44 protein-coding genes (2 of these 44 cut by a window edge) are annotated in these 57,671 nt (G+C 40.9%); 23 read left to right on the top strand and 21 right to left on the bottom strand.

Annotated features, from left to right (window positions below; all coding sequences use genetic code 11):
* The 3 genes from gcvP to ABJD71_RS13795 form a co-directional block, all read left to right on the top strand.
* Nucleotides 1-1,372: the final stretch of an aminomethyl-transferring glycine dehydrogenase gene (gcvP, locus tag ABJD71_RS13805; RefSeq protein WP_348170395.1), read on the top strand. 1,535 nt of this gene lie to the left of the window's left edge; the window shows 1,372 of its 2,907 coding nt (coding positions 1,536-2,907); the start codon falls outside the window, past its left edge; its stop codon occupies nt 1,370-1,372.
* Between the two features lie 511 nt (nt 1,373-1,883).
* The gene (locus ABJD71_RS13800) at nt 1,884-2,750 is read left to right on the top strand and encodes a hypothetical protein (protein WP_348170393.1); all 867 of its coding nucleotides are present in this window, start codon (nt 1,884-1,886) and stop codon (nt 2,748-2,750) included.
* 1,843 nt (nt 2,751-4,593) lie between these two features.
* Nucleotides 4,594-6,546, top strand: coding sequence for an FG-GAP-like repeat-containing protein (locus tag ABJD71_RS13795; protein ID WP_348170390.1), 1,953 nt, complete (start codon nt 4,594-4,596; stop codon nt 6,544-6,546).
* 238 nt (nt 6,547-6,784) lie between these two features.
* On the opposite strand, the gene nhaC is transcribed toward ABJD71_RS13795, so the two are convergent.
* Nucleotides 6,785-8,176 carry a Na+/H+ antiporter NhaC gene (gene nhaC, locus ABJD71_RS13790; protein ID WP_348170387.1) on the bottom strand — a complete coding sequence of 464 codons (1,392 nt, stop codon included), beginning with the start codon at nt 8,174-8,176 and terminating at the stop codon, nt 6,785-6,787.
* 461 nt (nt 8,177-8,637) lie between these two features.
* On the opposite strand from nhaC, the gene ABJD71_RS13785 reads away from it, so the two are divergent.
* Complete coding sequence (locus ABJD71_RS13785) at nt 8,638-9,459, top strand: hypothetical protein (RefSeq protein ID WP_348170384.1); 822 nt, start codon at nt 8,638-8,640, stop codon at nt 9,457-9,459.
* A gap of 97 nt (nt 9,460-9,556) precedes the next feature.
* On the opposite strand, the gene ABJD71_RS13780 is transcribed toward ABJD71_RS13785, so the two are convergent.
* On the bottom strand, nt 9,557-12,694 hold the full coding sequence (locus ABJD71_RS13780; protein WP_348170381.1) for a YCF48-related protein: 3,138 nt from the start codon (nt 12,692-12,694) through the stop codon (nt 9,557-9,559).
* Between the two features lie 252 nt (nt 12,695-12,946).
* On the opposite strand from ABJD71_RS13780, the gene ABJD71_RS13775 reads away from it, so the two are divergent.
* Together ABJD71_RS13775 and ABJD71_RS13770 are read left to right on the top strand one after the other, a co-directional pair.
* Nucleotides 12,947-16,204, top strand: a complete 3,258-nt coding sequence (locus tag ABJD71_RS13775) for a glycosyl hydrolase (protein ID WP_348170378.1) — start codon at nt 12,947-12,949, stop codon at nt 16,202-16,204.
* A gap of 88 nt (nt 16,205-16,292) precedes the next feature.
* Nucleotides 16,293-18,374, top strand: coding sequence for a TonB-dependent receptor (locus ABJD71_RS13770; protein ID WP_348170375.1), 2,082 nt, complete (start codon nt 16,293-16,295; stop codon nt 18,372-18,374).
* Here the strand turns inward: ABJD71_RS13770 and ABJD71_RS13765 are convergent.
* From ABJD71_RS13765 to ABJD71_RS13755, 3 genes are all read right to left on the bottom strand, one after another.
* A complete protein-coding gene (locus ABJD71_RS13765) occupies nt 18,357-18,890 on the bottom strand; it encodes a PepSY-associated TM helix domain-containing protein (protein WP_348170372.1) in 534 nt (177 codons plus the stop codon). The two genes, ABJD71_RS13770 and ABJD71_RS13765, sit on opposite strands and share 18 nt — an antisense overlap.
* A 292-nt stretch (nt 18,891-19,182) precedes the next feature.
* Nucleotides 19,183-20,448 carry a DASH family cryptochrome gene (locus ABJD71_RS13760; protein ID WP_348170369.1) on the bottom strand — a complete coding sequence of 422 codons (1,266 nt, stop codon included), beginning with the start codon at nt 20,446-20,448 and terminating at the stop codon, nt 19,183-19,185.
* A 257-nt stretch (nt 20,449-20,705) separates the two neighbouring features.
* A complete protein-coding gene (locus ABJD71_RS13755; protein ID WP_348170366.1) occupies nt 20,706-20,954 on the bottom strand; it encodes a DUF2960 family protein in 249 nt (82 codons plus the stop codon).
* A 329-nt stretch (nt 20,955-21,283) separates the two neighbouring features.
* Here ABJD71_RS13755 and ABJD71_RS13750 point away from each other — a divergent pair, with 329 nt between their 5' ends.
* The gene (locus ABJD71_RS13750; protein WP_348170362.1) at nt 21,284-22,159 is read left to right on the top strand and encodes an alpha/beta hydrolase-fold protein; all 876 of its coding nucleotides are present in this window, start codon (nt 21,284-21,286) and stop codon (nt 22,157-22,159) included.
* A gap of 279 nt (nt 22,160-22,438) precedes the next feature.
* Here the strand turns inward: ABJD71_RS13750 and ABJD71_RS13745 are convergent, their stop codons facing one another.
* Nucleotides 22,439-22,909 carry a YHS domain-containing (seleno)protein gene (locus tag ABJD71_RS13745; protein WP_348170359.1) on the bottom strand — a complete coding sequence of 157 codons (471 nt, stop codon included), beginning with the start codon at nt 22,907-22,909 and terminating at the stop codon, nt 22,439-22,441.
* Between the two features lie 419 nt (nt 22,910-23,328).
* Between ABJD71_RS13745 and ABJD71_RS13740 the strand changes: the two genes are divergently transcribed.
* Both ABJD71_RS13740 and ABJD71_RS13735 read left to right on the top strand, forming a co-directional pair.
* A complete protein-coding gene (locus ABJD71_RS13740) occupies nt 23,329-24,075 on the top strand; it encodes a hypothetical protein (protein ID WP_348170356.1) in 747 nt (248 codons plus the stop codon).
* A 211-nt stretch (nt 24,076-24,286) separates the two neighbouring features.
* Nucleotides 24,287-25,030, top strand: coding sequence for a class II aldolase/adducin family protein (locus ABJD71_RS13735; RefSeq protein WP_348170353.1), 744 nt, complete (start codon nt 24,287-24,289; stop codon nt 25,028-25,030).
* Between the two features lie 112 nt (nt 25,031-25,142).
* On the opposite strand, the gene ABJD71_RS13730 is transcribed toward ABJD71_RS13735, so the two are convergent.
* From ABJD71_RS13730 to ABJD71_RS13710, 5 genes are all read right to left on the bottom strand, one after another.
* Entirely contained in the window at nt 25,143-26,633 is a 1,491-nt protein-coding gene (locus ABJD71_RS13730) for a diguanylate cyclase (RefSeq protein WP_348170350.1), read from the bottom strand.
* Between the two features lie 165 nt (nt 26,634-26,798).
* Nucleotides 26,799-27,569, bottom strand: coding sequence for a polysaccharide deacetylase family protein (locus ABJD71_RS13725; protein ID WP_348170347.1), 771 nt, complete (start codon nt 27,567-27,569; stop codon nt 26,799-26,801).
* 229 nt (nt 27,570-27,798) lie between these two features.
* On the bottom strand, nt 27,799-28,383 hold the full coding sequence (locus ABJD71_RS13720; RefSeq protein WP_348170344.1) for a HupE/UreJ family protein: 585 nt from the start codon (nt 28,381-28,383) through the stop codon (nt 27,799-27,801).
* Between the two features lies 1 nt (nt 28,384).
* Nucleotides 28,385-28,864, bottom strand: a complete 480-nt coding sequence (locus ABJD71_RS13715) for a DUF6702 family protein (protein WP_348170341.1) — start codon at nt 28,862-28,864, stop codon at nt 28,385-28,387.
* 59 nt (nt 28,865-28,923) lie between these two features.
* On the bottom strand, nt 28,924-30,201 hold the full coding sequence (locus ABJD71_RS13710) for a dipeptidase (RefSeq protein ID WP_348170338.1): 1,278 nt from the start codon (nt 30,199-30,201) through the stop codon (nt 28,924-28,926).
* Nucleotides 30,202-30,759: 558 nt separating this feature from the next.
* Between ABJD71_RS13710 and ABJD71_RS13705 the strand changes: the two genes are divergently transcribed.
* From ABJD71_RS13705 to ABJD71_RS13690, 4 genes are all read left to right on the top strand, one after another.
* On the top strand, nt 30,760-31,557 hold the full coding sequence (locus ABJD71_RS13705; protein ID WP_348170335.1) for a transporter substrate-binding domain-containing protein: 798 nt from the start codon (nt 30,760-30,762) through the stop codon (nt 31,555-31,557).
* A 323-nt stretch (nt 31,558-31,880) separates the two neighbouring features.
* Nucleotides 31,881-33,491, top strand: a complete 1,611-nt coding sequence (locus tag ABJD71_RS13700) for a catalase (protein ID WP_348170332.1) — start codon at nt 31,881-31,883, stop codon at nt 33,489-33,491.
* A gap of 114 nt (nt 33,492-33,605) precedes the next feature.
* Nucleotides 33,606-34,178: an ankyrin repeat domain-containing protein gene (locus tag ABJD71_RS13695; RefSeq protein WP_348170329.1), complete on the top strand. Its 573-nt coding sequence runs from the start codon at nt 33,606-33,608 to the stop codon at nt 34,176-34,178.
* A 381-nt stretch (nt 34,179-34,559) separates the two neighbouring features.
* Complete coding sequence (locus ABJD71_RS13690; protein ID WP_133468841.1) at nt 34,560-34,766, top strand: cold-shock protein; 207 nt, start codon at nt 34,560-34,562, stop codon at nt 34,764-34,766.
* 294 nt (nt 34,767-35,060) lie between these two features.
* On the opposite strand, the gene ABJD71_RS13685 is transcribed toward ABJD71_RS13690, so the two are convergent.
* Together ABJD71_RS13685 and arfA are read right to left on the bottom strand one after the other, a co-directional pair.
* On the bottom strand, nt 35,061-35,312 hold the full coding sequence (locus tag ABJD71_RS13685; protein ID WP_348170326.1) for a hypothetical protein: 252 nt from the start codon (nt 35,310-35,312) through the stop codon (nt 35,061-35,063).
* 80 nt (nt 35,313-35,392) lie between these two features.
* Nucleotides 35,393-35,593, bottom strand: coding sequence for an alternative ribosome rescue factor ArfA (arfA, locus tag ABJD71_RS13680; RefSeq protein WP_348170323.1), 201 nt, complete (start codon nt 35,591-35,593; stop codon nt 35,393-35,395).
* A 228-nt stretch (nt 35,594-35,821) separates the two neighbouring features.
* Here arfA and ABJD71_RS13675 point away from each other — a divergent pair, with 228 nt between their 5' ends.
* The 3 genes from ABJD71_RS13675 to ABJD71_RS13665 all read left to right on the top strand — a co-directional run bounded on the left by ABJD71_RS13675 (nt 35,822) and on the right by ABJD71_RS13665 (nt 37,947).
* Nucleotides 35,822-36,229 carry a hypothetical protein gene (locus tag ABJD71_RS13675; RefSeq protein ID WP_348170320.1) on the top strand — a complete coding sequence of 136 codons (408 nt, stop codon included), beginning with the start codon at nt 35,822-35,824 and terminating at the stop codon, nt 36,227-36,229.
* A gap of 32 nt (nt 36,230-36,261) precedes the next feature.
* Complete coding sequence (locus ABJD71_RS13670; RefSeq protein ID WP_348170317.1) at nt 36,262-37,050, top strand: phytanoyl-CoA dioxygenase family protein; 789 nt, start codon at nt 36,262-36,264, stop codon at nt 37,048-37,050.
* A gap of 93 nt (nt 37,051-37,143) precedes the next feature.
* Nucleotides 37,144-37,947 (top strand): DUF1223 domain-containing protein, encoded by an 804-nt coding sequence (locus tag ABJD71_RS13665; RefSeq protein WP_348170314.1) that lies wholly within the window; start codon nt 37,144-37,146, stop codon nt 37,945-37,947.
* 1 nt (nt 37,948) lies between these two features.
* Here ABJD71_RS13665 and ABJD71_RS13660 read toward each other — a convergent pair whose 3' ends face one another.
* The 4 genes from ABJD71_RS13660 to ABJD71_RS13645 form a co-directional block, all read right to left on the bottom strand.
* Nucleotides 37,949-38,566: a DUF6624 domain-containing protein gene (locus ABJD71_RS13660; protein WP_348170311.1), complete on the bottom strand. Its 618-nt coding sequence runs from the start codon at nt 38,564-38,566 to the stop codon at nt 37,949-37,951.
* Between the two features lie 439 nt (nt 38,567-39,005).
* The gene (locus ABJD71_RS13655) at nt 39,006-41,114 is read right to left on the bottom strand and encodes a S9 family peptidase (protein WP_348170308.1); all 2,109 of its coding nucleotides are present in this window, start codon (nt 41,112-41,114) and stop codon (nt 39,006-39,008) included.
* A 63-nt stretch (nt 41,115-41,177) separates the two neighbouring features.
* On the bottom strand, nt 41,178-41,834 hold the full coding sequence (locus ABJD71_RS13650) for a dUTP diphosphatase (RefSeq protein ID WP_348170305.1): 657 nt from the start codon (nt 41,832-41,834) through the stop codon (nt 41,178-41,180).
* A 14-nt stretch (nt 41,835-41,848) separates the two neighbouring features.
* A complete protein-coding gene (locus ABJD71_RS13645) occupies nt 41,849-43,078 on the bottom strand; it encodes a multifunctional CCA addition/repair protein (RefSeq protein ID WP_348170302.1) in 1,230 nt (409 codons plus the stop codon).
* A gap of 168 nt (nt 43,079-43,246) precedes the next feature.
* On the opposite strand from ABJD71_RS13645, the gene ABJD71_RS13640 reads away from it, so the two are divergent.
* The 6 genes from ABJD71_RS13640 (at nt 43,247) to ABJD71_RS13615 (ending at nt 50,882) form a co-directional block, all read left to right on the top strand.
* A complete protein-coding gene (locus ABJD71_RS13640; RefSeq protein WP_348170299.1) occupies nt 43,247-44,146 on the top strand; it encodes an AAA family ATPase in 900 nt (299 codons plus the stop codon).
* A 4-nt stretch (nt 44,147-44,150) separates the two neighbouring features.
* On the top strand, nt 44,151-45,173 hold the full coding sequence (locus ABJD71_RS13635) for a general secretion pathway protein GspB (protein ID WP_348170296.1): 1,023 nt from the start codon (nt 44,151-44,153) through the stop codon (nt 45,171-45,173).
* A 76-nt stretch (nt 45,174-45,249) separates the two neighbouring features.
* Complete coding sequence (locus tag ABJD71_RS13630) at nt 45,250-46,041, top strand: transporter substrate-binding domain-containing protein (protein ID WP_348170293.1); 792 nt, start codon at nt 45,250-45,252, stop codon at nt 46,039-46,041.
* Nucleotides 46,042-46,153: 112 nt separating this feature from the next.
* Entirely contained in the window at nt 46,154-47,530 is a 1,377-nt protein-coding gene (locus tag ABJD71_RS13625) for an MFS transporter (RefSeq protein WP_348170290.1), read from the top strand.
* Nucleotides 47,517-49,901, top strand: coding sequence for an NdvB protein (locus ABJD71_RS13620; protein WP_348170287.1), 2,385 nt, complete (start codon nt 47,517-47,519; stop codon nt 49,899-49,901). Before ABJD71_RS13625 ends, ABJD71_RS13620 begins: the two co-directional genes overlap by 14 nt.
* A gap of 246 nt (nt 49,902-50,147) precedes the next feature.
* On the top strand, nt 50,148-50,882 hold the full coding sequence (locus ABJD71_RS13615) for a transporter substrate-binding domain-containing protein (protein WP_348170285.1): 735 nt from the start codon (nt 50,148-50,150) through the stop codon (nt 50,880-50,882).
* A gap of 37 nt (nt 50,883-50,919) precedes the next feature.
* Here ABJD71_RS13615 and leuD read toward each other — a convergent pair whose 3' ends face one another.
* The 4 genes from leuD to leuA all read right to left on the bottom strand — a co-directional run bounded on the left by leuD (nt 50,920) and on the right by leuA (nt 55,720).
* The gene (leuD, locus tag ABJD71_RS13610; RefSeq protein WP_348170282.1) at nt 50,920-51,543 is read right to left on the bottom strand and encodes a 3-isopropylmalate dehydratase small subunit; all 624 of its coding nucleotides are present in this window, start codon (nt 51,541-51,543) and stop codon (nt 50,920-50,922) included.
* Between the two features lie 17 nt (nt 51,544-51,560).
* Entirely contained in the window at nt 51,561-52,973 is a 1,413-nt protein-coding gene (leuC, locus tag ABJD71_RS13605) for a 3-isopropylmalate dehydratase large subunit (protein ID WP_348112781.1), read from the bottom strand.
* Between the two features lie 77 nt (nt 52,974-53,050).
* Nucleotides 53,051-54,139: a 3-isopropylmalate dehydrogenase gene (gene leuB / locus ABJD71_RS13600; RefSeq protein WP_348170279.1), complete on the bottom strand. Its 1,089-nt coding sequence runs from the start codon at nt 54,137-54,139 to the stop codon at nt 53,051-53,053.
* 6 nt (nt 54,140-54,145) lie between these two features.
* A complete protein-coding gene (gene leuA / locus ABJD71_RS13595; RefSeq protein WP_348170276.1) occupies nt 54,146-55,720 on the bottom strand; it encodes a 2-isopropylmalate synthase in 1,575 nt (524 codons plus the stop codon).
* Nucleotides 55,721-56,188: 468 nt separating this feature from the next.
* Here leuA and ABJD71_RS13590 point away from each other — a divergent pair, with 468 nt between their 5' ends.
* Nucleotides 56,189-57,671 carry the 5' portion of a GNAT family N-acetyltransferase gene (locus ABJD71_RS13590; RefSeq protein ID WP_348170273.1) on the top strand. 407 nt of this gene lie beyond the right edge of the window, so the window shows 1,483 of its 1,890 coding nt (coding positions 1-1,483); it begins with the start codon at nt 56,189-56,191; the stop codon falls past the right edge of the window.

Raw genomic sequence — 57,671 nt, 5'->3', positions numbered from 1 at the left:
TGGCTCTTGCACCATGAAGCTAAACGCCACCGCCGAAATGATACCTGTTACTTGGCCTGAGTTTGGTCAGTTACACCCGTTTGCACCTATTGAGCAAGCGCAAGGTTACAAACAAATGATGGACGAGCTAAGCGAATGGTTAATTGATATTACAGGCTACGATGCGCTATCAATGCAACCCAACTCAGGGGCACAAGGTGAATACGCGGGCCTTATCACCATCCAGAAGTATCACGAAAGCCGCGGCGAAGGGCACCGTAATATTTGTTTAATTCCAAGCTCTGCCCATGGTACCAACCCTGCTTCGGCACAAATGGTTAGCATGAAAGTGGTCGTAGTAAACTGCGATAAAGACGGCAATGTGGATTTGGCCGACCTTAGAGCAAAAGCTGAAGAAGTCGCCGATAACCTATCTTGTGCCATGATCACTTACCCGTCTACCCACGGTGTATACGAAGAAACCATCAAAGAAATGTGCGACATAGTGCACGAGTTTGGTGGCCAAGTGTACATGGACGGTGCCAACATGAACGCCCAAGTAGGGGTAACATCGCCAGGCTTTATTGGCTCAGATGTATCGCACCTTAACCTACACAAAACCTTTTGTATTCCACACGGTGGTGGCGGCCCAGGTATGGGGCCAATAGGTGTAAAAGCGCATTTAGCGCCATTTTTACCTAACCACAAAATCATCGGTGTAGAAAACGTAGGTGACGGCCAAGTGCGCGAGCACGGTGCGGTATCGGCTGCGCCATGGGGTAGTGCATCTATTTTACCTATTAGCTATATGTACATTAAAATGATGGGCAGCGCAGGCCTTAAAAAAGCCACCGAAGTCGCTATGTTAAATGCCAATTATGTTGCTGAAAAACTGTCAGCTCATTATCCAGTGTTATACCGAGGCCGCAATAACCGCGTGGCTCACGAATGTATTATCGATTTACGCCCACTTAAAGAAGCCAGTGGTGTAACCGAAATGGACGTAGCCAAACGCTTAAACGACTACGGCTTTCATGCACCGACTATGAGTTTCCCAGTAGCAGGTACGTTGATGATTGAGCCTACCGAGTCAGAAGCAAAAGCTGAGCTAGATAGGTTTATCGAAGCTATGGTGAATATCCGCTACGAAATCGCTAAAGTAGAAAGCGGCGAGTGGAACGCAACCGACAACCCATTACATAATGCCCCGCATACCTTAGATGACATCTGCGATAGCGAGTGGACCCGCAGTTACGACAGGCAACTTGCCGCATACCCGGTTGAATCAGTGAAGCGTAATAAATTCTGGCCAAGTGTGAATCGTATAGATGATGTATACGGAGACAGGAATTTATTTTGTGAATGCCCGAGTATTGAGAGTTATCAAGATTAGGGATTTTTAAAAAATTAAAAAAGGCGAGCATTTAGCTCGCCTTTTTTATGCCTGCGCCATAGGGCATAAGCTTCGCTTACAAGGCATGCACTTTGTGCACAGGGTATGTGCTGCGCGCACTGAGATTATTCACTTCGTTCACCGCAATCCATTGCGGTTTTCAAGCAGCATCCTTGCTGTTCGAGATACTTCTTTTCAACAGCCAAAAGAAGTATCCAAGAAAGGCCGCGCTCCAACCAAGTTCCTTTTCCATGAAGTTATTGGCTTTGATGTCGAAGCGGCAATAAGCCGCTCCCTGCTATAAAGGATTGCCTTGTCCGAACGTCCTTGTTCGGACATTCGACAAGCCAATAAATTGATGGGGAATTTGGAGTCGCGGTAAAATCAAAAGCATGGCTGCGTCTACTTAAGGAGTTGCTTTACAAATAATTATTATGGATGTCCTGATAATGTAGTTATCATGAGTGTCGACGTAAGAATTCTTAGGGATAGGAAATTGAGGATGTAACTGATGAAAAGTGACCTAAACATTTATGAAATAGATGGACATAAAGATATATTGCATTTTGAATCCAGTCGACTGGAGGAGTATATTGCATTCTTTAATAATCACCCTAATGAATATGCTGTTAGCTTAAAAGTATCTTTAGGGTACGAGTTAGATAATATTGATTTTATTTCAGAGCTAAAAGGAGTGACGCATCTATCGTTGAGGTTATACGATGTGAATTACAGCTCAGTCTATCGCCTAACAGGATTAGAATCACTGTCTTTTGGGGAGTTATCACACCCATTAGATGTAAGTAAACTTTCTAATGTAACGTCATTGTCTGGTGAATGGTCGAATAAGCTAAAAAATTTACATGGTGCAGTTAATCTGAAAAACTTATCACTCTGGAAATACAAACCAAAGTCAAAAGACTTGTCAGAGCTAATGTTAATGGAGCAATTGGAGTCTTTGCAATTGGTTCAAGGTAATGTTTCTGCCTTAACTCATATTGAAAAACTCCTCTCTTTAAAAAAATTGGATTTGCATTATTTAAGAAATTTACATGATGTATCAAGTATTTCAAATACCAAACTCCAGCAGTTAACTATAGATCACTGCTCAAAGGTATCTGACTTTGGGTCTATTGGTGATATTGCCACTTTGAATAAGTTGAAACTAGGTAAAGTCGCATCTATTCCTAACTTGAATTTTATTCACAATATGAAGCAATTAAGCTGGTTTAGTTTTTGTGGGGCAGATTTAGTTGATGGGCAGTTAGCCATGGCTCTTGAACACCCAAAACTTGAGCAATTAATTTTTCACGACAAAAAGCATTACTCCCACAAATATGACGATTTTAAGAGCTTGTTGAACTCAAAACCACATTAAAATTTGTGTTTCCTTAGAGTGTGTTCCGGTTTTATTCGCTTAATATGTTTTTCTATTGGTTATGCTGGATGATTTATCCGCAACAGTCACTCATCTGGCTCTAGTCCTTGGCCTGTGAAGGCCAATTTTCCACGTACAAGGTACACCACAAAAACGTCTGTTCCCCATGTAATCCACCGTTAACACTACTAACAGGACAGTCATGAGAATTACAGAGTCGCGGGTAAGTCAAAAGCATGGCTGCGCCATAGGGCATAAGCTTCGCTTACTAGGCATGCACTTTGTGCACAGGGTATGTACTGCGCACACTGAGATTATTCTCTTCGTTCACCTGCATCCATGCAGTTTATGACTCACATCCGTGAGAGCCAGTGACTCTTTCTTATGAACTACATCCATGTATTTCACCCTTCGGGCCAGCTAAAGCTGTTCTATTTTTATCCAGTAAAAATTTGGTCAACAGCCAAGAAAGAGTAACCAGAAAGAGGCTGCGCTCTAGCCAAATTCCTTTTCCATAAATTTATTGGCTTTGATGTCGAAGCGGCAATAAGCCGCTCCCTGCTATAAGAGATTGCCTTGTCCGAACGTCCTTGTTCGGACATTCGACAAGCCAATAAATTGATGGGGAATTTGGAGTCGCGGTAAAATCAAGAGCATGACTGCGTCTACTTAAGGAGTTGCTTCATCACAAACAAGACACCCATTGTAACAAATCAAAAAATAGTCATTTAAGTCAAAGCACTAGAGAGGTCGGATGGGCATTTTTGCGATTGAAAACCAGTGTTACTTGCGTGAAGCTATAGATTAATTATCGGGGATGTTCATGTAAGCCAGAAGACCTATATAGAAGCTCGTGAACCACAGAGTTCATAGAGCATTTCGCTCACAGAGACATGCCAACTCATTACTAATAGGAGAGTCATGATAATTACAGAGTCGCGGGTAAATCAAAAGCATAACTGCGTCGACTCAGGGTGTTGATATGCAAATAATTATTATGGATGTCCTGATAATGTCCACCTTGTCCGAACGTCCTTGTTTGGACATTCGACAAGCCAATAAATTGATGGGGAATTTGGCGTCGCGGTATAATTTAAAGCATGGCTGCGCCATAGGGCATAAGCTTCGCTTACATGGCATGCACTTTGTGCACAGGGTATGTGCTGCGCACACTGGGACTATTCACTTCGTTCACCTGCATCCATGCAGTTTATGACTCACATCCGTGAGAGCCAGTGACTCTTTCTTCAACAGCCAAGAAAGAGTAACCAGAAAGAGGCCGGCCTCCAACCAAGTTCCTTTTCCATAAAATTATTGGCTTTGATGTCTAAGCGGCAATAAGCCGCTCCCTGCTATAAAAGATTGCCTTGTTCGAACATTCGAAAAGCCAATAAATTGATGGGGAATTTGGAGTCGCGGGTAAGTCAAAAGCATAACTGCGTCGACTCAGGGAGTTGATATGCAAATAATTATTATGGATGTCCTGATAGATGTTTGGTAAGGAAGCACAAATTTAAATGTTTACTAAAAAGCGCTCCGACTTTTATCGCACTGTTGACAACGGCTGATTTATGGGCGGCCCCATTGATTTTGATTCCCTAAAAACGTTAGTGTAGAAAATTACATCTAAATCACTTCAAGATTTATTAATTTAATGTTCATCTGACGCTCTATTGACACCGGCTGGCTAATGGGTGACCCCGAAAGTTTATTAAAAATACCATTTAACTATTTTTGTATTTTTGTATTTTTGTATTTTTGGGTTTAGTCTTGATTGAATATTAATAATAAACAACTGGCATAACGTTAGCGTGGTTTGCTAGTCATTTTAAAAGGACTTTCTATGAAAAATTGTAATATTTTATCACTTTTGTTTTTATCAGTTTTAATGACGGCATGTGGAGGGGGAGGAGGTTCTGATACCACCACCACTCCTGTAAATTTAGCTCCCACAGCAAATGCTGGTGATGATCAGTCGGTTAACGAAGAAGAAGTTGTAACTCTATCAGGCAGTGGCACTGATCCAGATGGTTCAATTTCATCTTATCAATGGTCGCAAACATCTGGTACAACAGTGTCGTTAGCTGAATCTACAAGTGTATCAACTACATTTACTTCCCCTACTTTGATTGATGCTACTACATTAACCTTTGAATTTTCTATAACGGATGATGATGGGGCTACGGACAAGGACATTGTTGAAGTTGTTATCAATCCTGTTAACTCAGCTCCTATAGCAAATGCTGGTATTGATCAGTCTGTAGATGAGAATATGGTTGTGACCTTATCTGGTTCAGGGAATGACTCTGACGGTACAGTTACCTCATATAAATGGCTACAGACCAGTGGTGATAATGTCTCGTTAAGTGATTCATCAAGTGCTTCCACAATTTTTACAGCTCCCTCTCTTAATGCTAATGCAACTTATGCTTTTCAACTAAGCGTTTCTGATAATGAAGGAGGCAGTACGACAGATATAGTCAGCATAGAAATTAAAAATGTAGATGGTTCATTTGCCTCGACAGAACCATTATTAACTTTGCCCCAAATAGAGGGCTACGGTATTGTAAGTGATATAGTTAATCTAGATCTTAATGATGATGGTCTTGAAGACTTAGTGATTTTCAGTACATCAGATGTAGAGCCTATTTATACTGGAGTTTATATTCAAGCACTCATCAACAAAGGTGATGGCTCGTTTATTGACCAAAGCAATACTTATTTTCCCAATATCAGTAACTCTTCATGGAAATGGGTAGAGAAAGTGTATACGGTGGATTTAAATAATGACGGCTTAGAAGATCTTGTTGGTCATGTTGATCTAGGATTTGAAGTTCTTCCTCCATTAGTTAGAAAACAAGATGGTAGTTTTGAAATCTTTTCAGGCACGCTGCAAAGAGACGACCTTGGTGGATTTATACCAATTGATATCGATGCTGATGGTGATATAGATTTGCTTCGCAGAACAATTAACCATGACCCAATTAACGGGCAAAAGCATGACATCATGCTATTAACAAACATAACAGATGTAGACAATGTACTTGAATTCGAACCTATCAGTGAGCCGATTAATGATAATAAATTAGTTGGAATTGATAATAGTACCTTTGCTTATGCTCCTGTTGTTTTTGATATTAATAATGACGGCTTAGATGACCTACTTATGAGTGGCCCTAAATGGAAAGGTGGCTTTGTCGAAGAAAGAGCGCCAATATATGCCTTTTTGAATTCTGGTGAAAATTCCTTAATTGAGTCTACTGCAACTGTGTTTCCCTCAGGTATACCTACCTTTACACATTTACGAGAACTCGCTTTAGCTGATATCGATAACAGTGGAAATCTGAGTGTTATTGTCGCTAACCACGGTTATGACTCTCATCCTTGGCCAGGAGAAAATAATGCCGTATTAAAAAACTTAGGAGACGGTACTTTTATAGAAGATATTGGTGATGCTAATAGCCATGATTATTATGGGTTTACGCATTCAACTACAGTGGGTGATATCGATAATGATGGTGATGTTGATATAGTGTATGCCGAATATGGCTGGAGTGGATTTGATGGCACCAATTCCATTCGTATATTAGAGAATGATGGCGCTGGAAATTTTACAAAAAGATTTTTTAGCGCAACTAAAGATCTAATTACACAACATCTTTGGACATCAAGCCTGCTTATCGATTTAAATAAAGATGGTTACCCAGAATTGGTGCTTGGTTCCGCCGACTCAGAAACCAACAATCTAATTTTTTGGAATGATGGCTCGGGAAATTTTCAAGTAGATGAACTGTAAATCATTCATAAAATGTTAAATAGATACAACAAACCTTTGAATTGTGGAGGTAACCTATCAAAAATAAAAGGGTCCAGAGACGATGATTTTGTGACCCTATCGATTTTTATGTGTTTTTTCTTGCCTTGTTGCCGCAGTTTATTTTTCAACATTTAGTGACAGGGTGTGACATTTCCAGAAACCAGCAGCTAAGGGGGACATACCATTTTGATTATGTCCGAATTGCGTTTGTGGCTGATTACCCTTCATTTTTGTTAAAATTGAACCAGCCTAATTTTCCGTAAATGAGTGTGATGGCAATCACCAATAGGTGATACCACAAGAATGGCAAATACGATACCGTAGCGACACCTAGAGTCGACGCCATGAAAATCCCCCCGTCAGACCAAGGGACCATGGGCGTGGGAATGGTTGCCCCCGCTTCGGTGTTGCGAGATAAAACACGTTTATCAATATTAAGGTGTCGGTAATTCTCCCTAGTTAGTGTGCTGGCTGTAATGATTGCCACGTAGGCTGCACCGCCAATCACATTGCCCATAATGCCTGCAATCATGGTTGCTGATGTTAAGCGGCCTATGGATGTTGCCCATTTTTTGATGCGCTTTGATACTGTATCCAGCACCCCCACGGTTTGCATTAAGCCGCCTAAACCCAAGGCAAGAATGATGATCACTACCACGCTTGCCATTGACTGTATTCCACCGCGGTTAAGCAATATATTTAAAAAGGGAAGGTCTGATTCAATGGTATTGCCGTTAACTAGGCTTCCAAATGCGGTATCGAAGCTGTTTGCTTCAAATAGCATTGCCCATATCACACCCAGTAATGCACCGAAGAAAATAACGGGTATAGAGGGTAGTTTTAATACCAGTAGGGCAATGACGATAGCCGCTGGTAATAGCATGTACCAGCCAATAGAAAAGTTTTGCTCCAAAGCCATAAGCACAACGTCAGTTTGATTATTGGATGGGTCAAAATCATAAAATAGCCCTACCGCTAAAAAGAGGCTTGCAGCTACTATAATTGCTGGAAAGCTTACCGTTAGCATTGATTTAATATGTTCAACTATATTGACCTCACACAAAGAGGCTGCCATCACTGTGGTGTCTGATAAAGGCGAGAGTTTGTCTCCGACATAGGCACCACTTATAACCGCGCCAGCCACCAAAGGTAATGGCAGGCCGAACGAGGCGCCAATACCCATCATGGCTACGCCAGCGGTACCCGCAGTACCAAAAGATGTGCCGGTTGCCAGTGAGGTGATACTACAAACAAAGAAAGCGCCTACAAGAAAATACTCGGGGCTCATTACCGATAATCCGTAATAGATGATATTGGGTACCACTCCACCAGAGATCCAACTACCAATGAGCGCGCCAACGGCAATGAGTACCAAAATAGCGTCTCCCCCTTGTGTAATGCCATCAATCAGGCCTTTTTGAAGAGCATGATAGGAGTGGCCAAGTAGAATGCCCAGCCCGATAATACTAAACCAGCTAAACACTAATGGCACTTGAACAGGCACATTGTTAACAACAGAAAACGACACTATGCATCCAATGATGGTTATAGCAAGAAGCAAAATTTGGCGTAGCGTAGGGAGCGCGGGTGTGGCGTGTTGTGTCGACATAGTATTGGTTACTTCTCATCGTTAACTATCACAATAACTGTGAGCTCAACCAAGGTGGCGTGAGCGGTGTAAACTCGCTTTTACGGCGAAGGGTCAATATAAGTATTGACGCAAAATAGTGCAGCGCTTGGCTTCGTTGCTTCATTAATCTAGTAATAGATTGCAATAACATAGAGTGACAAAGCAATTTCGCTAAACAGATGAAGAACTAGCACAAAATACGCCACATCCCAGGTATTTATCGATACCTATTTTTCATTGCCGTAATAAGAGCAGTAATAGAAGGCCAGAGTGAAATTAAATGATTCATGCTCTATGCCATCCCTTTTATAAAGAACAACAAGGTGCTCATTCGTAAAGTTTGTAGGGGCGGTGGCAAGCTAGCGTGACGAACGCCCCTTTATAAGATGAGTGTCAATTGAGTATAATACTGCCACTCTTAATTACTGTGGCGGGTTAATGTGCTTACTTTAAAACCTCTTGGTGTAGTTTACTTTTTGATTGCTTTGTTACATGTCTTTTATTCGCAGAATATTAAAGCACAAGATTCAGGAATGGATTTAACCCAAGCTCAACTCCTTCATATTGCAGACAAAATTTATCAAAATGAAACGGGCGCTAAGCCCGAAAACCTAATAGCTTGGAATAATGGCGAATCTTTTGTCAGCGCAGGTATAGGTCACTTTATTTGGTTTGCTGATGGGCATCAAAGTAGATTTACTGAGACGTTTCCTGATTTTATTGAGTATTTAATCGAACAAAAGGTAGAGGTGCCTTATTGGATGTTATTTAACCGAAATTGCCCGTGGAGCAGTAAAAAAAGTTTCGCAGAAGCTAAAGCCAAAGAAACTCAACAATGGCGTGATTTACAGGCCTTATTACTTTCGACGTTTGAATTTCAGATAAGCTTTATTCATTTACGCATGCAAGCGGCGCTTCCAAAAATATTAGCTACTATCGACAGCGAACAACAAAAAGCCTTAGTGGCAAAAGAGTTTGCTGATTTAAGCCAAACGGAACTTGGTTTGTACACATTGATAGATTACATCAACTTTAAAGGGGAGGGGGTATCACAGAGTGAGCGCTACCAAAACCAAGGTTGGGGTTTACTGCAAGTGTTGTTGGGTATCGATACTGCCGATGAGACAAATATTCATATGGCCTTTAGCGAATCATGTAAAAGAGTCTTGTCAAATCGTATAGAAAACTCACCCCAGCGAGACATTGAAAAAAACTGGTTACTTGGGTGGCACAAGCGATGTGCAACGTACTCAAAATTTTAACACGTGATATAAGTTAAAGTGGGCGAATTCCTTCGCTTACATCAATAAAAAGCCCCGCTAAAGGCGAGGCTATTCATGTCCGAAAACGTTAACGCATTTACAACTGCTCTAAGTCAAACGCCCCCTGTCTAGATAGCTTTTCGTTTAGGGGTTTTACTTCTTCACTAAACAATATTTCTAGCTGTACTTTGTACTGCTGCCATTTAGTTTCTAAATCTTCTAAACGTTTGAGTGCGCCGGCTTGCGCAGGTGCGCCTGTTCTATCAAAGTTGTCCATTAAGAAGCGTACTTGCCTATCAAGCATATTAGGCCAGTTAATATCGTCCTCAAAAGTTTGATGTTTTGGTTGAATAACCAGTGCTTCCCAATCATCAATAGCGCTAACAATTCGTTCAATAGATGCAGAAACATCACTTGCCAGCATTAAGTTGGTTGCTGTTGCATTATTTAATTGGCTACGAACGTCACGTGCTTTCTGCAAGTTGAAAAACAAATCATTTAGCAGTGTTTCAGTTGCTTGAATGCTTTTTTCAACCACTTGAAGTTGAGCTTTGTCGGCTTCTTCTCTTGGGTCGGGTAGTACTTTAAACGCCCGTGTTTGCGATAAATTACCTATGGTTATTTTGGCTTTGTAGTCACCCGGCATCACCCTAGCGCCTTCCCAGCCACCAAACAGTTTTACGTTCTCAATACAGTCGAGCGGCTGTCGGCGGAGATCCCATACAAAGGTGTTGTAACCTTTGTGGGTAGAAGGGTGCTTAAACGAAATAGGGCTGCGCTTGTCTTGGTTGCTTTTTGCGCACATCTCAAACGCGCTAGGAGTTGAGTACAACGAACGAACCAAGTCATTATCGGCGTTAAAAATATCAATGCGCAGGGGCTGATCTTCTAGCGCATCTTTTAGGTAATAACGGAAGCTTGCACCCCGTGGTGGGTTTTTCGCTTGGGGCTGATCTGTCATACCACCGCCAGATAATAAACGCACACCATCAACGGGTTCAAACTGGAAAAGCGCTTCGTTATCTAGTGACTTATGTACTTCTCTTAGCGGGCTGATGTCATCTAAAATCCAAAAGCCTCTGCCTTGGGTGGCTACCACTAAGTCATTGTCTTTTACTTGCATGTCGGTAATAGCAACTGGCGGTAGGTTTAACTCTAATTTCTGCCAGTTCTCGCCGTTGTCAAAACTAGTGAACATACCGCTTTCAGTACCTGCAAACAGTAAACCTTCTCGCTCTGTGTCTTCGCGAACCACACGTACAAATGCATCATCGGGTAAGCCTTTGTCTATACGCTTCCAGCTTTTGCCGTAGTTAACGGTTTTATAAATGTAGGGTGTATAGTCGTTAAGTTTATACCCTGTTACCGCTACGTAGGCTTTGCCTTGGGCATGAGGGCTAAGCTCAATGGCATTGACCTGTGCTTCTTTCTTGTGGGGGGTAATGTCTCTCCAGTTTTTGCCTTCATCACGAGTAATATGAAGTTTACCGTCGTCTGCACCTACCCAAAGCTCGCCTTTGTTTACCGCAGATTCGGCAATATAGAAAACCGTGTTGTAGTATTCAGCGCCCGCTTGTTCATTGGTAATTGGCCCGCCGTTAAGCCCTTGCTTTGCAGGGTCGTTACGGGTTAAGTCTGGGCTAATTTCCTGCCAGTTCACGCCGCGGTCGGTGGTTTTCAAAATCATCTGAGTACCGTAGTACACGGTATCTGGATTGTGCTTTGACACTAACACTGGTGCATTCCAGTTGGTGCGATATTTTTGATCTCGTGCGTTTCTGCCAAACACATATTCAGGGTAGGGCATAATGGGGCGGGTTAGCCCTGTATCTCGATTAAACTCTGTGAGTGTACCGTTGATAGTAGTTGCATAAATCAGTTTGGGATCATCTGCATTAAACGCAATGTGAGCACTTTCGCCACCGCCTACCGAGAACTGATCTTCAATGCCAATTCCGCGATCCCACGTTTTAGAAGGCGTTGCCATTGTTGAGTTGTCCTGCTGGCCGCCATAGACATAGTAAGGGTCTAAGTTGTCGGTAATGACTCGATAAAACTGTGCCGTTGGTTGGTTGTAAATACTCGACCAAGACTTGCCTCCGTCAAAAGTAACGGTTGCGCCACCATCATTGGCGTTAATCATGTTTAAGCTGTTGTCTGCGTTAATCCACATGTCGTGAGTATCACCGTGAGGTAACGATTTGATCTCGAATGTTTTGCCACCATCAATAGATTTATGAAGCTGCACATTCATTACGTAAAGGGTATTTTGGTCGTTAGGATCAACCTTAATGTGGTTGTAATACCACGCACGTGCTTTAAGAATGTTGTCGCCGTTCATTAACGACCAAGACTTTCCTGCATCATCACTACGATACAAGCCACCTTCATCAGCTTCAATAATGGCGTAAAGACGTTTCGGGTTTGAGGCCGCGATATCCACGCCCACTTTACCAATTAGCTTAGGCAACCCTTTTTCTAACTTGTCCCAACTCTCGCCACCATCTGTTGATTTATAAAGGCCGCCACCGTCTCCGCCAGATTTAATAAACCATGGCGTTCTGCCTTGGTTCCACATGCTGGCGTAAAGAATTCTCGGGTTAGTTGGGTCGATAGTTAAGTCGGCAGCGCCAGTGTCGGCGTTAACTTTTAATACATGTTGCCAGCTTTTTCCGCCGTCGGTGGTTTTAAAAATACCACGCTCTTCGTTTGCTCCCCAAATATTGCCTTGTACAGCAGCCCACGCTATATCAGGGTTTGTAGGATGTATGCGAATTTTAGGGATTTGACCGCGTTTATCTAAGCCTACTAGCTTCCAGTTTTCACCACCGTCAGTTGACTTGTAAACGCCTTTACCATGGCTTGTGGTTACGCCGCGAATAGGGCCTTCACCTGTGCCCACGTATATAACGTTAGGGTCAGAAGGGGCAACAGCAATTGAACCAATGGTGCCCACTGCGAACTCTTTATCTGAAATGGCTGTCCAAGATAAGCCCGCGTTTTCAGTTTTCCAAACACCGCCCCCTGCCGTCCCCATGAAATAAAGATTGGTATTGCCTGCAACCCCAGTTACCGCAGTCGAGCGCCCACCTCTGTAGGGGCCAATAAAGCGATATTGCAGTTTATCGAAAAGCGCTGGGTTAACCGTATCTTTGAGTGCATAAGCCGTATTTGAGACGCTAGAAAGTGCGCTAATGCAAATAGCAATAGCCGCAAACATTCTTCGTGAAATCATAGTCGAGTGCCCTGTATTGTGTTTATTATTTTTAAAGGTAGAAGTACATATATTGCGTTGTTGTAAGTCATATGGCAAAAGTTTTTGTGGAGGCAGCCGGTGAATAAGCCACAAAAAATAATCGCCTTTGTTTAACTTCTATATTCGGTATTTGGTCGCGTGTTCATTGAATCTTTACAGGTTTGTTAGTAGTTCTAAGAGGTCACATTTACTTGGTGTGAAAACATAACAATTAATCCGTGGATAATAATAATGAAAAAGCTTCTTAAAGCCGCAGTAGCTGTATCTCTTGCACTCTCATGCTCGACTGTTTTTGCAGAAAAATCTAACGACGACAAACCTATTTTTAGTAGTTCAACATTTAAAGCAATGGAACTTAGAAATATTGGCCCTGCTTATATGTCTGGCCGAATTGCCGACATTGCTATTGATCAAAATAATCCTTCAACATGGTTCACCGCAGTAGGTTCTGGTGGCGTATGGAAAACCACTAACGCAGGTAATACCTGGACGCCCATTTTTGATAAACAAGATGTATATTCTATTGGCGACGTGACCATTGCACCGAGTAACTCAAATATCATTTGGGTGGGGACAGGCGAGAACAACGGTGGGCGTCATATTAGCTTTGGTGACGGTGTTTACAAGTCTGTAGATGGCGGTCAAACATGGAAGAATATGGGGCTGGAGAAATCGGAGCATATTTCTGACATTATTATTCACCCAACCAACCCTGATATTGTGTGGGTGTCGGCTCAAGGTCCGTTGTGGACTGGCGGCGGCGAGCGTGGGCTTTATAAAACCACTGATGGTGGCGATACGTGGAAGCAAGTACTTACACCTGCTGACAAGTGGACGGGCGTAACTTCTTTACTTATTGACCCGCGCAACCCTGATAAACTTTACGCTGCCACATGGGCTCGTCAGCGTACTATTGCTGTATATGTAGGGACTAACGAAGGTGCTGGCATTCATACGTCTGACGATGGCGGCGAAACGTGGACCGAACTTAAAACCGGCTTGCCAAAAGGCAACATGGGTAAAATAGGCATGGCGATATCGCCTATTAACCCCGACGTGCTTTATGCCACTATCGAAACTGATAATCGCAAAGGTGGCTTTTATCGTTCGGCTAACCAAGGCACAAGTTGGACTAAGGTATCTGATGAAGTAGGTGCAGGTACGGGCCCTCACTATTACCAAGAAATATTTGCAGACCAACATAAATTCGATCGTGTTTATATTGCCAGTAACTACAGTAAAGTGTCTGACGATGGTGGTAAAACCTGGACGCCAATTAACACCAAGCGTAAACACGTAGATGATCATGCAATGGCATTCCATCCAACTGATCCTGATTTTGTTTTGATGGGTTCAGACGGCGGCATTTATATGTCTCATGATAGAATGGATAACTGGCGTTTTATGGCTAACTTGCCATTAACTCAGTTTTACAAAGTTGCGCCGGACGATTCAAAACCTTTCTACACGATTTATGCTGGTGCACAGGACAACTCTACCCAAGGCGGGCCATCACGTACTAAACGCAAAGATGGCATTAAGAACAAAGACTGGTTTTTAACACTAGGCGGCGATGGGCATCAGCCAGCAATTGAGCCTGGTAACCCAGACATTATGTATTCTCAGTGGCAGCAGGGTAACCTTACCCGCATAGATATGACCACCAAAGAAGGTGTGTATGTTAAGCCGCAACCATTGCCTGGCGACCCAGCTGAGCGCTATAACTGGGATGCACCCATTAATGTGTCGAGCCATGACCCTGCTCGTATTTACTTTGCTTCGCAGCGAGTATGGCGTTCAGACAATCGTGGCGATAGCTGGACAGCCGTTTCTGGCGACCTTACCCAAGACGGAAATCGCATGCATATGCCCATGATGGGCAGAACGTGGTCAGTTGAAGCCGGTTGGGATTTGTACGCTATGACAGAGTTCCATACCATTGCTAACTTCTCTGAAAGCCCTGTGGATGAAAACATTCTGTGGGCAGGTACCGACGATGGCATTATTCAAGTAACCACCAATGGCGGTGAGTCTTGGAAAAAGATTGAATTAGATGATATTAGAGGTATTCCCGCTACCGCTTATGTAAATGATATTCGTGCTGATTTATACGATCCGAATACCGTGTATGTGGCTTTGGATAACCATAAATATGGCGATTACAAACCCTACTTAATCAAATCGACTAACCTAGGTAAAAAATGGACATCACTTGCTGATGACCTACCTGAAAAACATCTGGTTTGGCGTATTGTTCAAGATCATGTGAACAAAGATTTGATGTTCATCGGTACCGAGTTTGGCATATTCTTTACGGTTAACGGCGGTAAAAAATGGCTTGAGCTTGAAGGCGGTATGCCAACTATTTCAACTCGCGATGTAAAAATTCAGCGCAGAGAAAACGACTTAGTGGCCGGTACGTTTGGTCGTGGTATCTATATCTTAGATGACTACGCACCGCTTCGTGAATTAACTGAAAAATCGATGCAGCAAGATGCTTTGTTGTTCGCACCTAGCCGCCCTGTGAAATGGTTTAAGTTAGATACTAATCACTCTGACTCAGACGGCGATGACCGCTATGTGGCTGAGAACCCTGCCCATGGTGCAACGTTAACTTATTATCTAAAAGACAGTTTGCTAACGGCGAAGGAAACACGTCAAGAAGCTGAGAAAAAGCTAGTTGAAGATGAAAAGTATCCTAAGTATCCAAGTTGGGAGGCAATAGAAGCTGAAAACCAAGAGCCAAAGCCAGCAGTTTATATCGAAATTCGTGATAAAGCGGGAGATGTTATAAATCGCGTAGCGGGTGGAACTAAAAAAGGGCTTCACCGAATTACGTGGGATATGAAGTATGCGAATACCACGTCAACTGCTAAAAAAGGCCGCAGAAGTAATGGCTTAATGGCATTGCCTGGTACTTACAGCGCTACGTTATTCAAGCGTGAAGGTGCGACGGTTACTCAATTAGCTGAGCCTGTTGATTTTACATTGGAGTCTATCTACGAAGGCGCACTGAAAGGGGCATCTGCGGATGACATTACAGCCTATGGAAATGCCGTAACACAAGCCCAGAAACGTGCAATGTCTTCAACCACTGTGCTTAAGCAAGTGAAAGAAACCTTGACGTTACTACGTATTGCTATTGACCGTACCCCTAGCGATATAGCCCAGCTTGAAGCTGATTTTGCCAGTATTCAAAGTGAATTAAACGACATTAATCAGGCGTTTAGTGGGTTAGAATCACGAGATCGTAAAGGTATTAAGCCAGCTAATATTTTGAGCCGTTTACGCTATGCAAGTTCGGCATTAAACTCATCTTATGGGCCTACTCAACAGCATAAAGACCAACTTGGTTATGCTGTTGATGAGTTAAACCAAGTAAGTGCACGGATTAAAACCCTGCATGAAACCACTGTGCCTGCGCTACAGCAAGCCGTTGTGAATGAAGGTGGTCCTTGGACTGCTGGCATTCCTGTTATTGCAAACTAACCTGCGATAGTGAAGATAGATGCGGTAGCGTTAAGCTGCCGCATTTTTTTATCCTTCCTTTTTAACTTGATTACCGTAGCAATACTTAATGAAAACCCAGTTGTATCTTTGTTGTGTTATACCCTTTGCTAAGTTATCGAGTTTTGAACTAGTAATGTTTACGTTATTTTCAACCGTTTTATTTGTAACTGCCCCCGTTTTTTGTGCGACGGCCGATGGTATGAGCGCTGACACTAAAAGTGCTGATGAGCTAGAGCGGTTCACTGTCAAAGCAGAGCGCCCGTATTACAATCAAACCTTAAACAGTATTTTTCCTCAACATAGCTACGATAAGTCAAACCTTGTAGGTAGCCCCCATATCAATGATATTTTGCTGCAAGCGCCCTCTGTTAACTTAAATGGGCAAGGTGGGCAAATTCAAAACATCAATATTCGCGGCTTTTCTCGCTGGCGAATTCAATCGCTCCTTGATGGCGTACCTATTGTTAGCGACCGCCGAGCAGGGGCCAGTGTTGGGTTTGTCCCTCCCTCGTTTATTCAAGGTGTTGCCGTAACTCCGGGTGCTGCGTCTACCTACTTAGGGTCGGGCGCTATGGGGGGCGCGGTAGATTTGCTACTTTCATACAATACACAAGCAAACCTTCAAGTAGGCTGGAGTAGTAACCAAGAGGCCCAAGATTATAGTTATGCCGATTACGCAGGGAATACCGATTGGAACCTTTCGTACCGTAAAGGCAATAATGGCTCTGACGCACAAGGTAATACCTTGTTTGATCAGTTTGAACAAACCGCGTTGTTTATAAGACATCGACCAGAAAATGGGGTGCTGAAAGAAGCGTGGACATTATATTCAGACAACAGTGATATTGGTAAATCCAGCAGTGATTTTCCAGAAGATAGAGTGACTACCTACCCAGAAAATAACCACTGGTTAGGCAAAATGACGTTTGCATTCACTAATATATTTAGTAGCGACACATCTAGCAATGACATAGTGAGTAATCTTTGGTGGCATCAATCCACATTGGACACTCACATATTAAGGCCCGAAGACCGGATAAATGAAAGTGAAAGTGAGGCATTAGACCTAGGGTTTAATGTGGGCCGTAATGCACGCATTAATAACTGGCAAGTAAATTGGCAAGCTCAGTTGATGAGACGAGAAGGGGTTATTATTGATGAAAGAGAGTTAACCTTAGTCTCCTCTGCTAATGAATTGCTTATAGATGAGTCTTCAGACTCGACCAAAAGATCTTTTATTTCTGAATTGGCCTACGAGCTTCGTACATTGGATGCCAGTGAAACCACAGTTGCAGGTATTGCTGATGCATCGCGTACCTTTGGTGCTACTTCGTTAGCGTTTGGAGGCAGGCTTGATTGGCAGCAACAGTCTAATAATACTGATGATGTCACAAGTACTAACGTAAGTGGCTTTATTGGGGCGAGCCATACGCTTTCAACCCAATGGGCGGCAAGTGTTTATTTGTCTAGCGCGTTTCGGAACCCATCATTAACCGAACGTTATTTTTCAGGAGAAACCCCTAGGGGCACAGTGTTAGGTGATGCCAATCTAGACACAGAGCAGGCCACAAATTTACAGGCTTCTTTATCTTACAACAGCAATGGTTTAAAGGGCTCACTGGAACTATTTCATCAGAAAATACATCACTACATTGAACGTACTAGGGTATCTGAAGATGTGGAAATTTATAGTAATTCAGACAGTGCGACGATTTTCGGAATTAGCTATCAACTAGACTGGCAGCAATCACAAGCTGCAATTAAATCCCATAACAATGTACCAGAAAAGGGGCATTGGTTTGCGCAGTTAAATGGCGCATGGATTGATGGCGAAGATAACCATGGTAGTGCCATTGCCGATATTTCGCCTAATAGTCAGCGATTAACACTAGGGTATGAAGTGAGTGAGTTACGGCTATTTTCAACGCTGGTTTATCGTGCCAGCAAGCAAGATATTGCAGATGGTGAAAAAGCACTCGGTAATGTAACCACCTTAGATATTGGCGCGGCATGGCAATTCAACCAACGTACTTCAGTGCAAGCAAGTTGGCGTAATCTTACCAATCAACACTATTATGTGAGCGCCGATGACAAAGCAGCGTTTGCCCAAGGTGAAAGCGTACAGCTAGCATTAACCTTTTTGTTGTGAACGATAGTAACGTTTTCGATATTTGCTATTTAAGGTAGTAAATAACATTACTAAGCCTGTCAGCCATAAAATGAAAAGCAAAATGGCAGCGGGCAAAAACAGCCATAGTTTTGCCCCTTCAAAAAACCAGCTGCCATCGTGAATAGCTTCAATGGTATCGGTACGCCGGTAAGCAACTTGCAGCACTTCGCCGTTGGTTGCATTTAACTGTACTTCCCAATGATTTTTTCCGCGAACTTTTATGATGCCTTTGTCCGGGCGAACATCTAAACGGTCGATATCATCCCAACTATTCAGTTCAGCTTCGGGAGCGTGTTGTACCGCTTCTAAAATACTATCGAAGCTAATAGAGGGCACACTACCAGCGGCTTTTTGGGTAGGAGGTTGTAGCCAATCAAACTCTTTTTTCACCTGCAGCAAAAGGCCACTGCCAATCACAACAACGACAGGAATAAAGATGGCTAATGAAAGCCACAAGTGAAAATTGCGGCTGGTTTTACGCAGGTTAATCGACATTCATTTACTACCTAAAAATGGACGTTCATTATACTGCATCTAATTTAGTGAGTAAAAAATGTGAGCTAATATTACGAATTTAAGGGACGACTAAAAGCGTTTTGGGACCAGAGGTCTGCTACTCGGTATACTTCTTTTACGAAATACAACCTTATATGTCACCTTGCGGGTCGCACTAAAGTGCGCTCTTATTTTGTCTGCGTTACTGGGTGAACTTTGAGTCTTGGGCAAATTAAAAGCATGGCTTCGCCAACTCAAGAAGATGCTTTTAAATTAGTGATTATGGATGTTTTCACTTTGCGTCTATCAACCATTTTTTCCTGAAGGTGCCATTCGGATCATAAAATTCGGTTTGTTTTTGTAAATTAAAGCGACGATCTTTTCTAGGATCTGCGCCCACCCCAGCCAAGTATTGCCAATTTCCCCAATTACTGGCCACGTCATAGTCAATGAGCTGTTGTTCAAAATAGGCTGCCCCATAACGCCAGTCCAACGCCAACTCATGTATCAAACAACTGGCGACAAGTTGCCGTCCTCGGTTCGACATATACCCAGTCTGATTAAGCTGGCGCATACATGCATCAACAATAGGGTACCCTGTTGTGCCTTGGCACCAGCGGGTAAACTTTGGTTGTTCAAAAGTGGTTTCGGGTTTTACTTGTTTCACGCCGTCAAAAGTAAAGAGCCTAGATTGATGCAAGGTTAAATTCCAATGGAAATATTCACGCCACAGTAACTCGAAATATAACCAATAAGTGGACTCATTTGCCCCTCTCAAAAGCTCGTATTGTTTAATTTCCCTATAAACCGTTTTGGCCGATATACAGCCGTTAGCTAACCAGAACGACAATTTACTCGAGCTATACCAATCATCCAACTCATTGCGGGTTTGTTTATAGTGTTTGATAGCGTCGCTTTCAAACAAATACCGTTGCAACTGTTCTACTGCTGCAAATTCACCTCCTTGTACCTTGTTAATAATGGTTGTCCACCTAGGCTCACCAGGCGTAGATAACACTCTTTCTGGTAAGTCAGCACAAGCACTAGTGGGGGCAGATATACTTAGGTTTTCAACCTGCTTGCGAAACGGAGTAAAACTGGGAGATAAATCGGCAAGAGAAAAAGGTAGTTGTTCAATATCAAATAAGCTATGTCCATTTTCTGAAATAAAGCTTACCTGGGGCAGTGCTTTTCTCAATGCTGCGCAGTCTTGTTGTTCGTAGACACCAGCGTGACTTGTGACTCCAATATGCGTCACATTATGCTCAACAGCAAGCTTCGTAATATTCGCTACACTGTCTGTTTTAATTACATGTAAATGCTGGCCTCTACTACGTAATGCTTTATCTAGCAGTGCTACGCTTTGCCACTCAAAGTTTTTTCGATGAGCGCTTACCTCTCCTTCTAACAAGGAATCTTGTCTATCCGAGTATGAGTCAAACGCATACACGCATATCAGCCTATCGACTGTGGTACATAATAGATTTAGGGTCTGATTGTCTTCTAAGCGTAAGTCATGCCTAAACCAAAATAATCCGGTGGTACATTTTAAGTTCATATCTAGGTTATGTGCCAAATGCAGATTCAGATCACAAAATCTTGATATATAGTGTAAAACAAGAATAAAGTTGGAATGATTCGATATAAAGGTCAGCGGTCTTGAACCAAAGATATGTATTCTGAGATCAGATTTCGACTAGCAATAGATACGCATTACGCACGCCCTATGCCAATCGGCTTTCCCGTCGATTTGTTGATGTCGCTATAATCTTGACTTAAGAACGATGCTATTAAGCGAATGACCCAAAACGACGATCATTCTTGGCCATTTTTTAAGAAATATAATTCAGTAAACCCCATTTTTACAAATTCGGCATCTCTAAAATTTCTTACTGTAGCTTTGCCTTTACTGATAGAGGCAATTTGCTGCTCAGTTTGCAAAAAGTGGGTGAGATCTATTCCTTCAGCAGCGGCCACTGCCTCATGCATATTTTGATGTAGGCTGTAAGAAAAACTAATTTCTTTTGCCACACCTTTAAACTTATAACGTACTTTATGGGCCATTTTCTGCTCTCGTGGGTTCATCAATTGCGACAACTATTTGGCCGTCATTATAAACTTAAATAGCAGCGTTTATTCAATAAGCTTAACAAAAAGAGACGTGTGGTGGTTGCAGGGACACCAACAAGTTAGCCTTTGTGAACAGTGTGAGGCGAAAGGGGGATTTCATAAACGATGCCAAAGCGGCGAATTAAATTGCTTTGAATTAGTAAATCATACACCCTGATAATCAGCAGACACCTCAACATTCTTGTTGAGCGATTTATAGGATGCGAGCAGGCCCGTTGAAAGTTGCTGAATTGAATAAGAACAAATTTACGAGGTTATAGCGAATGAAGGTTCCATATAAATTAATTTTTGCGGTTCTTTTAGCTCTATTCCTATGCACTAGCTTGTTGGTTTATAAAAGATATTTAGACGATTACACCTCTGATTTTATTGATCACAATATTTATTCCTCGGTGCTTGGTGAGCACAGAAAAGTCTTTATTCGATTACCTGAAAATTATGATAAACGTAAAGCTTATCCATTAATTGTTAAATCAGATGGTAATTTCAATTTGAGCCGTTGGGATGAGTCAGTAGCAGAGTTGTCTCGTCAAAATAAGGTTGAAGATTCAATTATTGTGGCAATTCCTAATCTATTTTGGGTTGACGCAAGAAATAGGGATCTGGTTCCGCCTTACGCGAGAAAAGATGTAAAGATAGAAGCGCGGCTAGCATCTGATAATGATCCTTCAATATTTGGTCAGGCTAATTTGTTTTTGGCGTTTATTGAGACTGAAGTTTTACCTTTTATTGAAACAACTTATGCTATCAATGACAACCGAGTTCTAAGTGGCTTTTCTGCGGGGGGGAGCTTTGTTCTATATGCCATTGTGACTAAGCCAAAATTATTTACGGGGTATTTTGCATTTAGCCCAGCCGCTTGGTACGACGAGTCTGTTGTGGTTCGTGAGTTTAAGAATAGCTTAAGCAGTACTACTGGCGACCCTCTGTTTTTATATTTAAGTTTAGGTGGCGCCGAAAACAATATTATTACCGCTTCATTTAAAGGTTTGCTGTCGGCGATCCAGTCAAACGCACCAGATAATTTTTATTCTGCATTTAGTTTCAGTGAAGATGCTGAACATATAGAAAACCCTTATGTTTCCGTACCTAAAGCACTAGAAGCCTATTATGAATTTAGAGCAGAGAACAGCCACTAGATCTTCAGCTTGTTGTTTAATAGGGGATTAAGAATTCGTCTGTTTAATACTGAGATCAGTCTCTAACCGTTTGGAGCACATGAAGAAATACTTGGTAGTGCTATTTTAAATGGTTTTGTTTTTGGGGTGTATCAGGAGGTGTCTATTTTACTTTGTTCAGAGGTTATGTAGAAAATGACAAGTTTGGGAGAGGGCCCAAGATGTATGCTGTTTTGTTATTGAGTCGACAGAGTCAAACTTTGACCCTATCGACTTTAACAATCCGAGCTTTCTAAATCCTTAATTCTTAGAAAAAGTATTTACATTAGTGACTTCAGGGTAATATAAGTCAGCATCTTCAATTCTATACATTTTATCTGCTAACCATTTTTTCTGAATACTTTTACTGTAGTTTAAGTAAAGTTTACCGTCTGTTATGTGCCATGCTTCAGGGTCGATACGCACTGTTGCTTCATTCGACATGCCATAAGCACACCAGCCTCCATATTGTGCAGCATATTTTTCTGGGTTTTCATTAAACAAGGCTAGGTTCTCTTCACTAGAAAACTGCCATGTTGCGTCATGCCACACCGCAGTAATTTTTTTATTGCCTTTAACCGGCTTGCTTTCTGTAAAATATGCAACCGTGTCGTAACCATCAATGGCAATATTGTTAAAACGACCAGTGTTTACTGCGTCGTCTAATGCAAAAGCGGGTATTGTAAAAAACGTAATAACGATAACTGCTAAGTATTTAAATAAATGTCTCATGTGTATCCCTTTAGTGAATGATGTCTCATATCTGTATTAACCGTTCTATTAGGGTAAATATTTCAAATAATTAAATGTTTTTAATTATTTGGCCTAAACCTGACTAGTCAAAACCCCAAAATCAATCAGGATCTAATGAAGTGTCAGTGAGCAGGTTAGTCACTATTGTAGTGCAAATTCTGGCTGATGGGGTATTTAGGTTAATACCCAAGATAGTGGTTTTGGGTGCTCTCTAGTGAGTTTTTTTTGTGATTACGATAGCGTTAGTAATTTTCGTCAGATAAGTTCAACCATGCATACTATTGCGACCCTTTTAACTAATACACCTATTAAATGACTATGAGCAATAAACTTTTTTGTGGGTATTAAGGTCTACTGTTCTTACGAACATTTTGTTGTAGTAAAGCAATGATTCAAAAGTGGCACCTATAAATAGTAACTCTCCAGATTATTCTGAGTATAACATTGCAGAACTTGAAGATATTTTAGCTCATATTGACCAAGTGAAGTATCCAGAGCGCTATGCAAATGCGAAAGCTCTGCTTGCCAATAAATTAGAAATTCAAAAAGCATTACCTACTCCTCAAGAGCAGACACAAATTGTCTTAGCTCCCAAACCAAAGTGGTCTGAACTACATGTTATTACTCGCATAGTGATAGTGGTTTTTACGGTTTTGGTAGTAGCCATTTTACCAACCATGTTTTATGAGTTCATGACCAGTAAAGACTGGACCAACCAAAGCAGCTGGGTAACTTGGATTATGGCACTATTACTTGTTGCTGGGTGGTTTGCGAGTCTCTACCTGGATGTAAAGTATCGCCAGCGTGTAATGGCAAGTTGGCGTGGCAAACTAGGTATGGTTGTTATGCCTATGTTGCTCGTTACATTCAACTGGTTGTTTGTTGATAAGTCATTACCTTACTACTTTCATATTTTATCTACGCAAGAGCAAGTTCAGTATTATATGGACTACCGTAAGCGAAGTGGCAGAAAGTATTGCAGGTATCGAGTAGAGATTTTGGAGTCTACTAACTTTGAAAGTGGTGATTTATGTATGAGCCAAAACCAGTTAGATAGTTTGTCAGAAAAGGGCAAGATTTCTGTTCTTGGGACACGTAGCCAGTTTGGTATGGTCATCGATGGGTCTGTTCGTAGTCGTGTTTAATGAGTCATATTTTAGTATTGCAACTCAATAATGCAGTAAATATTGGCTCATTCATTGTTTGCAATAACGTTACATAGAAAAGCGTTAGCTTAATTAGAGTTAGTGAATTTAGAGGTTATAGATAGTAGCTAGTTCTTTCTTTTATTCATTTTTCAGGACATTATTAGCGTCATTTTTTACGTTATTTGAGATTGAGATTGAGATTGAGATTATGAGTAGTAGAAGTATCCAAACTGAAACTGAATTACGCCGTGATTTGGCTGCAGCGTATCGGTTGGCGGCTATGCTCGGGTGGGAAGACACATTGTATACCCATTTTTCCGTTCGTTTGCCAGGAGCAGGTACCCCCCGGTTTTTAATTAACCCATTTGGTCTGATGTTTGATGAAATTTGTGCCAGTGATTTAGTGGTGGTTGATGCTGAGGGCAAAATATTAGAAGGCAATGCTGATTACAACCTAGCAGGCTTTACTATCCATAGTGCTGTGCATATGGCCCGCGATGATGCCCATTGTGTTATGCATACCCACACTACCGCTGGTATGGCAGTGGCTGCCTGTGATGATGGGTTGTTGATGTTGAATCAAATTAGTACCGAGTTTTACGACTGTCTTGGTTATCATGACTATGAAGGCGTAGCGTGGAATCTAGAAGAGCGTAAACGTATTCAACACTCATTAGGCAGTAATATTGGCTTGGTTTTGCGTAGTCATGGTTTGTTAACAGTTGGTGAGAGTGTCGCTGATGCTTTTCAAATTATGTATTACTTGAATAGGGCTTGTGAAATTCAGCTAGCGGCGGCACAAATGGGGAGCTTGTCAAAAATGAATACAATCTCCAATGAGCTGTCTCAGTATGTCAGTTCTCAATTTAAAAAAGTTGAGCATGAACGCCAAACAGTTTGGCAGGCTTGGCTCAGAAAGTTAGAGCGGTTAGACCCTAGTTATAAAAACTAGCTAAGAGGGATATGTTAGGCCATGGATGTAAAGGGGGGGGGCTGATATCAAACTGGCCGCCCTAACCTCACAAAATGCTATCTAGCTATATCTTAAACTATGGTCAATCTATTCAAGCTGAAAGGTTAGTGTAATCGGCAATTACAAAGGTGTTTCGTCCTTGCTCTTTAGCTGCATACAAGGCGGTATCTGCAAGCTGGTATAACCGCATTGCATCAATATTATCTTTAGATGTTTTGGTACAAGCGCCCATACTAACCGTTAAGTATGGTTCGATAGGTGAAGCTTGATGGGGTATATTAAGCTCACTAATTGATGATTGTATTTTTTGCATGATATCTTTAGCGGCTATCGCGTCTGTATTGGGTAAAATACAAAAAAACTCTTCTCCCCCCACCCTTGCGACTATATCGTTCGTTCGTAGTAAATTTTTATTGATGGCATTTGCCACAGATATTAAACATTCATCACCCATTAAATGGCCGTATTCGTCATTAAATAACTTAAAGTAATCTATGTCTATAGCGACAAGTGTTAGCAGCGTACCTTCTGAGTTTGATTTTGCCAGTGCTTCTTTTATTGAGTCATCGTATTTACGGCGGTTGGCAATTTGGGTAAGAGGGTCAACCTTAGTTAGGTTATCTAATTGCTTATTCAATTGAGCAATCATTTGATTCTTTTTTTCTTTCTCTGTATTTACAGTAGCGATCACTAGTGCAGTGCTACACGCTGTAAAGATATATATTTGCATGTAAAAAATGGCATTACTTAGGTCGTTAAACATAAAAATAAAGGGACCGAGTTTTGCTGTGCTATAAAAAGCGCAAGTTAAAAACACAGTTGTAATCCAAACTGATGTGATATAACGGTTGAATCTTAATGCCACCCACATAGCCAAAGGAAAGAGTAAAAAAATCAAACTTATAGTAAATTTATTATAATGCTCTCTTCCAAATACTTCGACGAGGAGTACCGCAGTTGTAGCGCACATTATTACAAGTTCAATGGCTTGGTGTTTGCTCATTTGTAGAGAAAGTTTTTTATGTTTTATGGCGTTAAAAATATGGAAGGCTGTCAGTGTAGACGCAAAGATGCTTACTGTATTTCCAACAAGCCATATAAGTAGGTTATTTACGTTAGGTGTGATTCCTGAAATAACCCATAAAGATACCGAGCCAATAGAAACGTTAATTATGGAAGTTAAAATACATAAAACGGTTAAAAATAAGATGTTTTGGCGTAGATCAATTAGCGTTATTGTCTCTTTACATAGTCGTTTAAATAAACTCATAGCAAGAGTTACGCTAAGTACATTTGCTATTAGAAAACCAAATTCTGAACTATCAAAGCCTCCTCTATGTGAATAAATCGCTAAGAAATAGCCTACTATAAGGCCGAGAATTAAAGGTACTTTACGCTTTACAGAACAAACTAAAAATAGAGCGGTTGCTATGCCATTTCCTAGCCAAAGGATCGCAATATTAGCAACCATGAAGTATGTAATACTTATATGTATCATAGCGAAATAGCTTACTACCATTACACTAAATACAATTGTATTTAAAAGTGAAAAGAATGACTTACAGCGAACGATTAATTCCATTAATTAGCTCTATAACAATGTTTTTCTATGCCATGGCATATGTACAGGCCACATACCATCGAAAAATAACTAAACCAAGTAGTTTGCTTTTGACATATTAATCGGAATTTTGCTCTACGTCACTTTATGTTTTTTGGAGGGCAATCTTTGTATCTATTGATTGGGTCACTGTTGTTTGGGCATTGCCTGCATAATTTTGCGGTAAGTATCTACCCAGTATCTATCTTGATTAGCCTGTAAGTAATCAAGAAACTTGTCATGCTCTGACTTGCTTATAGATAGGTAGTCTCCACCCACTCCATGAAATAATACATTGATTAGTTTTATGTTTTTAGGTTGGCGCTCTAAAAAGTCGATAATATCCTGAGCGTTTAGTTGATTAGGGATAATGAGTCTAGCAAAGCTCGGATCTTCGAGGCCTTTAATACCAACAAATTGTTCTTTTACCGCCTCTATATAATCTCCATCTTTAGCAATTCTATCACCACAGGGGGGAGTAAGAGTGCGAACAGATTGACCGTCAATTGCATTTAAAAGTGTGTTGGCTACGGTAATTTCATTCACCATAGAAAGTACCAACTTATCATCTAAATTATTATGCAATAAGACCCAGTCTCGGTTGGGTTTAGACTTTTTACATGCATGAAATAAGGTGTGATTTCCCAGCTCGTGGCCAGTCTTAGCAAGCTGTGCCCACTCATTCATTCGATTCTTGAACGTTTTGGATAAGGGTACAACGTAAAACGAAGCTTTGAGTTTTCGCTTATTTAATGCTGGTAAGGCGTTGTCGAGTTGGCTTGACAATGCGTCATCATAGGAAAGGCTGATAGCAACTTTATTGTTATTTGGCCATACTTTCTCTGCTTTTACGTGGTTCGACAAGCTCGTGGATAGCAGTAGTACCGTAGCTGAAATAAAGTAAGAAAAAATTTGCATGGTTATGCCTTCCCTATGGAGTATGTATAAGCAAGTGTTGTTTTTATTTGCTAGGTGAGATTAGCATAACTGGCGAGGAACCTTCGTTGTTTTCACTCACTAGACAAATGAATCTGCTATTTGTAGCCATATTCTACTCCTAATACTACAGTCGAGGTGACTCTTTATGAGTAGATTTTAAACTTACAGTAGTGGTATTGATCACTTTTTTAGGTTAGCTAAAAGAGCCTTACCAAAACTTGGTTTCGAACATGAGGTATATAGCAAGGCCGGCTGCAGCTCCAGATATAAATACATTCCAGTCTCGATATTTGACTTTAATCACATTCAAAAATACATAAGCAAGCCCAATTATCACAGCTACAATCATCAGTTGGCCAAGTTCTAAGCCAATGTTAAAGCCTAATAGAGGCATTAGGATTGAATCATCGCCCATGAGTAAAGCTTTAAAGAAGTTAGAAAAACCCATACCGTGGATAAAGCCAAAAAATAGCGCCACTATGTAGTTTTTTGTCATTCTTGAATGTGTATCACCAGAAGAATGGCTCATTACGTTGTGTAACGCTGTGATTAAAATTGTGGTGGGGATAAGAAACTCAATTATCTGTGAAGGGATATTAATGGTGCCAATCGAAGATAACCCCAAGGTTACACTGTGCCCTACCGTAAATGCGGTTACCAGTATTAGTAGACTTTTAAACTGTTCAATTCTGTAAACAGCACAGAGGGCTACAAGAAACAGAATGTGGTCAAACCCCGCCAGGTCTGAAATATGTTCGAAGCCTAGTTTTATATATAGATCAAATGATCCCATTTTAGAACTCCAAGTGATGTATAGGTGTGTCTTTGCTAAGCATAAAGCTGTCTGAATCTCCATCTATGTGAAGGTAGACAATATTATTCTGATCAAAAAATAGATCGGTGAATACGGAGTTTTTTATTTCAAGTGATGTTAAAGCTTGCAAATTACTGAACTCAAAAACAAGGCCAAGTGCCGTGTTGATCCCTTCGCCATGAAGCTCTTTACTTTTAATGTTTAAGGGTTGAACTTGACCATTTACTTTGATGTGAAAATGTTGATTGAGATATTGAAGTAATAATCTCTCTGCATTCTTTGACTCAGAGGGAAGACCTAGATTTAACTCTTTGCTTTCTGGGTCAAAAACTATTGCCTCATTCACATCCATGACAAATAACCTTAGGCTAACTGAAAGCTGTTTATCTTTTGAAGAATACTCAATTTGGCTTAAAGAAAGTCTGAGAGGGTGGGCCGCTGAATTTTGATGGATTAACATCAAAATCAGCGGGACAATACATGTAATAAAAAAAGATTTGACCCGCATAGTGTTATAAATTACGCGGTTACTGCTTGTATTTCAGTAGCGATATCTTGTACCTCTCGGAAGACACGCATTAAATTACCGCTCCATATTTTTTCTATCTCTTCTTCGGTGTATCCGCGCTTCACTAATTCAATGGTTATGTTCATTACTTCACTCGCATCAAATATGCCTTCAATACCGCCACCGCCATCAAAGTCACATCCTATGCCCACGTGATTGATGCCTGCTATTTTGACAATGTGGTCAATATGGTCAACAACATGTTGAACGGTTGCTGGCGCTGCAGGAAATTTTTCTGCTAGTGCATTGAAGGCGGCTCTCGCAGTTTTGCGCTCTTCATCAGTCATTTCACTGGTAGGTTTTAGATTTGCTCTAAACTCTTTTATAGCCGCTGTGCGCTCTGGGTTCTCTGGTGCTTTTCGAAGGTAATCTGCAAGCATAGTGAGTTGTACTACACCGCCATTCTTAGCCATAAGTCTAAGCATATCATCTGACATATTACGGTCGTGATCTGTCACTGCTCGTGCATTCGAATGACTCGCAATGATAGGGGCTTTTGACACAGCAATAGCATCATAAAATACCTCTTCGCTGCCATGAGAGACATCAACCATAATGCCAAGGCGATTCATCTCTGCTACTACCTTTTCTCCAAATTCACTGATACCTTGATGCTCAGGGCCTTTTGAATCAGTTGCAGAGTCCGCCAAATCGTTATTAGTTGAGTGTACTAAAGTGATGTAGCGTACGCCTTTATCATAATATAATTCAATATTAGAAATGTCATTGCCGATGGGGTAACCATTTTCTATGGCAAGATAAATAGCTCGCTTACCTTCATCTTCTAATTTGTATGCATCCTCTGGTGTAAGTGCTAAGCCTACAATATCTGAGTTTTTCTCGGTTGATTCAATGACGGCATCAAGCATTTGAATACCTAGTTTCTTAGCTCGACTGTTGCCCTCATCATCACGGATGTCTTGAGCAACAAACGCCGCGAAGAAAATGGCGTCTAGTCCACCCTCTTTCATTCTTGGATAATCGACTTTTGAACCTGTTTCTTTAGGGTTATGTCGCTGTGACATATCAAATCCAGGCTCAATCATTCTTAGCGGTGTATCCGCATGAGAATCAAATGTTAAAACACGGTCATGTATTTCTAGTGCGCGAGCAATAAGTGCTTGTTCGGTTTCTGCAGGGGTCACCTGTGCTTTAGGATCTGACTCTGAAGAGCAGGCTGCAAGCAAAGAAGCCAGAACAAGAGGCAAAACTTTTAGTTTGTTATTCATAATAGGTAACCATTTAATTTAGACTTACAAAGGATGTTTAAAGCGAAACAGTTCGTCATTTTTTTATGATGAACTCACCTAAAAACATGATGAGTTCAGCAATAACTCTTGTTGCTGTAGTAGTTATATTGTAACAATTCAGTTTTTAACGCAAGAGCGCTAAGTTATTAATATCTATTTAGATTTCTTTTAAACAAAACATCAATCGTGTTGAAAAAGCAACTCACAACTTTAGGGATGTGGCATCCTTGTTTTTGGCAAGGTATTTTTCTTTGTTAGTTTTATATTGGTCTGATGGAATCTGAAACATCGACATGGCGCTGCTCTTATTAATTTTGAGTCGTGAAGTAACAGGTCACTTTTTATTAAGTTTGGGAGTGCGATAATAGACCTAAGTATGCGTGGGCGGAGCCTTTTAAGTAAACTCATTTCTTGTCGATAACTAAAGCTGTTTTATTTATAAATTAATTGTAAGATATTTAGTCTTGTTTGCGAATTAGTGTCGGAAAGTGATATTAAATCGTCTGTTCAATTACACTTATGGTCTTAAAGTTTCATATGTTAAAAGTGTTTCGTTATTTTTATCCGATTTTTTTAACTTGTATATTAGTGGTAGGGTTTTCATCTCAAGCATGCGAATTAGTCATTAAGGCTGCCAGTAGCGATGATTGGCCTCCGTATTTTTTTAAAGCCTACGAAGAAGAGGCAGGTCTAGAAGTTGATATATTACATACAGTGTTAGAAAAAACACCTTTCTGTCTAGAGTTTGTATCTATGCCGTCTCTAAGCCGAGCTGTTGAAGAACTAAGACATAAGCGAGTGGATTTACTTGTAGCATCAAGCTTTAGTGAAGATAGAGCTACGTTTTCACATTATAGTAAATCGTATCGTGATGAAAAAATGGTTATGTTTGAAAACAAACATAATAAATCACTTGTACAAACCCTAGCCACAAAACCCAACTATGAAGATTATATTAATCAAGAAAACATGATTATTGCTGTGCACCGAGGGAGTCATTACGGTAAAAAGTTCAATCAATTTTTAGCTGATTTTAAAGGTAATACAATTAGTACTACCTTTGCTAGACAGCGTTTTGATTTGCTGAAAAAAGGTAGAGTTGACATTGCTATTGAAGATCAATTAGCCGGTGTTTTCTTGATGGCCGATGCAAATTATTATGATCATATCGTTAATTCTCAAATAGTGGTATTCAATGAGCCCGTATATTACATGTTGAGGAAAGGGTTAATGAATGAGCAACAGTTGGAGGTATTCAACCAAGCTATCGAGGATAGCTTGCAACAAATTCAAGACTTAATTCAAGAGTATTCTAATTACAAACCTAAACTCTAACTTTTCCCCGTGTTTGTTTGGTTAAAAGGTCAGCCCAAGTTCCTTTGATTGCACTATGTTTTGTCTCCTTACTTCATAAATTTAGAACATCACCTTCGATTTAAATCAATTTATTCGTTCTACCTTTCTCAGCATACTTCTTTCAAGCCATAGGACAGGCCTGAAAGAGCTGCAGATACGCTAGCGCACGTTTTCAGTTATTGCATGTTAGCGACATCCAACCATTCGGACCGTGACAGTTTATAACTAATTATAACAATGAATTGCGTCCCATAAATATTAGCGAGCTTGGGGCATATGAAAGACTTTATTGGAGACTTATTATGAAAATCAAAGCATCAATTATGATTGCAGCAACGCTTTTTAGCGTAGCGACTATGTCGAGTGCTGATACGCTTACACGCCAGAATGGCGCGCCAGTGGGCGACAACCAAAATTCTCAAACTGCAGGCCCTTGGGGACCTGTCTTACTGCAAGACAGTCACTTAATTGAAAAACTAGCTGCATTTGATCGTGAACGTGTCCCAGAGCGTGTTGTGCATGCTCGTGGTACCGGTGTGCATGGTTACTATGAAAACTATGTGGATTTGTCAGACATTACTGTGGCTGCACCTTTCCAAGGCGAAAATAAAAAGACTGATGTTTTTGTACGTTTTTCAGCTGTAATACATGGTCACCAATCACCAGAAACATTGCGTGATCCTCGTGGCTTTGCTGTTAAGTTTTATACTGAACAAGGTAACTGGGATTTAGTGGGCAACAACTTCCCGATTTTTTTCATTCGTGATGCAATTAAGTTCCCTGATATGGTTCATAGTTTAAAGCCTTCGCCTGTGACTAATGCGCAAAGTGCAGCACGATTGTTTGACTTTTTCTCTCACGTGCCAGAATCAACTCACATGTTGACGCACTTATTCTCTGACATGGGTACGCCAAAAAGTTACTTAAACATGGATGGTTCTAGTGTTCACGCCTTTAAATTTGTGAATGCTAAAGGCCAAGTAAAATACTTTAAGCTAACTTGGAAAACTAACCAAGGTGAGAAAAACTTCACTGCTGCAGAAGCACAAGCTATGCAAGGTAAAGATTTCCAACCTATGACTACTGATATCTATACACGTATCGGTGAAAAAGGTGAAACTGCATCATGGGAGTTATACTTACAAACCATGGATCCTGAACAACTTGATGATTTTGATTTTAACCCATTAGATACCACTAAGATTTGGCCGGTATCTCTTGTTCCTACGAAGAAAATTGGCAAGTTGACCCTTAACCGCGTACCTAACAATTTCTTTGAAGAAACAGAGCAAGCTGCCTTTGCTCCAAGTAACCTAATTCCAGGTATCGAGCCGTCTGAAGACAGAATGTTACAAGGTCGTTTGTTTTCATATGCTGATACACAGCGTTACAGAATTGGCGTGAATGCTTACCGCATTCCAATTAATGCTCCTCGCAATACAGGAATTGATAACCATGAACAACACGGCAAGTTACGCACAACAAGCAGCTCTCGTGATGTGAACTATCAACCAAGTCGCCGTATTGCTTTAGATGATGACAACCAGTACAAATACGCACAAACGCCTTTAGCTGGTACGACTCAACAAGCCCCTTTTTACAAGCAGCGTAACTTTGCACAAGCAGGTGAGAAATTTCGCTCTTTCACAAAGGTTGAGCAGCAGCACTTAATTGAAAACTTAGGGACAACACTAGCAGGTGTGCCTGAAGAAGAAATCCGCGTCATTATCAGTGCCTATATGTATAACGCTGATAAAAACTACGGTACAGGTGTTGCCAAGCTTGCGAATGCGCCATTAAGCAACGTAAAAACTACGGCTAAGCAATTAATGGATGTGCAAGCTGAGCGTGAAAAGCGCGCTAAGAAAGTTGCAGAGGGTTTCAGCCGTATTTCTTACAAAGCTGATTTATAACTCAAGTATGTCGCCTGCCACGTATTAAGAAACACAGTGGCAGGAAAAAATTAACATTAAGGCGTGCAGTGGTTAAGTCATCGCACGCCTTCTTTATGCAAAGAGGACGCAATCATGAAGACAGTTTTTCAACTATCCATTAAAAGCATGATGACACTTATTGTGCTTACTTTGGCGTTTTCAGGCCAAGCAGAGCCCGTTGATAGTGAGCAATTAAAAACCATTTACTTTAATGCTGCTAGAAAAGGCGACGTATCGACACTCACCGCTTATTACGCTGCAGGATTAAACCCAAATGTTGCAGATAATAAAGGCTACACAGCTTTGATTTTAGCGGCTTATCACGGTGAAACAGATGCCGTTAATTATTTGCTTAATGAGGTTAATGCTAACGCTTGTCAAGAAGACAACTCTGGAAACACCGCGTTAATGGGCGCAATTTTTAAAGGTAACTTTGGCGCGATAAAAGCGTTAATTGGTGCTGATTGTGATATTGATCAAATCAATGAAAACGGTCAGACCGCCGCAATGTTCGCCACACTGTTTAATCGCACAGAAACGATTGCTGCGCTAACAGAAGCGGGTGCTGATTTAGGTGCTAAAGATAGCTCTGGAAATAGCCTAGTTGATATCGCACTTAGCCAAGGCAACTATGAATTAGCCGAGCAGTTAGCTGAAAAATTATAATTGAATGTGACATACACCAAACAGTTTCATTCTTGTGGCACTATTTGCCTCTCTTAAATTAGCTTTATTTCTGTCTTAACTTGAACTAGTAATAACATATTAAGGGGTGATTTAAGGCCCATTAAGTGTAAATACCCAACTCTTTTGGGTTTTAAATCAATACTAGGTGTTGAATTTGTATTTTATCTGTTAGTCTCTGCGCACTTAAATAGATATTTATTTCATGTTTTCGATTAGTGAATGAATAGTCAACTCATGCCTTATTATAAAGCGCAAGGTTTGGCTCAATGAGAAAGTCTATATAGGAATTCAAAAAACTAAGCTCGTAATGGTGATAGCGAGTTTAGTCATTAAAATTCACCGATTAAAGAAGACATTAATATGAGTAAAGGTACAGTTAAGTGGTTTAACGCTGACAAAGGTTTTGGTTTTATAACTCCAGAAGATGGCGGCAAAGATTTGTTCGTACATCACTCAGAGATCCAAGCTGGTGGCGGATACGCTACTTTAGCCGACGGTCAAGCTGTTGAGTTTGAAGTTGGCCAAGGTCAAAAAGGTCCATGCGCTAACAAAGTTATCGCCCTTTAAGTTAAATTTACATAACAAGATACTTAACCTGAAATTGGTTGTTTAAGTGTTAAAGCTTAAAATTTGAGCCGAACTCAATCAAGTACAACGTTATGTACTTTAAGTTAAATTAAATATCTGGAGGCTGAGCTACCGTTAGGTTGCTCGGCCTCTTTTTTTGTGATTTAAAAATCATTACTAGGTCACAAACATTAGACCTATTAGTGATAGTTTTTTCTTTATTCAACTTCGCTTTCTTGTTTCCTCATAGCTTCGAGCATGGCTGTTACTTCTTGAAGAGGATGTCGCTAGGTTTTATTTGCTAAATACTTTACCGCTAATAATTTTAAAAGCCGGAGTGCCGCGTATGAGAGTCTCTCTGGCAAAAATGGCGTGACAATTTGGGCAAGTACAGGCTGTACTGGTAAAGTCTTTGGTTATTCGTTCTTTAAAGCATTTCACTAAGGCACCTTTGCCGCCCTTACGATATTTAAAGAGTTGAGTTTTGCATTGGCTACAATAGATATCGACTGAGGAGCTAGGAGCTTTTTTATTAGGCTTAGCCATGTGGTGTCGGCCTAATTGGTGTGTCTTATGGTAAAATTTAAAGACAAAAACCTTATTTGATAACTGCTACAAGCCATGCTTCAAGCAGCTATTAAATAAGACTCTTGTCTTACGTTTTTAGCTTTACGTTGGTAAGAGCCTTTACCTTTTTTAGGTTTGACAACTTGCATCTTGTAAACGTTAGATGTGACTAACGCCGCTAAAAAATTATCTTTAATTTTTCCTCGCCCCAAGTCAGTTTTATTATTAGCTTTTGCTAATTGCTTTTTTTGTTTGTTCATTTTGGTTCCTTTAAAGGTTGTTTTTACACTACCAGTCAGTAGTGTTCGCTTATTATATAGGTGAATGTGAAAAACAAAATAGTATTTGCTAACGATATTTATTGATTCTTTTTGTATTCAAATGAGTTCCTTCATATTAGGCATTATCATATCATTAGGTGTTTATTCTTTAAGGCATCAACTCGCCCCAAGCCCTGCAAAAAATATTGATTAAGGCAAACGTAACATATGATTTCTAAAAAAGTCCGTGAACTTTTTACGTCTATGATGGAGGCACAAAGTGAAGGTACCCCCGTTACTTATGATATTGAAACCGAGCAGTACACGGGGTATTTCAATCAAGCTGTAGTCAATAAATTTATTGATGCTGGTTTGTTAGAGCTGGTAGACGATACTGATGGGTTAAGTTGCCTCATCATGAATAATCGAGATGATTTTTTAAGCGGTTTTGCTTCGGGGGTGAACGAAGCCCGCTTAGGTCGAGACCAGTATTACGCTGACTACAATGCCAACCCGTTTGCTTTTTCTGTTGGTTTTGAACACTTTTTATATTTAAACAAAAAGCCTAGATTGTTAGTTGGGTATATTTGCCACGGGTTTATAAATGATGAGACAGGCGAGATCCATGTTCAGTAACGGATTTTATACTCTAGTGTGGTGCTTAGGTAATGCATAGCGACCAAAATCAATGGGCTGCCCAATACGAAGAGCTGGGATACTTTGTTATTCGTGGTTATTTCACTGCTGCTGAAATGTCTGCACTTAGAGAGGTTATCTTAATGTTTCATGAAAGATGGAAACAAGATAACCCTGAGTTTTATAAAGAAGTGGCGTTTAATTCCTCTTTGATTACCGGTAGCCAATACCTTAAAGCTAAAGACAGGGTTAAGCTGTTTAATTTTATTAGTTCACCAAAAATGATGCGTGTGATTGAGTCTTTGATCCCAACTCATGCTGCTTTTATGAATACCCAATTGTTTTTCAATCCGGTAAATCCTGAATTAAAAGATTTTTGGCATCGAGACTGTCAATACGACCATGATCTTGTGGGGCAACAAAAAGCAATTCAAGAGACGCAAGTGGTGCACCTGCGGGTACCACTATTTGATGAGTTGGGTATGGAGCTGATTCCTGGTACTCATAAGCGTTGGGATACTCAACAAGAGCTAGAGGTGCGTGAAGAGCTCAACGGCAAACTGAGTAATGATAGCTTGCCTGACAGTGCAACTATTCCTTTGGCAGCAGGCGACCTATTAGTGTTTTCAGCAGACATGATACATCGCGGCTTATATGGGTTAGAAAGGTTAGCTTGGGACATACTTGTTTTTGATGCGAGCTCTGATTTTGCTGATTATGTGGATGATGATTGCTTGCCTAGCCAGAGTATGTTGGATGACATTGATGATGCTAGGCTATTTGCTAAAACGCTGGCCTTGAAGTCTCCTATTAGTCAGTAAATGATTTAAAAATGTGACAATTGCTGTGACGGTTTTGTGATGACTAGAGTTTATGATGTTCACTCTGATTGTCTTTTCAGGAGTAACATATTTATGAGCTTTCAATTTTCTTCAATGGTTTGTGCACCAACCACTCTCAAAGCTATGTGCGTAGCAGTGATTGTTTTGTGCAGTAGCAATGTGGTCAGTGCAGACAAAATTGTATTTACTTCAACAGGAGTGCGACCAGTCTTACTTGAATTATATTCTTCTCAAGGTTGTAGTAGCTGCCCTCCTGCTCAAAAGTGGGTGAATCGTTTTACTGAATCAGATGGTTTGTGGAGTAAGTTCATTCCAATTGTGTTTCACGTAGATTATTGGGATTACATCGGTTGGAAAGACCCCTTTTCATCTCCAGCATTTTCAAAAAGGCAAAGAAGCTTTGGTCTTGAAGGTTTAGTAAATTCAATTTACACCCCAGGGTTTGTTGTTAACGGGCATGAATGGAAGGGATGGTTCAGAGGTCAAGCAATCGACCCATACAAGTTTAATCGATCGTCTAATATTGGCTTAGCTACTAGTGCTAAACAAGATAACGTAGAAGTGAGTTATACTTTTGCTGACCAATACCAGACAAACGAAGGGCAAGTGCATATTGCAATTCTAGGGTTTGACTTGATAACTCAAATTCAAGCCGGAGAAAATGCCAACAGAACGCTATCTGATAATTTCGTAGTCTTAGGATATAAACAACAGGTGATAGAAGGCCATCAGCAAACCATCGAATATCCTAGGTTATCAGCACAAGCAGAAAAATATGGGTTAGTTGTTTGGACGACAAAAAACAATGGTTTAGAACCAACACAGGCTGTAGGTGGTTATTTGCCTTCTCATTGGGCGCTTCAAAGCTTAAATTGATTTACTTGTTTTTATAGATATATTGGTCTGCTATCTGCTGTTTAAAATCAAGCAAAGGTTTTAAGTCTAGTTCTGCTCTTAAGTCGTCAACGGTTTGAATATTATCTATTGGTTTAAAGGATACTTTATTATTTATAATTTCAAATTGAGTACCGAATACCTGTTTGTTTCCTTGATTGATTGCAATGATATCGGTTGTGATAGCCACATTGGTGCCACTAACGCCCTGGTTATCTAGATAAGACTTAATAATCAATGGCAGCATGTCTTGTTGAAAAGCGACATCTTCTGCATGTTGAACTATTACAGTGGCTGCATTAACACCTGATTTACCCACTAAAGACTTACTTGGCCAGCCATGTAGAGACACTATTTCTTGCAAAGTCAGTGTATGTACTTTAACTATGTCGGTTTGTAGTTGCTGTAACACTTTGGCATTGGAGTCTTTATTTGTAGCTCTTTTCTGCAGTTTTAATTGAGTTGATTGTTGTGCCATCTGAATTAAGCGTTTTTGTAAGTCCCCATTTAGCTGTGCATAAGAGAGGTGACTAATTGATAGCAAGCATAGAAAACAGCATAGGTACTTGATTAAGGATGATGATAAGTAAATTTTTAGCATGGCAGTCTATTTTTGTATGGTGTTAGAGGGGGTAATCTATATAACCTTAAGATATGTTTGAAACACTAACCTTAAAAGCTAAATAATTCAAAATAATAAGGGCTAAAGTTCATATCATAAATTGATATGAAGTTAAAAATTACCTCTAAGGTTAAGGCGTTTATTTGATGCCACTAAGCGTGTAGGTGGAATGATAATACAGTAACTGCCAACTTGATTTTTAGACAAACTATTTGTCGATAGTAGTTGGTTTGAGTCAGATTCCTCTTACTCTGCAAAGTAAATAACATAGTTTTGACTATGCATGGCTAAAGTGTCACTTTAAAACTCATTAATTGAACTGAAGCTTGGGCTTTAATTACAACCTTAGAACGGTTACCTAAAGTAAAGTGGTCGTAAAAAAAGGCATCATTAAATGATGCCTTTTCAAATGCACTAGTTAATCAGCCTCAGCCGATTTTTGTTTCGCGGGATCGTATTTAGCAAACCAGCCCATAATATTATCAGTTTTACTTATTAAGCGGCTAGGGCGAGAGGCAATATAATGAGGTGAACTAGGTACACGTATTAATGCCGTATCTACTTCTAGCATTTTTAATGCAGTATAAAATTGCTCTGCTTCCCAAGCGGGTGTTCGATAATCTTCTTCTCCTACCATCAGCATAGTTGGAGTGGTAACTTGGTCTACATAACTAATAGGTGAGCGTTTTAGAAATACCTCTGGTTCAGACCAAGGATCTGCTCGAACCCAATGTCTTCGAACAAATTGTCCAATGTCAGCTGCTAATGCCATTGTCATCCAATTAATCACTGGCTTTATAGATGCTGCCGCGGCAAAGCGTTTGGTTTTAGTGGTGATCCAAGCAGTTAGAATACCTCCACCTGAGCCGCCTGTTACAAATAAGCGCTCTGGGTCTGCATATTTTTTGGCTACTACTTCATCAACTACTGTCATCAGGTCATCATAATCGTAACCCGGATAAGCTAAGTCGATAGTTAGTGCAAAATCTTCACCATAACCCGTTGAACCCCTAGGGTTAACCCAAACAGTGACATAACCTTCGGCCGCATAACGTTGTATTTCACTGGCAAAGAAGGGTCCATACATGGCATAAGGGCCGCCATGAATTTCCAAAATCATTGGGTAGCTTCCATCAGCTTTAAAGTCAGGGGGAAAAGCCACCCATGCTTCTATTTCTAAGCCATCGTGTGAAGATTTAACTTTAATTTCTTCTACGGGAGCCATATCTAGGTAGGGCAGTATATCGTCATTTAACGCAGTCAGTATCTGTTGTTTCTGACCTTTGATAGTCGCGACGCCTACTTCAGCAGGGCGATCGCTAAAACCTGCAGTAAAGGCCACCATAGGTTTTTTATTCTGACTGACTGAAAAACTGCCTGCGGCATATGGGCGGCCAATAGATGTGCCACCTATATTTGTGATTAGCTTGGTTACTTTGCCTTTTAAGCTAATGTTGAACAGGCTTAATACACCATGATCTTCAGATAGCACTAATAAGCTTTTACCATCTGGATTCCAAAGTGTTTGACCTATGCTACCAGCGAAGTCTTCTGCTAGTGGCTTTAGGTTTTTGCCAGCAGCATCCATTAAATACAGATCGGTCTGTTGATAAGACAAGACTTTGTCGTCGTACCCTAAAAATGCGATAGTTTTGCCATTGGGTGAAACCACTGGTGAGTGATCTGGTCCATCTCTGCTAGTTAATGGTGTAATGTCTAGGGTACTTAAATCTAGTTTGTAAATTTCGCTTTCGATGAAATCTAGGTCTCTATCTTCAGCTAAGTTACCGGTTACCAACAGAGTATTATTGTCGAGCCATTCTGGGCTTGATAGTCCAGATTCTTCAAATGTCACTTGCCTTGGGGTTCCTCCATTTACAGGAAGTGTGAAGGTTTGAGTTGAGCCTTCTGGAATGTAACCTGCGCCATCAAAGCGAAAAGTTAGCTCATCTATTACATTAAAAGGTTTGTTCCATTTTGCGCCTTTTGGTTGTTTCACTGGTGTCGCGAACGACGTTTTTTCGGCTTCCACAAACATATTAAAGGCTAGGTGAGTACCGTCTGGTGACCAAACTATGCTAGATGCCCCTTTATACAATTGCGCCAATGAAAAGCTCACCCCCGAATCAATAAAAACGCGTCTAAGTTCTGGTGTGCCTTTGTGGTAACTAGTGAATACAATACTTTTTCCATCTGGAGCCCAACGTGGTGAGGAGGCATATTGATCTGCTATAAGTGGTCGGTTTTGACCCGACTCTACGTCTAATATCCATAGTTTACCGGCATCTTTGTCGGTGGTTTTATCCATGCTTTGACGCAGGTAAACAATCGACTTTCCGTCAGGGGAAATCTGCGGTTCATTTGCATATTCCATATCGAATACACGCTCTGCAGTGAACCGCTTCGAAGGTTTGTTGTCGTTTTCTACAGCCGATGCACTGTTGAAAGCTACTGTTAGCGTTAAGCTCGCGATAATTTGGAATATCCGCTTACTTTTCGTTTGGTATTTATTTCGTTTCAAATGCATTACTTTCTCCTTGTAACAATTTTTTTGTTGTCAAAGGTAATATTTGAGTAAATGAACAATTTATTACATTACTGGGTATCTTTGTTTTAAGCCCGTATAAACTTGGTCGCTGTAGTCTGCTAGGCTGATATCCAAACTGTCAAGCACCTCTACTAAGTGTTCGTTGTCTTCTTGGCCATTCCATACCTTGATGTAGCTACCTTCTTTGTAACCATTATCTTGGCGGAAAAAGTTTAGAACGTTTTTACCAACGTATTGGCGATACAACTCGTTTGAGTCCATCTCTGCTTGTTCTACTATTTTTAAAAATAATGGCACGTCAAAACGTTTGGCAGCACATAACCCCGTCATCAATTCTAAGTTATCTAAAATGTTTAACGCACTAAAATCGTAATTTTTGCCATCAAAGGTAACCGTTTTTTTAGTTGATGTAAGTTGTTCGGCAATAGTGGTGGCTGATTGTTGTACGTCACCTTTAAAGCCAATGAGTATTTCTGATAAGGCAAAGTGCCAGATATCTACTAACTCCATTTGCAATTGTGGCAAGTCTTTATGTTGTGCCTTCCACCACTTCCAGCCGTGGTGTTCAATACCCTCAACTGACTCTATCATGGCGGCACGCAAGTAAGCATAACCAGCGTTTAACCAGTCAGGGTTCACTTTTGCATTCATATTGCCTTGTAACGTTAACATTGTGGCTAATTGGGTGGGTGTTAGCATAGTGGTGCAAATCCTTATTTGTTGTCGCTATTTTTGAGTTCTTTAATAACGCGTATACGTTCTTGGTTTAGTTGTTCTTTTATGGCCGAGCCTTTGTAACCTTTTGTCACTATGGCTTTGATATCCACCTTAGCCGCCCGAGAGTACGCTTGCCAAATGTAGTCGGCATTTGCATATGGGATGTCTTCAAAGGTGGTTCGTCCTCTCGCATCGGCTTTACATGCTAACAAAAAGTCAGCAAAGCGCTCTGGTTTACGCCATACATCACATGCATTTAACATGGATAAAATAGTGCTGGCTTTAAGCTCATAAGCTTTGTGTACATGGGTATGGTATTCACTTACCATCAAGCCTAGATCTCGGCATTCATTGGGCACTTTTAATCGAGAACTGAGAGCTTTAATTGAATCTAGCCCTAGTTTTTCGTGGCCCCTATGTGATGGCCATTTTTCTGGGGGCGTTAAGCCTTTACCTAAATCATGAACTAGCGCTGCGTAACGCACAGATAAGGTTTTAGAAAGCCGAGTTACTTGCTGTAAAACCATCATAATATGAACGCCAGTGTCTATTTCTGGGTGCCATTTAGGAGGGTTGGGTATGCCCCATAACACATCTAATTCGGTGAACCATTGTGCTAATGCCCCGCATGCTTTTAAGGTTTCAAAGTATACTTCTGGGTGGTCCTCAATAAGTGCTCGGGCGGTTTCTTGCCAGACTCTTTCGGCACTTAAGGCTTTTAATTCTCCAGATGCAACAATTGATTTCATTAACGACAATGTTTCTGGGGCAATGCTAAAGCCTAAGTAGTGATATCGCGCGGCAAACCTAGCTACTCTCAATACCCTTAAGGGATCTTCTACAAACGCATCGGAGACATGACGTAGTAATTTTTTATCTAGATCTTCTTGGCCTTTAAAAGGATCAATAACTTTGCCTGTTTCATCCATGGCCATGGCATTGATGGTGAGGTCTCTGCGCAGTAAATCTTCTTCTAATGTAACTTTGCTTGAAGCGTCGCAGCTAAAACCTGTGTAACCTGCGCTAATTTTTCTTTCTATGCGAGCTAATGCGTATTCTTCTTTACTTTTAGGATGCAAAAAAACAGGAAAGTCAGCGCCAACAGCTACATACCCTTGCTGTAACATTTGCTCTGGCGTAGCGCCTACCACTACCCAGTCTTTGTCTTTGATTGGGCGCGCCAATAGTTGGTCACGTACTGCACCGCCGACTAAATAAGTTTGCATATTAAGCTCATCTTTTTCATTCTGCGTATTATGCCTTAGCCCAGTGCATTGCAGAAGCCAACTTTGTCTAAAAGTTCAATTAAAAATTACGATAGTCTCTTTGACAATATCTTGTTAACTGGTTAGTTTAAATGGGTTATATCTAACATACGAGCAGCTGCCAAACTAATGTACTTAAGCTATTTTGGATTATCTGATAATCCCTTTTCAATCGCACCCAACCCAGATTATTTATACATGAGTCCTAGGCATAAAGAGGCCTTGGCCCATTTGATTTTTGGACTACGTGAAAGCGGCGGTTTTGTGATGTTAACCGGTGAAGTAGGCACTGGAAAAACCACAGTCTCACGAAAATTAATGCAGCAGTTGCCTGAAAACACCCAGGTTGCAATGATATTAAACCCAACCTTATCGGCTTTAGAATTGTTAGCTACTATTTGCGATGAATTAGGCATTGAATATTCAAGCGAGCGGGCGAGTTTGAAGTATTTCACAGACAAAATTTTAAATAAATTAGCCAGTAACCATGAGTCAGGTATAAATACTGTGCTGATTGTTGATGAGGCGCAACACCTTTTGCCTGAGGTGTTAGAACAATTAAGGTTATTAACGAACTTAGAAACAAATCGAGAAAAGCTGCTTAAAGTGGTGCTAATTGGGCAGCCAGAGTTACAACAATTGTTAAAGCGTAATGAGTTACGCCAGCTAGCCCAGCGTATTACTGCCCGTTATCATTTATTGCCGTTGACCTCTGTTGAGGTTGGTGCATATATCGGCCATAGGCTAGGTGTGGCAAATGGTGATGTGAGTGTGTTTTCAAAAGCCACGCTCAAAACTGCTTTTCATATTAGTGGTGGCATTCCCAGAGTGATCAATCTTTTATGTGATAGAGCACTGACTTTGACGTTTACCAAACAGCTCCCCGCGGTACCACAACATATTTTTATAGTGGCAGCGGAGCAAATTTTAGGCGCTGATGTTGTTAAACAAAGACGAGGTAAGCTTTGGACGTATACCTTGTTAGCAATTTTTGCAGCCTCTGTGGCTGCAGGGTTTTGGGTAGGGTAGCTAAATGGGTAAAATAATTAATATACAAGCGCTAACACCTGGCATGGTAATTATTCGTGTTACTCAACAGAATGGCCCTGTGAGGATACGAAAGACAGGCTTAGTAAGCAGTCAAGCTATGGTGCAAGGCTTGATTGAAATGGGTATTCAAGAAGTTGAAATAGACCCAGAGCAAACCGTTGAAGTTGAGCCCATTCAGGCTAACAAGTCTGCCACCCAGAAAATGCTTGAAAGTAATCACGTTACTAATACACGAATAGATGATGGCTTGTCTGATCAATTCCATCGCAGCTTGTTTCTACCTTCAGTGCAAGATATTCCTTCAGCTTGGTTGTTTTATACTAAACGATACGGCTTAGCTGTGTTAATTGCTATTGGAGGCTTCGGGCTGGGCTGGGCAGGATCTCATTATGAAGGGGTTAAACAAGTGTTTGTTTCAGCTCCTGTTATCGAGCCTAACCTTGATCAAGCAATGACAGACGAAGCTTCTTCACAATTTAATGAAGCGGGCGACATGTTATCTTCAGAAGAGGTAGTTAAAACCAATGACGTTACCCCTCCTCAAAGTCTGACTAATCAAAATACTGTGACTCAACTCCCTCAAGATGACTCTGATAAAATCCCCTTTACTGTGGATACTGCCTCTGAATCAGATCCAGAACCTAAAACTATACCATTAGAAGAGCTGCCCATATCTGCAGATCTGTTAGCAAAATTTAGAGAGGCGGTGTCAGAAGTCGGGGATGAGCCCGCTGAGGCCACTGTTCAGAATAATTCTGAGGATAGTGACGTGTCTAGAATAGACCAGTTACCTGTGTGGGTATTGACAGAGTTACCAAATATGTCATTTTCTGCCCATATGTATGCTTCAGATGACGCGGAACGATGGGTCAGAGTAAATGGTGCCAGAATGGTTGAGGGAGATATGATAGAAAGTACTGTTGAAATTATTAGCATTTCTCCGCAAAGGGTTGTGTTAAGTTACCAAGGTCATGAATTTTCGATGGATGCATTGACGGACTGGTGATATTTTTAACGAAAGATAATTCAATCTAAGTAAAACTTTTACACTGATACCCATAAATAAAGGATTTAAAGGGCTAATGATGCATGTGTTCAATGGATTTTTTTCAACTACTTTTAAATGGTTATTTCTCATCTTACTGTATCAGGGATTAGCTAGTAGTGAGGCTCAAGAGTTATCAGAAAAAGGCGCTGTAAAATTAGCAACAGGTGAAGGGTATGCGCCATTTGTGGGTGAAAATTTACTTGAGGGTGGATGGTCAGTTGATGTTGTTAAACAAACCTTTAAGCAATTAAAACTAGATATGGAACTTGAGGTTGTGCCTTGGGAACGCGCGTTAAAATGGACCCAAGACAAGCATGTACTTGCGGCATTTCCATTTGTGTATTCTGAGGCGCGTGCACAACAATTTTTATATTCTAACCCCATAAATTATGTCCCTGTGCACATGTATGTTGCTCAAAATTCAGACTTTTTATTTATTGAGCAACTTAAGGGAAAGCGACTTTGTTTCCCGTTTGATTATAGTATCGGGGCTATTGAAAAAATAATTATTGAAAGGTTTAATATGAATGTTAATCGAGCTAAAGACGGTTTTGCTTGTATTCAACATGTGAACAAAGGCTGGAGTGATGCTGGGATCACCAACGGTTATATTGACGCTACAAGAATAAACGCTGGGTCTGACGAAAAAGAAGATTCAATTAGAGTATTTGATGAGCTACTCGGCAATATTCCCCTCTATTTAGTTATCAGTAAACAATATCCTCAAGGTCAAAAGTGGATTGAGGAGTTTAATCATGGACTCAAGTTGCTTGAGTCGTCTGGTAAAAAATCAACTATTGATAAACTACACATGCAAAATCTGTAACGTCTAGTGGGTTTCGTTTTATAGTCTAAATAAAACTGTAAACGTTTTCAGTTGTGTAATAGCATTGTGGTTATTATGTTTTAAAATTGTTTATTAAACTGGGGTTTGCTTTATGAATGATCAACCTTCGAATCAAAAATTAACAGTTTTTGAAAAAGTGGGTTATGCCATGGGAGACGTTGCGTCTAATTTTTATTGGCGTGTATTTGATGTTTTCTTGTTTATTTTTTATACCGATGTGTTTGGTTTATCTCCAGCCGCTGTGGGTACCATGATGTTGGTGACTCGCTTAATTGATGCGTTTTCCGATCCTATTATGGGGGCCGTGGCTGACCGAACGCATACTCGATTTGGTAAGTTTCGACCTTATCTATTGTGGGGCATCATTCCAATTGCAGCCGCGGGTATTTTGACATTCACTGTTCCGGACTTAGATGAGGGCGGTAAGCTAATTTGGGCATATTGCACTTATATTTTTATGATGTTGGCGTACACCTTTATTAATGTGCCTTATGGCGCTCTGTTAGGGGTTGTAACGGCAGACAGCCAGCAACGCACCACCTTAACAAGCTTTAGATTTATAGGTGCCTTTTCAGGTGGTACTTTAGTGGCTTATCTGACACCTAAGCTAGTTGCTTGGTTGGGCCAAGGTAATGAAGCATTAGGGTGGCAACTCACCATGACGGCTTATGGCTTTGTGGCATTGATGTTATTTGTGGCTACATTTCTCTCAACTAAAGAACGTATCAGCCCGCCTGTAGGGCAAAAAACGCCGGTTATTCAAGATATAAGAGATTTGTTATCGAATAAGCCTTGGATAGTGCTTTTTTCGTTAGCTTTAGTGATTATGATGACGATTTCATTGCGAGGTAGCGTAGGCACTTTCTACTTTAAATATTACGTCAACCATGAAGAATTGATTGGCACTTTTCTAACTATTTACATGGTTTCTCTGGCCGTGGGTGCAGCAAGTACGCCTTTGTTAACGAAGTTTTTGGATAAAAAGACACTGTTAATGTTACTTATGGCAATTGTCGCTGTTTTATCCGTAATATTCTATTTTGTGCCCAGGGATCAAATTTGGTTAATGTATGTTTTACAGGGGGCAATTGGCTTGTGTTTAGGCCCAAAATCTCCTTTAGTTTTTTCTATGTATGCTGACACCGCTGACTACTCCCAGTGGAAAACGGGAAGAAGAGCGACAGCTATGGTTTTTTCTGCCGCTGCTTTTGCACAAAAACTTGGCGGTGCCCTAGCAGGCGCTATGATTGGTTGGATGCTGGGCTCCTTGGGTTATGTTGCCAACCAAAGTCAAAATGCTGGGTCTGAACACGGGATAGTATTGTTAATGACACTTATCCCAGCAGGGTTTGCCGTTTTAGCTGTATTTGTTGTACGGTTTTACACATTAGACGAAGCGCAAATGAAAACTCTACATAAAGAACTTAAATTGAATGAAACACGAGAGGTAGATAGTGTCAGTAATTGATTCATCTGTACTTGAACGTCACGAAAAAGGCGTAAAATACAGCTTAAAAAGTCCAACCGTTCTTCCTAACGCCAGTGCATTTTTATGGAATAAAAAAATGTTAATTCAGGCGAATTGCCGCGGCTATGCTATTGCACAATTTATGCAACCTGAAGCGGGAAAATACGTTTCAGGTCCTGCATTAGAAGCAAAAACATTTATGCAGCCAGAGCAACCTTATTATGCCCACCATCCCGGGCGTTTTGTATATATTAAAGATAACGAAGATGGCGCGGTATTTTCTGCACCTTATGAGCCGGTACGTGCTCCATTAACACATTTTGAATTTATTACTGAGCCCCATCAAATAAGCTGGGTTTCAGAATATAAGCAAATCAGAGTGACGTTGTGTTTACGTTTACCAACCGAAACCGCAGTTGAATGTTGGCAAATAAAGGTTGAGAACCTATCGAGTGTTGAGCGCGACATTAGTGTCTATCCTTATTTTCCAGTGGGGTATCGTTCATGGATGAATCAGTCTGGACAGTTTGAAGAAGAATTAAATGCTGTGGTCTGCAGAAGTATAGAGCCCTATCAAAAGGTGCAAGACTATTTCAAAAATCAGTGTCTACATGAATTAACCTTCCTAACATCCGATGTGAAAGCAGATGGTTGGGAAACCAGCCAACATGTGTTTGAAGGAGAAGGCGGTTTACATCAGCCTAGTGCTATATCAGCGCCAAGTTTAAGTAATAGTGTTGCAAATTACTGTACACCAACGGCAGTGATGCAATTCAATATGGTTTTAGGTGAGGGGCAATCAAAAGATATTAATATGTTATTTGGCCCTGCCAAGGATCATAAACAAATTAGTGAGTACAGGGCATCACTTCTTGGTGTGGACTGTTTCGATAGTTTTGCTACACAGTACAAGAATTACCTGCAAAAAGGGCAAGGAGTGTTGCAAGTCGAGACGCCTGATGCTGAGTTTGATGCCTACGTTAACCATTGGTTAGCAAGGCAGCTTTACTACCATGGAGATGTTAATCGTTTAACTACGGATCCCCAAACTCGTAATTACTTACAAGACAATATGGGCATGAGTTATATATTGCCTGAAGTAAGCCGCAGTGCATTTATCCGAGCGCTAAGTCAACAGGCCGCAACCGGTGAGATGCCCGACGGAGTCTTGATTGCTGAAGGGGCAGAGCTTAAATATATCAATCAAGTTCCTCATACCGACCATTGCGTTTGGTTACCTATATGCTTGAAAGCCTATCTTGATGAAACGGCAGATTATGCCATGTTAGATGAGATGGTTAGTTTTAGCGACAATATAGAACAAGCAACAGTGGCAGAGCATATTATTCGAGCCATGCAATGGTTAGAAAAAAGCCGCGATGAGCGTGGGTTAAGTTACATCAATCAAGGGGATTGGTGCGATCCGATGAACATGGTGGGCTACAAAGGTAAAGGTGTGTCTGCTTGGCTGACCCTTGCTTCTGCTTATGCCATAAATGTTTGGGGGGAGATTGAACACACTGCAAAGAATGAGCACTCCGCTAGAACTCGTGTACTACTGGCAAATGCAATCGAAATGAATCAAAAGGTAAACCAGCATTGTTGGGCCAAAGATCGCTTTGCTCGCGGCATTACTGATGACGGCAGAGTCTTTGGAACAGAAAAAGATAGCCAAGGCCAGATATTTCTTAATCCTCAAAGTTGGGCGTTTTTAAGTGGTGCAGCCAGTAATGAGCAGGTACCTTTAATGTTACGTGCTATCTCTGACAACTTAGAAACTCCATACGGGTGCATGATGCTTGCCCCAAGTTATACCCAGATGGTAGAAGATGTTGGCAGGGTAACTCAAAAGTTTGCTGGCACCGCTGAAAACGGTTCTGTGTATAACCATGCGAATGCTTTCTATGTTTATAGTTTATATACATTGGGTGAAGGTGACATGGCATTCACACAGCTTAAAAATATGTTGCCAAATAGCGAGGATATGCAAAGGCGAGGGCAGTTGCCCTTATTTATTCCTAACTATTACCGCGGGGCTTATTATCAACATCCTGCCGAAGCCGGAAAATCAAGCCAACTATTTAACACGGGTACCATTTCTTGGTTCTATAGATGTTTGATTGAAAACTTATTTGGGGTAGCGGGCTGTAAACAGGGCTTAAAAATCAATCCACAGTTACCTAGTCACTGGAGCTCTGCCAAAATTGCACGATCCTTTAGAGGTGCGACGTTTGTTATTGAGTATGTTCGCGAGCAAAGTTGTCAACAGATACAGGTATGGGTAAATGAAGAATTACTAGATGGTTATTGCATTGATGAATTCGAATCAGCGCAAATCTATCAAGTCAAGGTGGTGTTACCTATTCAGTAGTGGTTGCATGATTATGAGACGTGGCGAGAACTCGCCGCGTTGTTTTTATTGGGTTGTCTATAACCCTTTAAAGTTCCTATTGTTTAAGATAACCGTAAAGCACCACTATTAAATTCTAATAAGCTGAACTAAACTCACCCATAGAATAATTTTAACCAATTGACTTGAGTCTTCTTTTTCTTAATGTGTCCTCTTAAAATTAAATTAATTAACCTCACTGCTCTTTTTAAAGACTTTTTATGTCTTTTGGGGATCTATACTCTTACTTTTATGTGTGCAAATTTATCCCATGCTAAAGCTAAAAATATTCAAGTCGTCACAGAGTATTTTCAAAATTATCAATTCAAAACAGAAGATGGTTACTTAAGCGGGTTTGCTGTGGAAGTGGTTAATGAAATATTTGAAAAAACTGAGTTTACTGCCGATATTCATGTCTTACCTTGGGGGCGCGCACTTAAAACGGCTAAAGAAGAAAAAAATACGCTGATTTTCTCAATCGCACGAACTCAGGCTCGTCAAAAACACTTTAAATGGATAGGTATTTTAAGTCGTGAGCCCCAGTTTGTGTGGGGGTTAAAAGAGAGGTTTCCTCATAAAATTAAACTGCAAGAAGATTTAAAACCCTTTCACTTCGTGGTGATTCGTAATACTAATCCTGATGATGTACTCACCGAACTAGGGTTTTCTCAAATCATTAGAGTCTCCACAGAACAACAGCTGGTTGGCATGCTTTATAAACATAGGGTTGATTTTGTGGCCAGTGGAGAAGAGGTCATGCGTTACAGGCTAGCGTCGCAGGGGTTTGATTTTAGAGATATCACTGCGGTACATAGTTTTGATAATTTAAGTAGTGATTTAGGGATCGCAATGAATGTTAATTCTGATCCTAAGGTACTAGAGGCTTTCGAAAAAGCATTTATTGAATTAAAACAAAGCGGCGAGTTATCTGCACTAAAGAAAAAATGGCAGATCAAATTTTAGAGGTGATACCACTAGTATCACCTCTAATTATTTATAACTAAGCTTGCTGCCAAGACGGACGGCTGTTTTCAAAAGCACTTATCTGAGCGTCTAACTCTAAAGTTTGACCAATCGCATCAAGCCCCTTAATGAGATTGGTTTTATGTTGCTGAGCAATATCAAATGAGAAACTTAAATCACCTATAGTAACGGCTTGGTTTTCTAAGTTCACGGTAATGCTAGTCGTTGGATCTTGTTCTACTAATGCGAACAGCTGGTCCATTTGCTCACTTTCAAGCTGAACTGGTAATAATTGGTTATTAATACAGTTGCCATAAAAAATATCAGCGAAGCTAGTGGCAATCAGTACTTTAAAACCATAATCATCTAAAGACCAAGGTGCATGTTCACGACTTGAGCCACAGCCAAAGTTTTCACGAACCAATAAAATACTGGCGTCTTGATGCTCTGGTTTATTCAAAGAAAAGTCAGGGTTAAGTACTTGCTCATGCTGATCTAAGTAGCGCCAATCATGAAATAAGTGTTTACCGTATCCACTTCGAGTAACGGCGGTTAAAAATTGCTTTGGGATAATCTGATCGGTATCAACATTGGCCTGATTTAAAGGCGCTGCAGTACCTGTGTGTATGTTGATCCCAGCAGGAGTCGTTTGAGTCGTCATAAGTCTATCCTTTTGGGTTATTGGTAGTCACGTACATCAGCGAAACGGCCAGCTAATGCTGCCGCTGCAGCCATAGCAGGGCTCACTAAGTGAGTACGGGCCCCACGGCCTTGACGACCTTCAAAGTTACGGTTACTAGTGGATGCACAGCGATCGCCATTTTGTAAAATATCATCGTTCATGCCTAAGCACATTGAACAACCCGGTAAGCGCCATTCAAATCCAGCTTCGATAAATATTTTATCTAACTGCTCTTGCTCTGCTTGTTGTTTTACCGATACTGAGCCAGGTACAACAATCGCAGTAACACCTTCGGCAACTTTACCTTGCTTGGCAATGGCAGCTGCCGCACGCATATCTTCAATACGGCCATTAGTACAAGAACCAATAAATACATTATTAACTGCTAAGTCAGATAGTTTTTGACCCGGTGTTAAGTCCATATATTTTAAGGCTTTTACAGCTGAGTCTTGGTCGATAGGGTCGCTAAAGTCAGCCACTGCTGGTACAGGTGTGTTTACGCCTATAACTTGACCTGGGTTCGTTCCCCAAGTGACTTGCGGGGTAATATCAGCTGCATTTAGTTCAATAATCGAGTCAAAGCTTGCGCCTTCATCAGTCACTAGGCCTTTCCAGTAAGCAACAGCTTGGGTCCAGTCATCACCTTTAGGTGCGTACTCACGTCCTTCTAGGTAATCAAAAGTAGTTTGGTCTGGTGCGATCAGCCCTGCTTTAGCACCGGCTTCGATACTCATGTTACAGACTGTCATGCGCTCTTCCATAGTTAAAGCTGAAATCGCTTCACCGCTATATTCAATAACGTGACCTGTTGCGCCAGCGTGACCAATAGCGCCTATGATAGCTAAGATAATATCTTTAGCAGTAATACCAATGGGTAGGCTGCCGTTCACTTTCACTAGCATGCTTTTAGCTTTGCTTTGCTTCAAAGTTTGAGTGGCAAACACATGCTCTACTTGTGAAGTACCAATACCAAAAGCGAGTGCGCCAAATGCACCATGGGTCGCAGTGTGTGAATCACCACACACTACTGTCATACCGGGCTGAATTAAGCCAAGTTCAGGCCCCATAACATGGACAATACCTTGCTTCTGGTGACCGACAGGGAATAAAGAAATACCGTGTTTCTCACAGTTATTGGCAAGGGTTTGTAGCTGTAACTGATTGGTTGGTCCACAAGCATCGATTGCTAAAGAGCGTGTAGATATACTGTGATCCATAGTGGCGAAGGTGCGCTGCGGACAGCGTACTTTTCTGTTTTTGTCATCAAGGCCTGCAAAGGCTTGAGGAGAGGTCACTTCATGAATTAAGTGACGGTCGATATACATTAGTCCTTCACTGCCGACGGCTGAAGAGGTGTTTTTATCGATGGCATGGTCTTGCCATATTTTGTCGTATAAGGTTGTCGCCATTATGCGTACTCTTTTGGTTGTTTGTTACTATGGGGCCTTTTATAGGAAGGCCACACTTTAATTAGGCATTGAATTGCTTATACAATTTGTGCCACTACGTAATCGCCTACGGCACTGGTGCTCTTAGCTTGGTCGCGGTTTTCCGGGGCTAATAATTCGCCCGTTAATATGCCGTCACTTAAGGTTTTCTGCACTGCAGCGTCAATAACATCTGCAGCTGCAACTTCGTTCAAACTATAACGGAGTAACATTGACAATGATAAGATTTGAGCAATGGGGTTAGCTATGCCTTTACCTGCAATATCTGGGGCTGAACCGCCAGCGGGTTCGTACATTCCGTAGCCATCACCATTAATACTTGCTGAAGGAAGTAAGCCCATAGAGCCTGTAATCATGGCGCATTCGTCAGAGATAATGTCGCCAAACAAGTTTGAACATAACATCACATCGTATTGGCTGGGCTCACGAATGAGTTGCATAGTCGCATTATCAATGTAGATGTGTTCTAGCTCTACTTCTGGGTAGTCTTTAGCGACTTCTTCTGTCACTTCGCGCCATAAGCGACTGCAAACTAACACGTTTGCTTTATCAACTGAGGTCACCTTTTTGCCACGCTTCATCGCAGCTTCAAATGCAGTAATAGCAATACGGCGGATCTCTTTACGGCTATAACGCATGGTGTCATACGCAAACTCTTCTTCGCCAGAGCCTTCTAACCCTTTTGGTTGCCCAAAATAAATACCACTGGTTAACTCACGCATAACTAATACATCAAAGCCACTAGAGGCAATGTCTGCACGTAAAGGTGAAAGATTTTCAAGACCGGGATAAATCTTGGCCGGACGTAAATTACTAAATAAATCAAAATGGCCACGCAAGGCTAATAAAGCTGCACGTTCTGGTCTTTCTTCTAAAGGTAGGCTGTCCCACTTAGGACCACCGATAGAACCAAATAATATGGCGTTGGCGTCTTCACACCCTTTAAGAGTTTCTGGTGGTAAGGCTTGGCCGTGGTTATCGATAGCAATACCACCTACATCAAAATCGTTAAGTTCAAAGTTAATGTCGAATTTTTTGCTTACTGCGGCTAATACTTTTTTGGCTTCGACCATGACTTCTGGTCCGATACCATCGCCTGCCAATACTGCTAATTTATAGTCAGACATTATTTTTTATACCTCTGAATTTTTAATGTGTTGTTGCTTTTGCTGATCGATTTGGTCAGCTAAATGTGTATTGTTGAGTACGTAAATAAGGGCTTTTACGCCAGATTCAACTATATCAGTGGCCAAACCAATACCATTGAAACGTCTGCCATTGTACTCGGCTATGACAGATACCTGAGCAAGGGCGTTTGCGCCTTCGCCTTTAGAGTCTAGTTTAAAGTCAACTATATCTACGTTTTCATGGCCAAGCACTTTGGTGATTGCATTGTAAGCTGCGTCGACTGGGCCGTTTCCGATGGCGGATTCGGTGATCTCTATTTCGCCAACTTGCATACAAACTGTGGCGCTAGGAATGATTTCTTTACCAGAATTAGCCTGTAAATATTTAAGTTTGTAATGTTCTTCTTCTTGCTTCTGTTGGCTGAAGAATAACAAGGCTTCTAGGTCGTAATCGAAAACTTGGCCTTTTTTGTCGGCTAGTTTAACAAATGCCTCGTAAACCGTTTCTAGGTCGAAATCAGATTCCTTGTAACCTAATTCAAGCAATCTGTGTTTGATAACATGGCGCCCAGAACGAGACGTTAAGTTTAGGTTGTTCTTGTTTATGCCGACACTTTCAGGTGTCATGATTTCATAAGTGTTTTGCCCTTTTAACACGCCATCTTGGTGAATGCCCGACGAGTGACTAAAGGCATTGGCGCCTACAATTGCTTTGTTTGCCTGTACTGGCATATTGCAAAGATTACTGACTAATTTAGAAGTACGAGATATTTCTTCACTTTTGATATTGGTTTTCAAACCTAAGATTGCTTCTCGGGTTTGCAAAATCATAGCTATTTCTTCAAGTGAGCAATTACCTGCACGTTCACCTAAGCCATTAATAGTGGCTTCTACTTGTCTTGCACCTTGTTCAACGGCAGCGAGTGAATTAGCAACAGCTAAACCTAAGTCATTGTGACAGTGAACGGAGATAGTCGCTTTGTCTATGTTAGGCACGCGGTTATACAAGTTTTGGATAATGCCCCCAAATTCGGTGGGAGTGGTGTAACCAACTGTATCTGGAATATTCACTGTGGTTGCACCAGCATTGATGGCTGCTTCAACCATACGGCACAAATAATCAATGTGTGTACGACCAGCGTCTTCACAAGAAAACTCCACATCGTCAGTATATTTACGTGCGTGTTGTACGGCCTTAACGGCCATTTCTACTACTTCATCCTGTGATTTACGTAACTTGGTGTTCACGTGAATATCTGATGTGGCGATAAAGGTGTGAATACGAAAGCGCTCTGCAACGTTTAGTGATTCGCCACAGGCATCAATGTCTTTAGCCAAGGCCCGCGACAAACCACAAACAGTGGCCGTTTTGATTTCTCGGGCAATGGTTTGCACAGATTGAAAGTCACCAGGAGAAGATACCGGGAAACCAGCTTCGATTATATCTACACCAAGACGTTCCAGTGCCAGAGCAATCTTTAATTTCTCTTTAACGCTCAAACTAGCTGGAAGCGCTTGTTCGCCGTCCCGCAAGGTGGTGTCGAAAATCTTGACTTGGCTAGTATTAACCCCGTTAGACATACCTTTCTCCTAATTGGTCTTTAAATTCACTTTTATTAATATTTAAAACACATACAAAAAACCCGTGCTGAGCACGGGTTCTGTAAACTGGTTAACGCTTGCTTACAACCTACCCGTGCAGTCTTGCTGCCAGCAGGAGTAATGTAGAAAAAATTGCGTTATTCATGTTTTAAATTCTTTAAAATTGTATGTAACAAATTTGAGGCGTATTTGTAACCCGTTAGCGCGCGCAGGTCAACCGAAATAGGCCTAAAGCATATAACTTAAAAATATAAATTTAAATTTTTGTAAGGATTTTTAAGAAGCGTTAAGCGTGTTTTACATAGAAAAACAGAGCATGGTATGAAAATGTCACAGTTTTAAGCTTCTATTAATTTATTGGCTTTAAAAATAACTGCTGTAGATCAAATAATTTGCCCAAGAATATTGTTAACATAGTGTTTAAATTTTTACATTAGGTGATTTTTTATGGCCCTTGTTAAACATCAATTCGATAGTAAAGTTGATTGGCATAGCTTACTTGACTCAGGTAATCGCATATTCATTGGCTCTTATGCTGCAGTGCCTAATGCATTAATTGATAGCTTGATTGAAGATGCAAAAGGGCTGAACGATATTGAGCTTACCCATATGGGGACCTTGTCTGATGACAAATGGGCCTTACCCGAATACGCCTCTAGATTTAAAGTGAATACCTTTTTTATTCATGGTGACACAATAAGGCAGGCGGTAGATGAAGGACGGGCTGATTACACCCCATGTTTTTTATCAGAGGTGTCAGGGTTATTTACCAGTGACACCTTACCCTTAGATGCTGCATTGATTATGGTGTCACCTCCAGACGAGCTAGGGTATTGCTCCTTGGGTGTGTCGGTAGACGTAGTTATGTCAGCAGCGCGGGCGGCTAAGCATATTATTGCCCAAGTTAACCCGTCAATGCCCAGAACATGTGGCCAAACATTTCTACATATTAGTGAATTCAGTGCTTGTATCGAAGCAGAGCAGCCACTACCTGAAGTAGACATGTCGGAAACATCAAAAATTGTTGATCGCATCGGTCAATACACAGCCATTCTTATCGATGACGGGGCCACTTTACAGTTAGGTATTGGCAAAATACCAGATGCAGTAACCCGATATTTGTATCAACATAAAAACCTCGGAATTCATTCTGAATTATTGTGTGATGGTTTAGTTGATTTAATGAAAAGGGGAGTCGTAACCAACAGGTACAAGACTTTTCACCCAGGTAAGACGGTAGTGAGTTTTTGTTTTGGATCTAAAAATCTGTATGACTTTGTAGATTTAAACCCCCATGTTGAATTTTATCCGTCTGGTTACGTAAATAAACCAGCAAACATTGCAAAAAATGACAATATGGTGTCTATCAATAGCGCGTTGCAAGTTGATCTTAGTGGACAAGTTGTGGCTGATTCAATTGGTTACGACTTTTACAGTGGCATTGGAGGGCAAGTTGATTTTGTAACCGGGGCGTCAAAAAGTAAAAACGGCAGACCCATTATAGCGCTACCATCTACCGCGAAAAATGGTGAGGTTTCTAGAATTGTAGCTACCTTATCCGAAGGTTCTGGGGTGGTCACATCAAGGGGTAATGTGCATTATGTGATTACTGAGTTTGGAATAGCCAGCCTACAGGGCAAAAGTGTTCGAGAGCGCGCACTTGAGTTAATACGTGTTGCACACCCTAAATTTAGAGATGAATTATTAGCTAAAATTCGAGAAAAGTACTGGGTCCCAGACTATCAAACCCGTACACCAACAGATATCCCAGAATTAGGTGAAGTGCAGATTTCACGTATTCAGTTTAAGGATCAGCAATTTTATATGCGGCCATTAAACCCTTCAGATGAACGTCGCCTGCAAGAGTTTTTTTATTCTCATACTAAAGAAACCATCCGTATGCGTTACAACTTTACACCCGGCCAAATGA

Source organism: Paraglaciecola sp., assembly GCF_039943935.1.
Classification (GTDB): Bacteria; Pseudomonadota; Gammaproteobacteria; order Enterobacterales; family Alteromonadaceae; genus Paraglaciecola.
The sequence above is the reverse complement of the archived record's forward strand: the minus strand, read 5'-3'. Positions and strand labels throughout refer to the sequence as shown.

Bases quoted from the DNA above. Each gene is read 5' to 3' on its own strand.
- ABJD71_RS13635 (WP_348170296.1), top strand. From the start codon at position 44,151: ATGGGTAAAATAATTAATATACAAGCGCTAACACCTGGCATGGTAATT.
- ABJD71_RS13645 (WP_348170302.1), bottom strand. From the start codon at position 43,078: ATGCAAACTTATTTAGTCGGCGGTGCAGTACGTGACCAACTATTGGCG.
- ABJD71_RS13800 (WP_348170393.1), top strand. From the start codon at position 1,884: ATGAAAAGTGACCTAAACATTTATGAAATAGATGGACATAAAGATATA.
- leuA (WP_348170276.1), bottom strand. From the start codon at position 55,720: ATGTCTAACGGGGTTAATACTAGCCAAGTCAAGATTTTCGACACCACC.
- ABJD71_RS13695 (WP_348170329.1), top strand. From the start codon at position 33,606: ATGAAGACAGTTTTTCAACTATCCATTAAAAGCATGATGACACTTATT.
- leuB (WP_348170279.1), bottom strand. From the start codon at position 54,139: ATGTCTGACTATAAATTAGCAGTATTGGCAGGCGATGGTATCGGACCA.
- ABJD71_RS13780 (WP_348170381.1), bottom strand. From the start codon at position 12,694: ATGATTTCACGAAGAATGTTTGCGGCTATTGCTATTTGCATTAGCGCA.
- ABJD71_RS13665 (WP_348170314.1), top strand. From the start codon at position 37,144: ATGAGCTTTCAATTTTCTTCAATGGTTTGTGCACCAACCACTCTCAAA.
- ABJD71_RS13670 (WP_348170317.1), top strand. From the start codon at position 36,262: ATGCATAGCGACCAAAATCAATGGGCTGCCCAATACGAAGAGCTGGGA.
- ABJD71_RS13710 (WP_348170338.1), bottom strand. From the start codon at position 30,201: ATGAATAACAAACTAAAAGTTTTGCCTCTTGTTCTGGCTTCTTTGCTT.
- ABJD71_RS13725 (WP_348170347.1), bottom strand. From the start codon at position 27,569: ATGCAAATTTTTTCTTACTTTATTTCAGCTACGGTACTACTGCTATCC.
- ABJD71_RS13655 (WP_348170308.1), bottom strand. From the start codon at position 41,114: ATGCATTTGAAACGAAATAAATACCAAACGAAAAGTAAGCGGATATTC.
- ABJD71_RS13735 (WP_348170353.1), top strand. From the start codon at position 24,287: ATGAGTAGTAGAAGTATCCAAACTGAAACTGAATTACGCCGTGATTTG.
- ABJD71_RS13705 (WP_348170335.1), top strand. From the start codon at position 30,760: ATGTTAAAAGTGTTTCGTTATTTTTATCCGATTTTTTTAACTTGTATA.
- leuC (WP_348112781.1), bottom strand. From the start codon at position 52,973: ATGGCGACAACCTTATACGACAAAATATGGCAAGACCATGCCATCGAT.
- ABJD71_RS13715 (WP_348170341.1), bottom strand. From the start codon at position 28,864: ATGTTAATCCATCAAAATTCAGCGGCCCACCCTCTCAGACTTTCTTTA.
- ABJD71_RS13730 (WP_348170350.1), bottom strand. From the start codon at position 26,633: ATGGAATTAATCGTTCGCTGTAAGTCATTCTTTTCACTTTTAAATACA.
- ABJD71_RS13775 (WP_348170378.1), top strand. From the start codon at position 12,947: ATGAAAAAGCTTCTTAAAGCCGCAGTAGCTGTATCTCTTGCACTCTCA.
- ABJD71_RS13760 (WP_348170369.1), bottom strand. From the start codon at position 20,448: ATGAACTTAAAATGTACCACCGGATTATTTTGGTTTAGGCATGACTTA.
- ABJD71_RS13755 (WP_348170366.1), bottom strand. From the start codon at position 20,954: ATGGCCCATAAAGTACGTTATAAGTTTAAAGGTGTGGCAAAAGAAATT.
- ABJD71_RS13795 (WP_348170390.1), top strand. From the start codon at position 4,594: ATGAAAAATTGTAATATTTTATCACTTTTGTTTTTATCAGTTTTAATG.
- ABJD71_RS13690 (WP_133468841.1), top strand. From the start codon at position 34,560: ATGAGTAAAGGTACAGTTAAGTGGTTTAACGCTGACAAAGGTTTTGGT.
- ABJD71_RS13750 (WP_348170362.1), top strand. From the start codon at position 21,284: ATGAAGGTTCCATATAAATTAATTTTTGCGGTTCTTTTAGCTCTATTC.
- ABJD71_RS13685 (WP_348170326.1), bottom strand. From the start codon at position 35,312: ATGGCTAAGCCTAATAAAAAAGCTCCTAGCTCCTCAGTCGATATCTAT.
- ABJD71_RS13660 (WP_348170311.1), bottom strand. From the start codon at position 38,566: ATGCTAAAAATTTACTTATCATCATCCTTAATCAAGTACCTATGCTGT.
- ABJD71_RS13650 (WP_348170305.1), bottom strand. From the start codon at position 41,834: ATGCTAACACCCACCCAATTAGCCACAATGTTAACGTTACAAGGCAAT.
- ABJD71_RS13745 (WP_348170359.1), bottom strand. From the start codon at position 22,909: ATGAGACATTTATTTAAATACTTAGCAGTTATCGTTATTACGTTTTTT.
- ABJD71_RS13770 (WP_348170375.1), top strand. From the start codon at position 16,293: ATGAAAACCCAGTTGTATCTTTGTTGTGTTATACCCTTTGCTAAGTTA.
- arfA (WP_348170323.1), bottom strand. From the start codon at position 35,593: ATGAACAAACAAAAAAAGCAATTAGCAAAAGCTAATAATAAAACTGAC.
- leuD (WP_348170282.1), bottom strand. From the start codon at position 51,543: ATGACGACTCAAACGACTCCTGCTGGGATCAACATACACACAGGTACT.
- ABJD71_RS13640 (WP_348170299.1), top strand. From the start codon at position 43,247: ATGTACTTAAGCTATTTTGGATTATCTGATAATCCCTTTTCAATCGCA.
- ABJD71_RS13765 (WP_348170372.1), bottom strand. From the start codon at position 18,890: ATGTCGATTAACCTGCGTAAAACCAGCCGCAATTTTCACTTGTGGCTT.
- nhaC (WP_348170387.1), bottom strand. From the start codon at position 8,176: ATGTCGACACAACACGCCACACCCGCGCTCCCTACGCTACGCCAAATT.
- ABJD71_RS13720 (WP_348170344.1), bottom strand. From the start codon at position 28,383: ATGGGATCATTTGATCTATATATAAAACTAGGCTTCGAACATATTTCA.
- ABJD71_RS13700 (WP_348170332.1), top strand. From the start codon at position 31,881: ATGAAAATCAAAGCATCAATTATGATTGCAGCAACGCTTTTTAGCGTA.
- ABJD71_RS13675 (WP_348170320.1), top strand. From the start codon at position 35,822: ATGATTTCTAAAAAAGTCCGTGAACTTTTTACGTCTATGATGGAGGCA.
- ABJD71_RS13630 (WP_348170293.1), top strand. From the start codon at position 45,250: ATGATGCATGTGTTCAATGGATTTTTTTCAACTACTTTTAAATGGTTA.
- ABJD71_RS13625 (WP_348170290.1), top strand. From the start codon at position 46,154: ATGAATGATCAACCTTCGAATCAAAAATTAACAGTTTTTGAAAAAGTG.